This is a genomic window from Amycolatopsis sp. NPDC004747, from assembly GCF_053601335.1.
The window spans coordinates 1-56286 of record NZ_JBSGBQ010000004.1; the positions used below are offsets into that span (position 1 = coordinate 1).

Annotated in this window: 53 protein-coding genes (1 of these 53 only partly in view); 32 read left to right on the forward strand and 21 right to left on the reverse strand. The window is 72.1% G+C overall.

What is annotated here, in order from left to right; translation table 11 throughout:
- Positions 1–33: 33 nt before the first annotated feature.
- On the forward strand, positions 34–141 hold the full coding sequence (locus ACWEGE_RS07010; RefSeq protein WP_449659860.1) for a M15 family metallopeptidase: 108 nt from the start codon (positions 34–36) through the stop codon (positions 139–141).
- 15 nt (positions 142–156) lie between these two features.
- Here ACWEGE_RS07010 and ACWEGE_RS07015 read toward each other — a convergent pair whose 3' ends face one another.
- A complete protein-coding gene (locus ACWEGE_RS07015) occupies positions 157–564 on the reverse strand; it encodes a PPOX class F420-dependent oxidoreductase (protein ID WP_449659512.1) in 408 nt (135 codons plus the stop codon).
- A gap of 86 nt (positions 565–650) precedes the next feature.
- Here ACWEGE_RS07015 and ACWEGE_RS07020 point away from each other — a divergent pair, with 86 nt between their 5' ends.
- From ACWEGE_RS07020 to ACWEGE_RS07035, 4 genes are all read left to right on the forward strand, one after another.
- Positions 651–1322, forward strand: a complete 672-nt coding sequence (locus ACWEGE_RS07020; RefSeq protein WP_449659513.1) for a TetR/AcrR family transcriptional regulator — start codon at positions 651–653, stop codon at positions 1320–1322.
- A 182-nt stretch (positions 1323–1504) separates the two neighbouring features.
- Positions 1505–2566, forward strand: a complete 1062-nt coding sequence (locus ACWEGE_RS07025; protein ID WP_449659514.1) for a substrate-binding domain-containing protein — start codon at positions 1505–1507, stop codon at positions 2564–2566.
- Between the two features lie 6 nt (positions 2567–2572).
- Entirely contained in the window at positions 2573–3547 is a 975-nt protein-coding gene (locus ACWEGE_RS07030; protein ID WP_449659515.1) for an ABC transporter permease, read from the forward strand.
- On the forward strand, positions 3544–4296 hold the full coding sequence (locus ACWEGE_RS07035) for an ATP-binding cassette domain-containing protein (RefSeq protein WP_449659516.1): 753 nt from the start codon (positions 3544–3546) through the stop codon (positions 4294–4296). The genes ACWEGE_RS07030 and ACWEGE_RS07035 overlap by 4 nt, the downstream gene beginning before the upstream one ends.
- A gap of 7 nt (positions 4297–4303) precedes the next feature.
- On the opposite strand, the gene ACWEGE_RS07040 is transcribed toward ACWEGE_RS07035, so the two are convergent.
- Together ACWEGE_RS07040 and ACWEGE_RS07045 are read right to left on the reverse strand one after the other, a co-directional pair.
- Positions 4304–4648, reverse strand: coding sequence for an ABC transporter permease (locus ACWEGE_RS07040; protein ID WP_449659861.1), 345 nt, complete (start codon positions 4646–4648; stop codon positions 4304–4306).
- Positions 4645–5490 carry an ATP-binding cassette domain-containing protein gene (locus tag ACWEGE_RS07045; RefSeq protein WP_449659517.1) on the reverse strand — a complete coding sequence of 282 codons (846 nt, stop codon included), beginning with the start codon at positions 5488–5490 and terminating at the stop codon, positions 4645–4647. Before ACWEGE_RS07045 ends, ACWEGE_RS07040 begins: the two co-directional genes overlap by 4 nt.
- Positions 5491–5581: 91 nt before the next feature.
- Between ACWEGE_RS07045 and ACWEGE_RS07050 the strand changes: the two genes are divergently transcribed.
- From ACWEGE_RS07050 to ACWEGE_RS07065, 4 genes are all read left to right on the forward strand, one after another.
- A complete protein-coding gene (locus ACWEGE_RS07050; RefSeq protein WP_449659518.1) occupies positions 5582–5908 on the forward strand; it encodes a PadR family transcriptional regulator in 327 nt (108 codons plus the stop codon).
- Positions 5905–6261, forward strand: coding sequence for a DUF1048 domain-containing protein (locus ACWEGE_RS07055; protein ID WP_449659519.1), 357 nt, complete (start codon positions 5905–5907; stop codon positions 6259–6261). The genes ACWEGE_RS07050 and ACWEGE_RS07055 overlap by 4 nt, the downstream gene beginning before the upstream one ends.
- A gap of 1 nt (position 6262) precedes the next feature.
- Positions 6263–6580: a DUF1048 domain-containing protein gene (locus ACWEGE_RS07060; protein WP_449659520.1), complete on the forward strand. Its 318-nt coding sequence runs from the start codon at positions 6263–6265 to the stop codon at positions 6578–6580.
- Between the two features lie 234 nt (positions 6581–6814).
- Positions 6815–8134: a hypothetical protein gene (locus ACWEGE_RS07065; protein WP_449659521.1), complete on the forward strand. Its 1320-nt coding sequence runs from the start codon at positions 6815–6817 to the stop codon at positions 8132–8134.
- A 15-nt stretch (positions 8135–8149) separates the two neighbouring features.
- Here ACWEGE_RS07065 and ACWEGE_RS07070 read toward each other — a convergent pair whose 3' ends face one another.
- Positions 8150–8605: a MarR family winged helix-turn-helix transcriptional regulator gene (locus ACWEGE_RS07070; protein ID WP_449659522.1), complete on the reverse strand. Its 456-nt coding sequence runs from the start codon at positions 8603–8605 to the stop codon at positions 8150–8152.
- Positions 8606–8767: 162 nt separating this feature from the next.
- On the opposite strand from ACWEGE_RS07070, the gene ACWEGE_RS07075 reads away from it, so the two are divergent.
- On the forward strand, positions 8768–10096 hold the full coding sequence (locus tag ACWEGE_RS07075; RefSeq protein WP_449659862.1) for a pyridoxal phosphate-dependent decarboxylase family protein: 1329 nt from the start codon (positions 8768–8770) through the stop codon (positions 10094–10096).
- Between the two features lie 44 nt (positions 10097–10140).
- On the opposite strand, the gene ACWEGE_RS07080 is transcribed toward ACWEGE_RS07075, so the two are convergent.
- The 5 genes from ACWEGE_RS07080 to ACWEGE_RS07100 all read right to left on the reverse strand — a co-directional run bounded on the left by ACWEGE_RS07080 (position 10141) and on the right by ACWEGE_RS07100 (position 14832).
- A complete protein-coding gene (locus ACWEGE_RS07080; protein ID WP_449659523.1) occupies positions 10141–11580 on the reverse strand; it encodes a DUF1996 domain-containing protein in 1440 nt (479 codons plus the stop codon).
- 298 nt (positions 11581–11878) lie between these two features.
- A complete protein-coding gene (locus ACWEGE_RS07085) occupies positions 11879–12766 on the reverse strand; it encodes a fumarylacetoacetate hydrolase family protein (RefSeq protein ID WP_449659524.1) in 888 nt (295 codons plus the stop codon).
- 151 nt (positions 12767–12917) lie between these two features.
- On the reverse strand, positions 12918–13163 hold the full coding sequence (locus ACWEGE_RS07090) for a hypothetical protein (RefSeq protein WP_449659525.1): 246 nt from the start codon (positions 13161–13163) through the stop codon (positions 12918–12920).
- 10 nt (positions 13164–13173) lie between these two features.
- Entirely contained in the window at positions 13174–14295 is a 1122-nt protein-coding gene (locus tag ACWEGE_RS07095; protein ID WP_449659526.1) for a trypsin-like serine peptidase, read from the reverse strand.
- A 75-nt stretch (positions 14296–14370) separates the two neighbouring features.
- A complete protein-coding gene (locus ACWEGE_RS07100; RefSeq protein ID WP_449659527.1) occupies positions 14371–14832 on the reverse strand; it encodes a nitroreductase/quinone reductase family protein in 462 nt (153 codons plus the stop codon).
- Between the two features lie 81 nt (positions 14833–14913).
- Between ACWEGE_RS07100 and ACWEGE_RS07105 the strand changes: the two genes are divergently transcribed.
- Complete coding sequence (locus tag ACWEGE_RS07105; protein ID WP_449659528.1) at positions 14914–15516, forward strand: TetR family transcriptional regulator; 603 nt, start codon at positions 14914–14916, stop codon at positions 15514–15516.
- A gap of 59 nt (positions 15517–15575) precedes the next feature.
- Here the strand turns inward: ACWEGE_RS07105 and ACWEGE_RS07110 are convergent, their stop codons facing one another.
- From ACWEGE_RS07110 to ACWEGE_RS07120, 3 genes are all read right to left on the reverse strand, one after another.
- Positions 15576–16721, reverse strand: coding sequence for a M48 family metalloprotease (locus ACWEGE_RS07110; RefSeq protein WP_449659529.1), 1146 nt, complete (start codon positions 16719–16721; stop codon positions 15576–15578).
- A 184-nt stretch (positions 16722–16905) separates the two neighbouring features.
- A complete protein-coding gene (locus ACWEGE_RS07115; RefSeq protein ID WP_449659530.1) occupies positions 16906–17916 on the reverse strand; it encodes an SMP-30/gluconolactonase/LRE family protein in 1011 nt (336 codons plus the stop codon).
- Positions 17917–17941: 25 nt separating this feature from the next.
- Positions 17942–19582: a PQQ-dependent sugar dehydrogenase gene (locus ACWEGE_RS07120; protein ID WP_449659863.1), complete on the reverse strand. Its 1641-nt coding sequence runs from the start codon at positions 19580–19582 to the stop codon at positions 17942–17944.
- A gap of 233 nt (positions 19583–19815) precedes the next feature.
- On the opposite strand from ACWEGE_RS07120, the gene ACWEGE_RS07125 reads away from it, so the two are divergent.
- From ACWEGE_RS07125 to ACWEGE_RS07155, 7 genes are all read left to right on the forward strand, one after another.
- Positions 19816–21000: a serine hydrolase domain-containing protein gene (locus tag ACWEGE_RS07125; RefSeq protein WP_449659531.1), complete on the forward strand. Its 1185-nt coding sequence runs from the start codon at positions 19816–19818 to the stop codon at positions 20998–21000.
- A gap of 138 nt (positions 21001–21138) precedes the next feature.
- A complete protein-coding gene (locus tag ACWEGE_RS07130; protein WP_449659532.1) occupies positions 21139–21681 on the forward strand; it encodes a DUF2076 domain-containing protein in 543 nt (180 codons plus the stop codon).
- A 41-nt stretch (positions 21682–21722) separates the two neighbouring features.
- A complete protein-coding gene (locus ACWEGE_RS07135) occupies positions 21723–22226 on the forward strand; it encodes a hypothetical protein (RefSeq protein ID WP_449659533.1) in 504 nt (167 codons plus the stop codon).
- Between the two features lie 173 nt (positions 22227–22399).
- On the forward strand, positions 22400–25543 hold the full coding sequence (locus tag ACWEGE_RS07140) for a tetratricopeptide repeat protein (RefSeq protein WP_449659534.1): 3144 nt from the start codon (positions 22400–22402) through the stop codon (positions 25541–25543).
- A 72-nt stretch (positions 25544–25615) separates the two neighbouring features.
- Positions 25616–26179: a 2'-5' RNA ligase family protein gene (locus ACWEGE_RS07145; RefSeq protein ID WP_449659535.1), complete on the forward strand. Its 564-nt coding sequence runs from the start codon at positions 25616–25618 to the stop codon at positions 26177–26179.
- 9 nt (positions 26180–26188) lie between these two features.
- Positions 26189–26869, forward strand: coding sequence for a response regulator transcription factor (locus tag ACWEGE_RS07150; RefSeq protein ID WP_449659536.1), 681 nt, complete (start codon positions 26189–26191; stop codon positions 26867–26869).
- On the forward strand, positions 26866–28170 hold the full coding sequence (locus ACWEGE_RS07155) for a sensor histidine kinase (RefSeq protein WP_449659537.1): 1305 nt from the start codon (positions 26866–26868) through the stop codon (positions 28168–28170). Before ACWEGE_RS07150 ends, ACWEGE_RS07155 begins: the two co-directional genes overlap by 4 nt.
- Positions 28171–28173: 3 nt before the next feature.
- On the opposite strand, the gene ACWEGE_RS07160 is transcribed toward ACWEGE_RS07155, so the two are convergent.
- A complete protein-coding gene (locus ACWEGE_RS07160) occupies positions 28174–29382 on the reverse strand; it encodes a DUF1501 domain-containing protein (RefSeq protein WP_449659538.1) in 1209 nt (402 codons plus the stop codon).
- Positions 29379–30680: a DUF1800 domain-containing protein gene (locus ACWEGE_RS07165; RefSeq protein WP_449659539.1), complete on the reverse strand. Its 1302-nt coding sequence runs from the start codon at positions 30678–30680 to the stop codon at positions 29379–29381. The genes ACWEGE_RS07160 and ACWEGE_RS07165 overlap by 4 nt, the downstream gene beginning before the upstream one ends.
- A 295-nt stretch (positions 30681–30975) precedes the next feature.
- Here ACWEGE_RS07165 and ACWEGE_RS07170 point away from each other — a divergent pair, with 295 nt between their 5' ends.
- Positions 30976–33219: an autotransporter-associated beta strand repeat-containing protein gene (locus tag ACWEGE_RS07170; protein ID WP_449659540.1), complete on the forward strand. Its 2244-nt coding sequence runs from the start codon at positions 30976–30978 to the stop codon at positions 33217–33219.
- Between the two features lie 7 nt (positions 33220–33226).
- Here ACWEGE_RS07170 and ACWEGE_RS07175 read toward each other — a convergent pair whose 3' ends face one another.
- Positions 33227–33901, reverse strand: a complete 675-nt coding sequence (locus ACWEGE_RS07175) for an SGNH/GDSL hydrolase family protein (RefSeq protein ID WP_449659541.1) — start codon at positions 33899–33901, stop codon at positions 33227–33229.
- A 312-nt stretch (positions 33902–34213) separates the two neighbouring features.
- Here ACWEGE_RS07175 and ACWEGE_RS07180 point away from each other — a divergent pair, with 312 nt between their 5' ends.
- The 12 genes from ACWEGE_RS07180 (at position 34214) to ACWEGE_RS07235 (ending at position 49541) form a co-directional block, all read left to right on the forward strand.
- Positions 34214–35767 carry an alpha-L-arabinofuranosidase B gene (locus ACWEGE_RS07180; RefSeq protein WP_449659542.1) on the forward strand — a complete coding sequence of 518 codons (1554 nt, stop codon included), beginning with the start codon at positions 34214–34216 and terminating at the stop codon, positions 35765–35767.
- A 51-nt stretch (positions 35768–35818) separates the two neighbouring features.
- Positions 35819–37375, forward strand: a complete 1557-nt coding sequence (locus tag ACWEGE_RS07185) for an alpha-L-arabinofuranosidase B (RefSeq protein ID WP_449659543.1) — start codon at positions 35819–35821, stop codon at positions 37373–37375.
- 244 nt (positions 37376–37619) lie between these two features.
- On the forward strand, positions 37620–40490 hold the full coding sequence (locus ACWEGE_RS07190) for a glycosyl hydrolase family 95 catalytic domain-containing protein (RefSeq protein ID WP_449659544.1): 2871 nt from the start codon (positions 37620–37622) through the stop codon (positions 40488–40490).
- A gap of 113 nt (positions 40491–40603) precedes the next feature.
- On the forward strand, positions 40604–41926 hold the full coding sequence (locus tag ACWEGE_RS07195; RefSeq protein WP_449659545.1) for an MSMEG_0569 family flavin-dependent oxidoreductase: 1323 nt from the start codon (positions 40604–40606) through the stop codon (positions 41924–41926).
- On the forward strand, positions 41926–42762 hold the full coding sequence (locus ACWEGE_RS07200) for an amidohydrolase family protein (protein WP_449659546.1): 837 nt from the start codon (positions 41926–41928) through the stop codon (positions 42760–42762). The genes ACWEGE_RS07195 and ACWEGE_RS07200 overlap by 1 nt, the downstream gene beginning before the upstream one ends.
- Positions 42763–42766: 4 nt before the next feature.
- Positions 42767–43279: an MSMEG_0572/Sll0783 family nitrogen starvation response protein gene (locus tag ACWEGE_RS07205; RefSeq protein ID WP_086864132.1), complete on the forward strand. Its 513-nt coding sequence runs from the start codon at positions 42767–42769 to the stop codon at positions 43277–43279.
- Between the two features lie 10 nt (positions 43280–43289).
- Positions 43290–44360, forward strand: coding sequence for an MSMEG_0568 family radical SAM protein (locus ACWEGE_RS07210; RefSeq protein ID WP_449659547.1), 1071 nt, complete (start codon positions 43290–43292; stop codon positions 44358–44360).
- A gap of 1 nt (position 44361) precedes the next feature.
- Positions 44362–45732 carry an MSMEG_0567/sll0787 family protein gene (locus ACWEGE_RS07215; protein WP_449659548.1) on the forward strand — a complete coding sequence of 457 codons (1371 nt, stop codon included), beginning with the start codon at positions 44362–44364 and terminating at the stop codon, positions 45730–45732.
- Positions 45729–46559, forward strand: a complete 831-nt coding sequence (locus tag ACWEGE_RS07220; protein ID WP_449659549.1) for a carbon-nitrogen hydrolase family protein — start codon at positions 45729–45731, stop codon at positions 46557–46559. Before ACWEGE_RS07215 ends, ACWEGE_RS07220 begins: the two co-directional genes overlap by 4 nt.
- Positions 46560–47390, forward strand: coding sequence for a carbon-nitrogen hydrolase family protein (locus ACWEGE_RS07225; RefSeq protein ID WP_449659550.1), 831 nt, complete (start codon positions 46560–46562; stop codon positions 47388–47390).
- Positions 47390–48436, forward strand: a complete 1047-nt coding sequence (locus ACWEGE_RS07230; RefSeq protein ID WP_449659551.1) for an MSMEG_0565 family glycosyltransferase — start codon at positions 47390–47392, stop codon at positions 48434–48436. The genes ACWEGE_RS07225 and ACWEGE_RS07230 overlap by 1 nt, the downstream gene beginning before the upstream one ends.
- Before the next feature lie 247 nt (positions 48437–48683).
- A complete protein-coding gene (locus ACWEGE_RS07235) occupies positions 48684–49541 on the forward strand; it encodes a dienelactone hydrolase family protein (protein ID WP_449659552.1) in 858 nt (285 codons plus the stop codon).
- A gap of 7 nt (positions 49542–49548) precedes the next feature.
- Here ACWEGE_RS07235 and melA read toward each other — a convergent pair whose 3' ends face one another.
- From melA to ACWEGE_RS07265, 6 genes are all read right to left on the reverse strand, one after another.
- Positions 49549–50856 carry an alpha-galactosidase gene (melA, locus tag ACWEGE_RS07240; protein WP_449659553.1) on the reverse strand — a complete coding sequence of 436 codons (1308 nt, stop codon included), beginning with the start codon at positions 50854–50856 and terminating at the stop codon, positions 49549–49551.
- A gap of 36 nt (positions 50857–50892) precedes the next feature.
- Positions 50893–51792 carry a carbohydrate ABC transporter permease gene (locus tag ACWEGE_RS07245; protein ID WP_449659554.1) on the reverse strand — a complete coding sequence of 300 codons (900 nt, stop codon included), beginning with the start codon at positions 51790–51792 and terminating at the stop codon, positions 50893–50895.
- On the reverse strand, positions 51789–52766 hold the full coding sequence (locus tag ACWEGE_RS07250) for a carbohydrate ABC transporter permease (protein WP_449659555.1): 978 nt from the start codon (positions 52764–52766) through the stop codon (positions 51789–51791). The genes ACWEGE_RS07245 and ACWEGE_RS07250 overlap by 4 nt, the downstream gene beginning before the upstream one ends.
- A gap of 9 nt (positions 52767–52775) precedes the next feature.
- Entirely contained in the window at positions 52776–54041 is a 1266-nt protein-coding gene (locus ACWEGE_RS07255) for an ABC transporter substrate-binding protein (RefSeq protein ID WP_449659556.1), read from the reverse strand.
- A 207-nt stretch (positions 54042–54248) separates the two neighbouring features.
- A complete protein-coding gene (locus ACWEGE_RS07260; protein WP_449659557.1) occupies positions 54249–55064 on the reverse strand; it encodes an endo alpha-1,4 polygalactosaminidase in 816 nt (271 codons plus the stop codon).
- Positions 55065–55154: 90 nt separating this feature from the next.
- On the reverse strand, positions 55155–55982 hold the full coding sequence (locus tag ACWEGE_RS07265; RefSeq protein WP_449659558.1) for a DeoR/GlpR family DNA-binding transcription regulator: 828 nt from the start codon (positions 55980–55982) through the stop codon (positions 55155–55157).
- Between the two features lie 126 nt (positions 55983–56108).
- Between ACWEGE_RS07265 and ACWEGE_RS07270 the strand changes: the two genes are divergently transcribed.
- A protein-coding gene (locus tag ACWEGE_RS07270) for an SIS domain-containing protein (protein WP_449659559.1) crosses the window boundary here: on the forward strand, positions 56109–56286 show its 5' end (the start). 947 nt of this gene lie beyond the right edge of the window; only the first 178 of its 1125 coding nucleotides appear in the window; it begins with the start codon at positions 56109–56111; its stop codon lies beyond the right edge, outside the window.

A 56286-nucleotide genomic window follows, 5' to 3' on the forward strand; every position in this document is an offset into this window, starting at 1 on the left:
CCCTACGTCGACCGGACGCAGAGCGTGCCGGGCATGATCCACGCGGGCGACGGCACCGAGCGGGCGTTCACCACCCGCGGCTGGACCTGGGGCGGCTCCTGGGACACCCCGATCGACTACCAGCACTTCGAGAAGCCCTGACCGCCGAGGCCGGGGTCAGACGTTTCGGCTGTGCGGGACCTGTTCGGTGTAGTCGACGTCCCAGTCCTCGACGCCGATGGCGATGATGCGTTCGGGGTGCACGCGGATCATCGCGTTGTCGTGGTGCCCGGGGGTCTCGACGTCGGTGAGCGCCTCGGCGCGGCCGCGGATCTCCAGCGAGCGGACGCGCCACGGGTCCGTGCTGGGCACGTCGTCGATCACCAGCGCGATGCGGCCGTTGTCGGCCACGTTGCGGAACCGCCTGGTCCGGCGCAGGTGGAGCCCCATCAGGTCGATCGTGGCGGTGCCCGGGTTGTAGGTGAAGCCGACCGGGCTGACCTGCAGGGTGCCGTCCGGCTGGGCGGTGGCCACGCGGCACAGGGGCTGGTCGCGGAGGTACTGGACTTCTTTTTCGGTGAACACGGGCAGACCCTTCTGCGAGTTGACTTACCAACGTTATATTAACTTATCGTTGGTAAGTCAACTGCCGAACGGTAAGGTGAGCGCCCATGACCGACGACGTCCTGTGGCTTCGCGACGCCGCACCGCGGCCACCCCGGCGGAACACGCCGCTGACGCTGTCGCGGATCGTCACCGCGGCCGTCGCCGAACTCGACTCGGCGGGGGTGGACCGGCTGACCATGCGCCGGCTCGCCGAGCGGCTCGAGGTGACCTCGACCGCGCTCTACTGGCACGTGGCGACGAAGGAGGACCTCCTCGACCTCGCACTCGACCACGTCGTGGGCGAGGTGCCGCTGCCCCCGGCCGGCCTGGCACCCCGCGCCGGGCTGCGGGAGCTGCTCACCGGCTGGCGCGCCGCGTTGCTCGCGCACCCGTGGTCGCCGGGGCTGCTCGGCCGGCCCCTGCTGGGGCCGCACGTGCTGGCGCGGACCGAGTTCATCCAGGCGAACCTCGTGCGGGCCGGGCTGGCGGGCAAGGAGCTCGCGGCGGCGAGGCGCACGCTCGCCGCGTTCGTCCTGGGCGCGGCGATGGCGGACGCGACCTGGCGGCGGCTGGACGAGCCGGCCGCCATCGCCAAGGTGCGCGCGCACATCCTGGAATCGGCGGAGCGCTACCCCGCCCTCGCCACCTCGGGGTTCGTCGACGCCGGCTGGCCGGACGACGAACTGTTCGGCTTCGGCCTCGACCGGGTGCTCGACCGGCTCCTCGACACGCACTGAGCCGGGGCCCCGCCTCGGCCGAAGTGCGCGGCGAGTGCGCCGCCACGCACTTCCCGGTGGAATCTTCGCCGCCACCGCAACAGAACGCGCCGCAGCGGCATCTTCAAGGTGTGCAGTCCGTCCGCCGGAGGAAGGAACGCAGACCGATGATGCCCGAACCAGGCGCCAGTTCACGGAGAGCGGTGTTGAGGTACTTCGGCGCGAGCGGTGGCGTGCTGGCCGCGGGTGCCGCGCTGGCCGCGTGCACCGGCGTCCAGCAGGCCCAGAACGGCGGACGGTCCGGGCCGTTCCCGGCCACGCCGGGGTGGCGGTTCGTGTTCGTCAACCACGTCACCACCAACTCCTTCTTCGTCCCGACGCGGTCCGGGCTCGCCGACGCGGCGGCGTTGCTCGGGGTGCCCGAGCCGCAGTGGACCGGTTCGGAGAACGGCAACGTCGCCCAGATGGCGAGTGCCATGGAGACCGCGGTCAACGGCAAGGCCGACGGGATCGCCGTCGCGCTGACCGACGACCACGCCTTCGTCGAGCTCACCAAGCGAGCGCTCGGCCAGGGCATCCCGGTGATCGCCTACAACGCCGGCGCGGCGGGCAACTACCCGCTCGCCTACGTCGGGCAGGACCTGTACCTGTCCGGGTTCCGGATGGGACAGCGCATCGCGGAGAAGATCACCTCCGGGGACATCCTGGTGGGCATCTCCCAGCCGGGCGGCAACAACGTGCAGCCACGGCTCGACGGCATCACCGAAGCGCTGAAGCAGGCCGCGCCCGGCGTACGCGTCCAGTCGGTGAACACCGGGGCCGAGCAGGCGGGCGAGCTGAACGCGATGACCGCCGCCTACACCGGCAACACCGGGGTGAAGGGGATCTACGCGGTCGACGCCGGCAGCACCGCCGCCTGCGCGAAGCTGATCACCGACCGCGGCCTGGCCGGCAAGGTCGGCGGCGGCGGGTTCGACCTGCTCGACGACACGGTCGCCGGGGTGAAGAGCGGCGCGCTCGACTTCACCATCGACCAGTCCCCGTACCTGCAGGGGTTCCTCTCCGTGCTCTACCTCTACCTGTTCCGGCTGTCCGGCACGCTCGTCGCCCCGCCGGCCACCGACACCGGCCTCACGTTCGTCACCAAGGAGAACGTCGGCCCGTACGCCACGGCGCACAGCCGGTTCGAGGGCGGCGACAACAAGGAGGTCGTCGGGATGCCGGGCGCGATCCCGCTGCCGCCGGCGTCGGTGCCGAGCAGGTAGCGGGGGATGCCGGTGAGACCGCTGCTGCTCGGCGTGATGCGGGTCAAGGAACTCAGCATCCTGCTGGTCACGATCGCCGCCGCAACCTACTTCACGGTGACCAGCGGCGCGTTCAACTCCCTCGACAACTACCAGACGATCGCCCAGTACGTGGCGCCGTGGGCGATCATCGCCGCGGGGCAGGTGATGCTGCTGATCTGCGGCGAAATCGACCTCTCGGCCGGGTTCGTGTTCACCCTCGCCCCGTTCGTGCTGATGCTGTTCTTCGTCAACGGCTGGCCGCTGTGGCTCGCGCTGCTCGGCGCGCTCGTGGTGAGCACCCTGGTCGGGGTGGTCAACGGGCTGATCCGGACCCTGCTGAACATCCCGTCGTTCATCACCACCCTGGGCACGGCGTTCCTGTTGCAGGGCCTGGTGCTGATCATCTCCAACGCCCGCCCGGTCGGGGCGCCGAAGGACAGCTGGGTGGTCGCCGCCTTCGGGGGGACGCGCTGGACGGAGTTCCTGTGGGTGGTCGCGGTGGTGGCGCTCGTGCAGGTGGTGCTTTCGGCGACCCGGTTCGGCATCCACACCCAGGCCGCCGGCGGGAACCCGGTCGGCGCCGCGGAGTCCGGCATCCCGGTCAACCGGGTGAAGGTGGTCAACTTCGCGATCACCAGCACCCTGGCCGGGCTCGCGGGCATCCTGCAGGGCACCCGGGTCGGCTCGTACGACCCGACCAACGGCGGGTTCACCACGATGTTCTTCGCGGTCGCCTCGGCCGTGATCGGCGGCACGGCGCTGCTGGGCGGGTCCGGCACGGTCGTCGGTGCGTTCCTCGGTGCGCTGCTGCTGGGCATCGTGTTCGACGGGTTCAACCTGACCGGGGTCAGCGCGAACGCGTTCAACGTGGTCCTCGGCGCCGCCATCCTGGTCGCGATGGCGCTGAACGTGACGCTGATCGTGGCGCGCAAACGCGCCGGATCCCGGGGGCTCCCGTGACCGCCGACGTCATCCGGGTCGAGGGGGTCGGCAAGCGGTTCGGCCCGGTCACCGCGCTCGCCGACGTCAACCTGCACGTGCGGCGCGGCGAGGTGCTCGGGCTCATCGGGGACAACGGCGCCGGCAAGTCGACGCTGATCAAGATCCTCACCGGCTACCACCAGCCCGACGGCGGCCGCATCCTGTTCGAAGGCGAGCCGGTGACGCTCAGGTCGGTGGTGCACGCGCGGTCGCTGGGGATCGAGACGGTGTTCCAGGACCTGGCGATGGTGGACGACCTGCCCGTCTACCTGAACCTGCACCTCAACCGCGAGCTGACCCATCGCCCGCTGCCGTTCCTGCGGCGCCGCGAAATGAAGCGCCGGGCCCGGGAGGCGCTCGACTCGATCGGCATCGACATCCCCTCGGTGACCGCCGAAGTGGGCCTGCTCTCCGGCGGTCAGCGCCAGGCGATCGCGGTCGCGCGCTCGGTGTACTCGAAGGCGAAGCTGCTGCTGCTCGACGAGCCGCTCGCCGCGATGGGCGCCAAGGAAAGCGCGCTGATCCTGCGCTTGCTGCAGGAACTGAAACGCCGCGGCGACATCGCGATCATCCTCATCGCCCACAACTACGGGCAGGTGATCGACGTCTGCGACCGGGTGAACCTCCTGCAGCACGGCGAAATCACCTTCGACCGCCCGGCCGCGGAGACCTCGGTGGCCGAGCTCCTCGAACTGGTGAACGCGGAATACCGCCTCGGTGGACCGTGAGCGCGGCTCAGGAAATCTTGCGGCGGTAGGCCGCGGTGGCGAAGACCCAGGCGAGGACGAGGATGCCGGCGCACCAGGCGAGGGCGGTCCCGATGTCGTTGCCGGCCGGTTGTGCGGTGAAGAGGGCGCGGATGGTGTTGACGATGGAGGTCACCGGCTGGTGTTCGGCGAACCAGCGCACCGGGCCGGGCATCGTGGCGGTGGGGACGAAGGCCGAGCTGAGGAACGGCAGGAAGACGAGCGGGTAGGAGAACGCGCCGCCGCCTTCGGCGGTTTTCGCGGTGAGGCCGGCGATCAGCGCGATCCAGGTCAGGGCCAGGGTGAACAGGAGCAGGATGCCGGTGACGGTCAGATGACGTGGAAGCGCTCGAAGATCCCGCTCTTGAGATCGGTGAACAGCCGCAGCGCGGTGTAGGCGATGCCCGACGCGATCGTGATCAGCAGGATGCCGGGCAGCATGTAGTCGATGTAGGTTCCCGTGCCGGTGTCGATTGCGCCGCCGAAGACGTAGCCGAACATCAGCATCATGGCGATCGGCGTGATGATGGTGTCCAGGCTTCGGGTGATGTGGCGCAGGGACCGTCCCAAAAGGATGGTGGTGTCCGTCATCATCGGTGCTCGCTTTCGGTGCGGGCGCCGACGACGGCGAAGTAGACGTCTTCGAGGGTCGGCTGCTTCTCGACGTATTCGACTTGGGCGGGGGTCGAGGCCGGTGGTCGGCTCGTCGAGGAAGATCACCGACAGATCGCCGATGAGGCTCATGGCGATGTCCAGGCGGCGGCGCATGCCGCCGGAGTAGGTCGACACCTTCCGCGTGGCGGCGTCGGTCAGGGAGAAGCGGGCCAGCAGGTCGTCGGCGATCTTGCCGGGCTGCTTCAGGCGCCGGAGCCGGGCGATGAGGACGAGGTTCTCCCGGCCGCTGAGGATCTCGTCGACGGCGGCGAACTGCCCGGTGAGGCTGATCGCCGCCCGCACGTCGCCGGCCTGGGTGACGACGTCGAAGCCGGTGACCGCGGCGGTTCCCGCGTCCGGTTTGAGCAGCGTGGCCAGGATGCGCACGGCGGTGGTCTTGCCGGCGCCGTTCGAGCCGAGCAGGGCGAAGATGCTGCCCCGTTCCACGTCGAAGTCCACGCCGCGCAGGACGTGCAGCTGTTTGTACGACTTCTCGAGGCTGCGAACCCGGATCGCTGTCATGGCTTTCCCCCCTTGTCGGACTACTCAGTGGTGCTGAGTACTGGTATACAGTAGTACTGAGTAGTGACGCCAGTGCAGGCCCGGAGGAGCGATGGACGACCTGACGGAGATGTTGAAGGGCACCCTCGAGGGCTGCGTGCTGCAGATCATCGGCGGCGAGGAGACCTACGGCTACGCCATCACGCGCCGGTTGAACGACCTCGGCTTCGCCGACGTCGTCGACGGGACCGTGTACACGATTCTGCTGCGGTTGGAGAAGAACAAGCTGGTCCAGGTGACGAAACGGGCGTCCGAAAAGGGGCCGCCGCGCAAGTTCTACCGGCTCAACGACGCGGGGCGGGCGCAACTCGCCTTGTTCTGGGAGAAGTGGGAATACGTTTCGTCGCGCATCGGCAGGCTGAAGGAGGGTGGGGAATGAACTTCTGGGAGACCGTCACCGGCAGCGACATGACCCGGGAATTCCAGGTGTTCGAGTCCAGGGCCGCGGCATTGCCGGACGATTTCCGGGCGGCGTGGGAGCAGATCAAGGAAAACCTGTTCCCCTACGGAGATTTCTCGGGCCGCAACCTGATGCCGATCCTCGACGGCGCGCTGGGGCTGCTCGAAGAAACGGCCGCGGAGGGCCAGCGGGCCGGCGAAGTGCTGGGAGACGACATCGAGGGCTTCTGCGCGGCACTGGCCGGCGGTCAGGGAGCCGGCGACTTCCGCGCTCGCTGGCGGCGGCAGCTGAACCGGAACGTCGCGAAGAAACTGGGCCGGCTGGGAGGCTGACATGGGCATCCAGGACATCATCGAAGGCAAGAAGCAGTGGCGGGCGCACCTGGCTCGGGTGAAGGCACTGCCGCCGGACTACCAGATCGTCTACCAGGAGATGCAGAAGTACCTGTTCAAGATCGTGCCGGTCGACCTGGTCGAGGGAAACCTGTTGGCGGGGATCGTCGACTTCTTCGAGGAGGGTGCCGCGACGGGTAGGGGAGTCCTGGAGGTGGTCGGCGAGGACGTTGCCGCGTTTTGTGACGAGCTGGCCAAGGGGTCGCGCACCTACGCCGAGATCTACCAGGAGTCGATCAACGGGACGAAGAAGCGGTAGCCGGGGGCCGGTGATCTCCCGGCCGCGGCGTAACAGGTCTCGCCGGCTTCGCGACTACGAGCCGACAGAAGCGACGACTTCGTTCGCTCCCCGGGCAAGGATGGTGTCGCGGTGCTATCTGGCGTGGACGCTGACGAGCATCGGCAACGGATGTGGCACGGGATGTGCTACGTCGCTGCCGGGCTGGACGTGCTGAACGAGGCCACGAGCTCGATCCACGCGGCGATCCGGGGCATGGACGAGGCGGCCCAGGAGGACGCCCGGCGAGTGCGCACGGCGATCTACGACCTGGCGGACGAGGTGGCGCGCACCAACTTTCTGCTCGAGACCGTGGTGGAGAACCAACGCGCCATCCTCGAGGTGCTCCGGTCGCCCTTGGCGACGCAGGCTGCCGAGCTCCTGCGCCGGGCCGCTTGGGCGGCTGAACGGGGGCTGTGGCCGGAAGCCGTCGGCGATTACGACAAGGCGATCGAGCTCGACTGGACGCAGTCGGCCGCGCACTACGGCCGGGGGCTTGCGCTCCTGGCGCAGCACGGCCGCGACGACGCGGCACGCGGCCGGTGGATCGATGCCGTCGGCTCGCTGGAGAAGGCCGCGCGGTACGCCGAGCAATCCGAACCGTCGTTGGCCGTTTCGGCCATCCAGCTGGCAGTGATCTGGTACGACCGGCTCGGGGACGCCGCCGCGGGGGACAAGCAGCTGACGTGGGCGACCAAGCAGCTCACGCGATCGCCCGAGCTCGCCTTTTCGGCCGCGCTGCGGTTCCGCGCACCCGTCCTGCTCGAGCGGGCCCTGAAGCTCGATCCGCGGCTTGCCGCCGACCCGGTTTGGCAGTCGTTGCCGGTGGCCGAAGAAGTCGTGAAGAACCTGCACCTGCGGCAGATCGCGGTCCAGGACGCCGCGTCGGCGGCGTTGTCGGAAGCCAAGCCGTACGGGGTGGCGGCGGTGGCCGCGTCGCCGCCACCGAAGGACTGCGTGCGCGGATTCGCCGCGCTGGCAACCGTGAAGTCCGAGCTGGACGATGCGCGGGCGGTCGTCGCTCGTCCGACGACGGAAGAAGACAAGCTTGCCCACCGGTGCGGGGCGGGTGCGGCCCGGGCGAGTGTGGTCCGGTCCAGGATCACCGCGGCCGATCACAAGCGGATGCCGTGGTGGCGGGTGATCGTCGCCTGGCTCATGCTTCCGCTGCTCGCCCCGATGGTGGTCGGTGGCATCGTCGCCGGCGCGGTCGGTGGCCCGGCCGGGTTTGCGGCGGCGGACTCGTACCTGCTGCCCACCTTCGTCATCGCGCTCGTGGTGGCGATCGTCGTGGTCCCGATCATCGTCTTCCTCAAGCGGAGCACGGTATCGGGGTTCCACGGCGCTCGACACCGGGTCATCGAACGGGGTACGTCGAAGATCGAACGTCAACTCGCCGACCTCCGAGCGAGGCGCGAGAAGGTCCTCTGCGGCGTTGCCACCGCCACTGATCGAGTCAGCGCCTTGATCACGCGATCGGCCGATGCGTACGGATTGCCCGGAGACCCACCGGCCGCGAACGTCGGGCAACGGTAGCGCACGCCGAGGACCTTACGAGCCGCCCGGACGGTGGTCCTCGCCGGCGAAGCGCCGCTCCAGGTGGGCGAGCGTGTCGTTGCACCGCCTGATCGCCTCCGGGTCGATGCCGTCGAGCAGCTCCGCCAGCAGCCCCGACCAGGCGCCGCGGAGGACTGCCAGGTTGGTCTGAGCCAGCTTCGTGGGGTGCACCGTGACGCTCCGGCCGCGGCCGGAGCGGGTCAGCATGCCCTTGGCTTCCAGGCCGCGGAGGGCGGTGCTGACGTTCGTGCGCTGCAGCCCGGTGCGCTCCGCGATCCGGCTCGGCGCGCAGCCGGGGTGCAGGTCCGCGATGCGCATCACCTGGCGCTCGGTGGCCGTGAGCGGCACGACGTCCGGCTCGGCCGGGGTGCGCAGGCGGATCAGGCGCGCGACGTTGAGCACGAGGTCGGCCAGGTCGGCGTACGGATCCGCGGGCTGGGGGCGGGACACCCCTTTGACACTACCCGATGGTTATGTGAGCATAATTATGTATCGATAGTCTTCCGGGGAAGGCCGATGGATCGAATCGAGGGCGTCCTGCGGGCGGGGCCTGCCGGTTTCGCCGAACTCGCCGCGGTGCTCGGAGACGCCGTCCGCGACGTCGGCGCCTGGATGGCGGAGTACGGCGGCTACGACCCGCACCCCTCCCAGGACGTGCCGCTCGAGCGGTTCCGGGAGGCCGCCGCCGAACTGCACCGGCGCCTCCGGGACAACTACCCGTTCTTCCACCCCCGCTACGTCGGGCAGATGCTCAAGCCGCCACACCCGGCAGCCGTGGCCGGCTACCTGAGCGCGATGCTGATCAACCCGAACAACCACGCCCTCGACGGCGGTCCCGCCACCGCGGCCATGGAGAAGGAGGTGGTCGCGGACCTGGCGGCGATGTTCGGCCTTCCCCAGCACCTGGGGCACCTGACCAGCAGCGGGACGATCGCGAACCTGGAAGCCCTGTTCGTCGCCCGCGAGACGCACCCGGGCAAGGCGATCGCGCACAGCGCCGACGCCCACTACACCCACGGCCGGATGAGCCACCTGCTCGGCGTCGAGGCGGTCCCGGTGGCCGTCACCGAGGCCGGGACCCTCGACCTGACCGCGCTCGAGGACCTGCTCCGCACCGGCCGCGTCGGCACGGTGGTCGCGACGACCGGGACGACCGGCCTCGGTGCCGTCGACCCGGTCGACGAGATCGTCGCCCTCGCCCGCCGGTACGGCGTCCGCGTGCACGTGGACGCGGCCTACGGCGGGTTCTTCCGGCTCATCGCCGACGACACCGCCGACGGGGTCGCCTCGGCGCCGTTCCGCGCGATCGCCGAGGCCGATTCGGTGGTCATCGACCCGCACAAGCACGGGCTGCAGCCCTACGGCTGCGGTGCCGTGCTCTTCCGCGACCCGTCGGTCGCCCGCCACTACCTGCACGACTCGCCGTACACGTACTTCACCTCCGACGAGCTGCACCTCGGTGAGATCTCCCTCGAGTGCTCCCGGGCCGGCGCCGCGGCCGCGGCGCTGTGGCTGACGTCGCAGGTCCTGCCCCTCACCCCGGACGGACTGGGCGCGGTGCTCCGGCCCGGCCGCCGCGCCGCCCTGACCTGGGCCGGCCTGCTCGCCGGCAGCGCCGAGCTGGCGGTGTTCCAGCCGCCGCAGCTCGACATCGTCAGCTACTTCCCGGTCCGCGCCACGCTTTCCGGGATCGACCGCGCCAGCGCCCACGTCTTCGAGGCGGGGATGCGCCGCGCTCCGGAGCAGGCGTTTTTCGTGGCGACGTACACCGTCTCCGCGGCCGACCTCGCCCGCCGGGGCCACACCGTGCACGCCGACGTCCCGCGCGGCCGCATCCTGCGCAGCGTGCTGATGAAGCCGGAGAGCGAGCCGCACATCCCCGGCCTGCACCGCGAAATCGCCCGGCTGAGCGGCGCCGCGGTGGACGTGCGGCCGGGGTAGCGGCGCCGGCGGCTCGGGGGAGGCCCATCGCCGCGCGCGAACCGTCACTGCGAACAGCGTTTGCCGGTGTTGATGCAGTTGACGACCTGGTTCATCAGGCGCTGGCCCATGACGTTGGCGAAGTCGTCGTGGTCCGAGCGCGGGTTGTGCTTCTCCTGGGCGAAGGCGTCCACTTTGTACTGTCCGTTCACCTGGACGTCCCGGGGGATGTCGTAGGTCAGCGTGATGCGCAGCTGCGGGACGTTCTGGAAGCCTTGCGGGCAGCGGCTCTGCCGGTCGGCGAACACGATGTGCGAGCGGTGGTTGGCGCTGTCGATGTTCTTGCCGTCCCAGCAGTTCGGGAAGGCGTGGATGCGCGTCACCTTGCTGCCTTCGGGGCAGATCGGGTACTTGTCGGTGAGCCGGTCCTCGAAGCCGCTGCACGTCCAGCTCGGCCGGGCGTTGGCCGGGCCGTTGGTGCTCTGCTTGGCGTCGCCGTAGAGGATGCGCAGGAACTGCGGCATGGCCACGACCTTGCGGGCGCCGCCGCTGGTGAAGGTCAGGTCGGCCCGCTCGACGCGCTGGATCTCGCCTTCGTTGTCGCCGATCTCGTTCTTGTCGTTGACGCCGGGCAGTTCGGCGGGTTTGCCGCCCGAGTTGCCGCCGCCGTTGTCGAGGCCGCCCTGGCCGTTCTTCTTCAGCACGCAGGCCGCCAGGCCGCCGAGGTCGGCCGGTTTCGCTCCGGTCCGGCCGACGGCGATGGCGATCCGGTCGAGGGTGGCTTTCCGCTTGTCGCCGAGGGGGTTCAGGACGGCGTTGCGGATGTCCTGCTCGGACTTCAGGTTGCCGCCGGAGATCCGGGCGTTGGCCTCCTCGACCTGGGTGTCGAGCAGGTCGAGGTTGCGCTCGACCTCGGCGGCCGCCTGGTCGGGGACGTCGGTGAGCTTGCTGGCGACGTCGGGGCAGTCGACCTGCGTCTTGGCCTTGTCCTGTTTCGCCTGCTCGCGATCGCGGGAGACGTCTTTGGCCGGCGGGTTCTCTTCGTCTTCCTCGGTGTCGATGCGGACGACCGGCCAGAAGTAGGTCGACTTGTCGCCGTTGCGGCAGGTGGTGCCGGCTTTGGCGAGGCTTTCGTTGGTGGAGTCGGCGTTGGTGGAGAGGTTGCCGACGTAGTCGTGCAGGTGCTCGGCGCCGTTGCGGACGCCGGGCTGGGCGATGAAGTTGTCGGGGTTGAAGTGCTGGTTCTCGTTGCGGCCGCAGTCCACCGTGAACGTGCCGCGGGCGCCTTGGCGCTGCAGCGCCTGGTCGACGTTCGTGCCCTTCGGGACCTTCGTGATGTCGACGAAGAAGGACTTGTCCACTTCGGACGCACCGGCGGTGCCGGAGCCGCCGGTGGTGGCGGCGACGACCAGGGCGCCGGCGGCCAGCGCCAGGCCGATGCCGAGGGTGGCGATCTTGGTGCGGCGGGTGATGCGGTGTCGGCCCGTGGCGGGGGTTCGGGGCATGGCGTTGTTCACCTCGTTCGGTTTTCCCGGGCGCGGCAAGGGAGACGCGGCCCGGGCAGCAGCCGGCGACACGTCCGGTCCGGACGTGCGGGACCCGGGAGCGGCCGGGAGTCCGGACTTCCGGCCGTTGGTCCTGACGTAGGCGAAAACGGGCAATTCAGACCATAGGTTCAAAACGCCGCGACTGCGTTACCGTTTCGTTATCTTGATCGCGCGACCAGACCGGTCGGACGCAGCTTCGTCTTCGGGGACACGGACGCCGCGGACTGCTCCGGCCCGCCCCTCGCCCGCGCGGTCGTCATGGGGTCGCAAATCGACGGGTGAGCCCGCGGTGCACCTCGTCCGCGCCCAGGACCACCGGGGAGCGCAGCGATCCGACCTGGTCGATCTCGATCTCGACGACGTCTCCCGGGTGCAGGCCCTGGTCGAGGCCCGGGACCACGGAGGTGCCGGTCGAGAGCACGGCGCCGTCGGGGAAGTCGTTGTCCCGCCACAGGTACTCGACCAGTTCGGCCGGCTTGCGGTTCAGCTGGGCGGTGTTCGCTTCGCCGGCGAACACCTCGGCGCCGTCGCGCAGGATGCGCATGCTCAGGGCGAGTGACAGCGGGTCGGGCACCTCCCACGCCGGGCGCACCCGGGCCGACACCGCGCATGAGCCGGTGTAGATCTTGGCCTGCGGGAGGTAGAGCGGGTTCTCGCCTTCGATGCTGCGGGAGCTGACGTCGTCGACCACCAGGTACCCGGCGACCTCCCCGGCCGCGGTCAGCAGCAGGCCGAGCTCCGGCTCCGGGACGTTGTTGGCGGAATCGGTGCGGACGGCGATCGGCTCGCCGTCGGTGACCACGCGCCAGGCGGGCGACTTGAAGAACAGCTCGGGCCGCTGCGCCCGGTACACCCGGGCGTAGACGTCCTGGTCGGCGCTCTCCTCGCGGCGGGCCTCCTCGGAGCGCAGGTAGGTGACCCCGGCGGCCCACACCTCCATCCGCTCGTCCAGCGGCGGCAGCAGGCGGGCCCCGGCCGCCGGCACGGGTTCCCCGGCGGCCTCGGCCAGTTCGCGGATCTCCGCGACGGGCCGGCGCAGCAGGTCGCCCATCGACGTCACCGCGAGCGGCCGCAGCCGCTCTTCGGCGAGCAGGCCGACGCGGATGTCGCCGGCCTCGTCGGCGAATCGCACCAGATGGCTCATCCGGGACCTCCTCGTTCGGTGTCGAACTTACGGAGTGCGGAGTGCGGCGGTCAATGAACGCCCACGCGTCGAAGGCCCGTTCCCGCCGCGCGGGCGGGAACGGGCCTTCGACACTCCTCGACCGGGACCGGGGTGAACCCCGGCCGGACTCCTACCGGCCCTCGGGTGGTGTGGGCATGGGGGCCGGTTCCGCCCCGCGCATGCGTTCCCCGGTCCAGTAGTCCGGGTCGCTCCGCGCCGCCGGGCCACCGGTCACCTGCGGATCGGCGGGGCCACCGGTACCGGCGGGTGCGGCCGAGCCACCCGCGCCCAGCCATCCGGCGACCGCGGAGGCGCCCAGCGCGATCGCCGCCGCGACCAGCGCCACCACCACGACCGTGCGCCTGCGGGAGGTCACGGTTTCCTCCTTACGGTGTGTGGTCCTTCGCCGCGTTGAAGACGTCCAGGACGTGGTTGTCGTAATACGGCCCTGAATTGTTTCCGTCGAGATTGCCCTGCATGGCGCTGATGACGTAACCGAGACCGTTGGATTGGTAGTCCTCCAGCCACGGCCCGCCGCTGGAACCGCCGCCGAAATCGCAGCCGAGCCGATAGGCGTTGGCGCTCGGCCACCGGTCGGTCGTTCCCCAGCAGTACCATTGCACCTCGCCGCCGTCCCGGTTTCCCGGATATCCCGCGATGTGCACGAAACGGCTGTAGCTGCCGTTGACCCGCAGGCCGTGGCCGCCCGCCGCGTTGACCACCTTCTGGCCGGAACCGTTGGTGTTGGTCACCACGAACGCGAAGTCCCGCTGCCAGTCGTTGCGGACGGACCACCCCGTGGAGTAGTGGAACCAGTAGGCCGAGAACCGCCCTCGAGGCTCGGAGCCGTGGTCGTAGCCCGGGATGAAGATCCAGTTCAGCATGACCTGGCCGTTGCCGCCGCCCACCACCGAGCAGTGGCCCGCGGTCACGACCAGCCGTTTCGAACCGCTGTTCAAGGCGCTGCCGGAGCACGCGTACCCTTTGCTGTCGCGCGGGTCGACGAAGAAGATCTTGCCGTTGGTGTAGGAGAACCAGGCGTCCCGGGTCGCCCGGTCGCCCGCCGGGGCCGCCGGGTCGGATGCGGTCACGGCCCGCACCGCCGCGGCCGTCGGTTCCTTGCTCGCCGTGCCGGAGGGCGCGGCGACCGGGGTGGCCGCGGCCAGCCGCTCCGGCGTCCAGTAATCGCTGACGATCCGCTGTGCGTCCGCGGCGGAGACGTTTCGCTGCGCGCCCGCGCTTTCGTCCCACACGGCCGCGGGCGCGCCGACGATGGAATCGGCCTTCGCCGCGGTTTCCGTGGTTTCCGCGGTGGCCGGAACCGTGCTCAGCGCCGATGCGGCGAGAGCAAGGCCGGAAATGAAGGCAAGCGCGGATCTTCGCTTGGAGATCATTCTTTCCCCCTCGGGTTGATCACCCTGGCGGCGATTTCGCCGACCTGTGCACGACCGTACCCAGATGATTTTGGTCGAACAACCCGCCGGTTGGCAGAGGGGCTTGCGCGCCACGGCGCATTTCCGGTTGATTTTTTCCGGTAATTGCCGGTTGCGGAAATCGGCTGCCGTCGATCGCCGCCCGCCTGATCAGGGTGTCGGCAGCGGTTCGAGGACGACCACCGGAATCCTGCGCTCGGTGTAGGTCGCGTAGGTCGCGTACGGCCGGTAGATCGCCACCGCGTGCTCCCACAAGCGGTCGCGCTCCGCGCCCTCGGCGACGCGCGGGCGGACCCGCCGTCGTTCGCCGCCAGGCAGCTCCACCTCGGTGGCGGCCATCGCGGTCAGGTTGTGGAACCACGCCGGATGTGCGTCGACGCCGCCTTTCGAGGCGACGACGACCAGCCGCGGTGCGTCGTCCAGGTAGATCAGCGGGCTGGTCCGGGCTTCGCCGGACCTGCGGCCGACGTGGTGGAGCAGCAGCACGGGCGCGCCGCCGAAGAACGACCCGCCCACCTTGCCGCCGGTCTTGCGGAACAGGAACGTGTTGAGCCGTGCCAGCTGCCGCTGCAGCTTCCAGTAGCGGGACGTCGGCGGGGGAGGCTTGGGCATGGACTCAATCTGTCATAGAGTGACAAATGTCGTCAAGCGACAAGAGACGGCCGGTGACGGGTTGACCGTATGCTGGCCGGCATGGAGGAGCTGGGCCTGCGGGAACGGAAGAAGCGGCGGACGCGGGAGGCGCTGATCGACGCGGCCCAGAAGCTGTTCTGCGCCAACGGCTTCGAGGCCACCACCGTCGACCAGATCGCCGAAGCGGTGGAAGTCTCCTCGCGGACGTTCTTCCGGTACTTCACCTCGAAGGAGGACGTCGCGCTGGCGCTCGCGGACGTGCAGATCACGGCGGTGCTCGAAGCGTTCGCGGCGCAACCGGCCGACCGGCCGGTGCTGACCGCGATGCGGGCGGCCGCGGTGGCGGTCATGCGGGACTACGAGGCCGACGCGCGCTTCCACAGCCTGCAGGACTTGATCTCGGTCAGCCCGGCGCTGACGGCCGCGCGCCTCGAGCGGGCGACCGCCCGGTTCGACGAGGTCGCGGCGTTGGTCGGCGCCCGGATGGGGGTCGACCCGGCGGTGGATGCCCGGCCCCACCTGGTGGCCTCGGTGGCGTTGTGCGCGGTGCAGCCCGCGGTCGTCGCCTGGCGGGCGGCCGGCCGGCCGGAGCCGGAGTCCGAGCTGACCGGACAGGCCTTCGACCTGCTGGGTGTCGGCCTCGACTACCCCGCGGCCCGGTGACGGCAACGGGCCGTCTCCCTCGCCGCGAGGGAGACGGCCCGCCGTCGGGGAACCCGGGGTCAGCCGCGAGCCGCGGCCACCGCGGCCACGGCCGGCTGGTCGGCCGGCGGCATCAGCTTCGGGTACACCTTCTGGAACTTGTCGATCATCGTGGCGGACGGGATGACGCGGTTCGGGTTGGCCTGGCTCGTCGCCTGCTTCTCGCCCCAGGCGCCCGCGGCCTTCCGCTGGTCGGGGGTGCCGTGGCTGTGGAAGCAGTCGCCGATGGAGGCGTCGAGGTAGGTGACCTCCTGCTGGGTGCGCGCGTTCCAGGCGAAACCCTTGGCGTGCGCGACGAAGTAGCCGCCGTAGGCGTCGGGGCCCATCTCCGAGGACTCGTTGCGCGGGTGGTTGTCGTGGGCGAAGTCGACCTGGTGGCCGTACTCGTGGCCGAGCACGGACTCCACCGACACGTCGTCGAACCCGAGGACGTTGACCGTGTCGAGCAGGCCGTCACCGAGGGCGAGGCGCTTGCCGCCGAGGCTGCCGGCCGGGGCGGCGAACGCGTTCAGGGTGAGCAGCGGGTTGCGGCCGCCCTGCAGCACCGGGACTTCGTAGAGCACCTTGGTGGCGAGCGCGGCGGCGGCCTTCACCTTCGCCGGCGCGAGACCGAGGCCGAAGGTCTGCGCCATCTTCGCCTGGCTGCCGAGGTCGGTGCCCTTCCAGGCGACGAGCTGGATGTTCCAGCTCTCGATGTCCCAGAACCCGCGCAGCTTGTCCATCGTCGCGGTGGCGCGGGCGGTGTACTGGCCGTCGGTGCCGAAGACCTGCGGTGTCTTGTCGGACGTGACGCCTTGGACGTAGAGCTGGCTGAGGCCCGACAACGCGTCGAGCGCCTGGCCTTCGAGCGGGGTGAGCTGCGAGGCCAGCTTGTTCGCATACGTCAGGAGCGAACCTTCGGTGCAGCCCGGGATCGGGCCGTCCGCGGCCCGGCTCCGGGGGCCGATCCGCGGGACCGGCGAGTCGATGAGCCGGTCGACGCCGCGCAGCGCGTCCGCGGGCAGTCCGTTGTAGAGGTCGATGACGTCCTGGTAGAGCTGCGCGACGTCCTGCTCGACGGTGGGTGGTTCGGCCGCGGCGGCGGGCACCGCGGCGGCGAGCACGAGCGCCGCCGCGGTGCCCGCTGCCGCGAGCGTCTTGCCGAGGAATCTGGTCCGGTCGGGCAAGGTGGTTTCCCCTCTTCGGTTCCGGTTGAAGATCACCAAGCACCGCCACGCTAGGACGGTTACCGGCGGGGGAACCGGCGCCGAAGAAGGAACCCCGGAATGGCTCACTCCTTTCGGAGGGTTTTCACCGCGCGGACATCGGCCGAAAGTACTAGGTGCGGGACGGTTGCCGGCCGGGTGTAACTCAGTAGGGATTGCCGGGCACGCCGAGCCGCACCTGGTACAGGCCGAACCCGCCGCCGGACACGCTCGACGTGATGTACAGGGTTCGCCCGTCCGGTCCGCCGAACGCCGCGTTGGTGCTGGTGCGGCCGGCGGAGACGGTGCCGAGCTGCGCACCCGAGGGCGAGAAGACGTGGACCACCCCTTCGCTGTTGGACACCCAGTACAGGTTGCCCGCGCAGTCGACGGTCGCGCCGTCGGGCGTCCGGATGTTCGCGAACGTCGTGCGGTCGCCGGTGGTGCCGTCGGGGTGGACGGTGTACTTCATGATCACGTCGCCGCCGGTGGCGCCCACGTAGAGCGTCTTGCCGTCGGGGGACAGGACGACACCGTTCGGCTGGCGCAGCGAGTCGTCGACGAGGCCCACCACGCCGTCGTGGACGCGGAAGACGCTGGTGCGGCCGCCTTGCTCGTCGGCGCGGTTGCCGCGCTGGTAGTTCGGATCGCTGAAGTAGACCGTGCCGTCTTGGGCGATGGTCAGGTCGTTCGGCGAGTTGAACGCGTGCCCGGGTGCGCCGGCCGCGACGGTCGTCCGGCTGCGGTCGGTCAGGCTGTAGGCCGACACGGTGCGGTTGTCGTGCGTGGCGGCGAGCACTCGCGTGCCGTCGGCGGTGATCGCCAGTCCGTTGCTCCCGGCGCCGGCGATGAAGGTTTCGAAGGTGGCCGGCGGGGTGTACCGGAGCATGGTGGAGGGCTGCACGCCCTGGGGGCCGGTGGCGTTCTGCATGTCCGACACCAGCAGGGTCCCCGTCCGCTGGTCCCAGGTGGGCCCTTCGAGGAACGTGAAGCCCCCGCGGATGAGGCGGGAGGTCACCGCCGGGCTCGGCAAGGGCGAGCCGTAGGTCGTTCCCGGTGTGCACGGCGAACTCGTGGTGGTGCCGGACGCCGGGGACGCCACCGCGCCCGCGGTGACGACCGCCGCCGCCACCACCGTCCACAGGCGACGGTGCAGCGATGTGCTGTGGTGAGCCACGACGGCTCTCCTTTCGTGGGCGGGGTCAGCGTCCGAGCTCGACCTTGAGAATGCTTTCGCTGCTGTTGTTCGGGATGCTGTCCTTGTCGCCGCGGGTGCTGGTGGTCAGCCACAAACCGCCGTCGGCGGACGGTTCGACGGTGCGCAGCCGCCCGTACGTGCCGTTGAGGTACTGCTGGACATCGGTCAGGCTGTCCCCGGAGATTTCGGCCCGGTACAGCCGGGTGCCGCGCAGGCAGGCGATGTAGAGGGCGTCGCGGACCACGGCGATGCCGCTGCACGAACCTTCGGCGACGGGGTAGGTGTGCTTGGGGGCGATGAAGCCGGCCCGCCCGCAATCGCCCGTGGTGCCCTCGCAGAGGGGCCAGCCGTAGTTGCCGCCGCGGACGATCAGGTTGGTCTCGTCCATGACGTTGTTGCCGAATTCCTGTTCCCAGAGCCGGCCCTGGGAGTCGAAGGCCAGGCCCTGCGGGTTGCGGTGGCCGTAGCTCCACACCGGGGTGCCGAACGGGTTGTCCGAGGGGATGGTGCCGTCGCGGTTGATGCGCAGGACCTTGCCGGCGAGGATCGAGAGGTCCTGGGCCCAGTCGCCGTTCTGGCCGTCGCCGGTGGAGATGTAGAGCTTGCCGTCCGGCCCGAACCGCAGCCGGCCGCCGTTGTGGTACTTGTTGCGCGGGATGCCGGTGAGCAGCACCTGCGGGGTGCCGCTCAGCACGCCGCCGGTGTAGCGGATGCGCACCACGCGGTTGTCGGTCGAGCTGGTGTGCATGACGTACAGCCACGGGTCGGCCGCGAAGTCGGTGGCCACGGCGAGCCCGAGCACGCCGCCCTCGCCGTCGGTCCCCGACACGTTCGGCATCCGCCCGGCCACGGTCTTCGTGCCGGTGGCGGGATCGAGGCGGACGATCTCGAAGGTGTCGCGGCGGCCGTAGAGCACCTGCCCGTCGGGCAGGGTGGTCAGCCCCCACGGCAGGTCGGTCTCGGTGGTGACCCGGGTGACCGCGCACAGGGCCGTGGCGCACGCGGAGCCGGTGGTGACCGCGACCGCGGTGCTCGGGGCCGACCGGTTGCCCTGCGCGTCGCGCGCCCGCACCTGGTAGCCGTAGCGGGTGTTCGCGGCCAGGCCGCTGTCGGTGAACGAGGTCGCGTTCGCGCCGCTGGTCGAGCCGGCCACCGCGCCGTCGCGGAGCACCTCGTAGCCGGTGACGCCGGTGTTGTCGGTGGCCGCCGTCCAGTGCACGGTGACCGTGGTCCCCGCCGCGGTGGCCGTCACACCGGTGGGGGTGGTGGGCGGCTGGGTGTCGGGCTGGCACTGCGGCACGGTGACGGTGACCGTGCGGCTGGCCTGGGAGACGTTGCCCGCGGCGTCGCGGGCGTTGACGTAGAGGCCCCAGGTGGCTCCCGGCGCGACGGTCAGCCGGGCCGACCGCGCCGTGCCCGGCACCGAGGTCATGAGCTGCCCGTCGTGGTAGATGTCGTAGAAGGCCACGCCGACGTCGTCGGAGGACGCCGACCACGACAGCGTCACCGCGGTGCACGTGAGGTTCCCGGTGCGGGGGTTGGCCGGCGCGGTCGGTGGCGTCGTGTCGGCGGGGAGCCCGGTGGCGGCCGGCGCGAGTGGTGACGGGAGCACGACACCCGCGCTCACCAGCACCACCGTGCACATCGCCCGGAGACCGGAGCGGTTCGTTCCCGGGATAGCTCGCATGGTGTTCCTCTCTCGTGGAAGACGAGGTGACCAGTACGACTGGGAGCGCTCCCAGCAGACCGTAGCGCAAAGGGTTTGCCGACCACAAGGCCGGTGAGCGGGTATCCAACCGTCGCCCGGCTTGCCGACGGTCTTCACGAGCGCCGGACTGCGCTACCGTCGGGGGAAACCGCATACTCCGGGGGGAAACCATGCGCCGACTGGCCGGATCTGTTGCCTGCGTCGTTCTCCTGTTCGCCGGGACCGGCACCGGTACCGCCGCCGCCGGCCCGGATCCGCGGCAGGCCGCCCTCGAAGCCGCCGTGCGGGCCGGGAACGTGGGGATGGTCGCGATCGCGGCGGATCCGGCAGGCCGGTGGCGCGGGCGGGCCGGCGTCGCCGACGTCGCCACCGGCGCGAAGCCCGACACCGGCGGGCGGTTCCGCATCGGCAGCGTGTCCAAGACCTTCACGGCGACCCTGGTGCTGAAGCTCGCCGCGAAGGGACGGCTGGGGCTGGACGAGCCGATCGCGGAGTACCTGCCCGGCCTGCTGCCCTACCCGGAGCCGATCACCGTCCGCCAGCTGCTGCAGCACACCAGCGGCCTGCCGCGGGACCTGGCGCCGCAGTACACCTGGACGACCCTGCCGGAGGTGGACACCGAGCGGTTCGTGCACTTCGGCGAGGTCGAGGCGATCCACGACAGCACCGTGCAGCCGCTGCTGTTCCCGCCGGGCACGGGCTGGTCGTACTCCAACACCGGCTACAACGTGCTGGCCCTGCTCGTGGAGAAGCTCACCGGCCGCCGGTTCGAGCAGGTGCTCGCCGACTGGATCACCGGCCCGCTGCACCTGGGCGACACCTTCCTGCCGCGCGACTTCCCGCTGGTGCCGCGCCCGGCCGTCCGCGGCTACGAGCAGCTCTACCCCGCGCCGCACGGGCTGACCGACGTCACGGCCTACAACCTCAGCCGCTACTTCGGTGCCGGGAACATCGTCTCGAGCGCCGGCGATCTCAACCGCTTCTTCCGGGCGCTGTTCGGCGGCGAGCTGCTGCCGCCCGGCCTGCTCGCGCAGATGAAGACCACGGTCCCGTGGCCGGACACGGAGGGGCGGATCGGCTACGGGCTGGGGTTGATGCGGATTTCCCTGGCCGGGCCGTGCGGTCCCGGCGCTCCCGAAGTCTGGGGCCACGCGGGGGACGTCCCCGGCTACAGCACGTGGAGCATGAGCGACGAGTCCGGCACCCGGGGGATCACGGTCGCGTCGAGCCCGGACCTCACGGCTTCGCCCGCCGCGGCGTCGGGCCGGGTGCTCGCGATGGTGACGGAGTTCTGCACCCCGGACCTCCCGGATGCCCCGGCCCACGCCGCCCGGATCGAGGCGGCGGTGCGCTGACGCCGCGGCGTCCGGGGGAATGAGCCGAGCCGATCGGCTGGACATCGGCAGCCGATCGGCGGGGAGTTCGGGCCGGGTCACCGGTGTCCGCGGGCCGTGGTGCGTCGCCAGCATGGACGGCGACGAAAGGGGTTTCCCATGGAAAACCAGGACCGCGAGCTGATCCTCGGGCTGGCGAACCGGCTGCGGCAGGCCGTTCCGGTGGCGAAGGACTCGCAGGCCGCCGTGCTGATCGCGCAGCACATCGCGCCGCAGCCGGACGCGCTCTACCTGCTCGTCCAGGCCGTCCTGATGCAGGAGGAGGCGCTGCGGACGGCGCAGGCGCGGATCGCCGAGCTGGAGACCGCCGCGTCGGCTGCCGCACACCCGCCCGCGCCGTCGTACGCGCCCGCCCCGGCTCCGGCGCCGGGCGGCGGGTTCAGGTCGCGCATGTTCGGCCAGGGCCAAGGCCAGAGTCAGGGACCGACCGCGGGGGACGCACCGCAGGGCCGGTCCGGTGGCGGCTTCCTGAAGACCGCGGCGGCCGCGGCGGCGGGCGTGGCCGGCGGCGCCCTGCTGTTCCAGGGCCTGAACGAGGTGTTCGGCGGGCACGAGGCGGCGGCGGGGGAGTTCCACGGCGGCGAGGGCGAGCCCGTCGGCTTCGACGAGGCGGGCGGCTGGGACGAGGGCGGCCAGTGGTGAGCGGGCACCGGCCACGGTCCCGGGCCACCGGAGGAGTTCCCGTGCGGCGCACCATCGCCACCCTGGTCGTGGCGAGCGGGCTGGCCGTCGCGGGCTGCGCCGGGCAGCCCGCGAAACCGCCGCCGACGAGCCCGGCGAAGACCGGCGGCACCGCCGCGCGCCAGGTGCTGGGCTTCGGGGAGGAGCGGGCCGGCAAGCGCGGTGTCGTCACCGTCGGGAAGCCGCTGGCGCACGAGCTGCCCGCCGACCCGGCCCGGCCCACGGACCTGACGCGGGGTCTGCGGTTCGACGTCGTCGTCAAGAACACCTCGAAGCAGGCCCTGCCGGCTTCCGAGTTCACCTTCGCCCCCACGGTGAACGGCGCCCCGGCGAGTCTCGTCACCGACCCGGCCCGGAACATCGGGAACAAGCTCACCGCCGACGTGCTGCCCGGTGGCGACCGCAAGCTCGGCCTCGTCCTGGCGGTGCCCGCGAAGCCGGCCGAAGTCACGGTGAAGGTGACCTTCGCGGGAACGAACCCGATGTACTGGACCGGCACCGGATAGTCCTTTGTGGACTGTCCGGCCGCCCGGCGGCCCGGGTTCCGGCCCGGTCCGCGGTGCGTGGCAAAGCGATCCGGTTTGTCGCTACGATCACCGGGTCGCCGGACTGCGCGCGGTGCGGGTTCGCGTGGCCGGCTGCTCTGTTCGGACCAGGGACGTGGCGGTGCGGAGGGCGGATGACGGGTCGGCGGGCACCGGGCGTCGACGTCCGGGTGCTGGGGCCGTTCGAAGTCGAGGCCGGCGGCGTGCGGTCCGACCCGGGCGGCAAGCGGTTGCGGGCGCTGCTGGCGCTGCTCGCCGCCTACGCCGGACGGCCCGTGAGCGTGTCGATGTTCGTCGCGCAGCTCTGGGGCCCCGAACCGCCGCCGGACGCCGGGCGGACCGTCCGCACCTACGTCTCGCGGCTGCGCCGGGCGGTGCCGCCGGTGGCCGGGCTGATCCACACCCGGGCGCCGGGGTACGTCCTGCTCGAGCCGGAAAACGTGGACGCGGTGCGGTTCCGGCAGCTGGCCCGCGACGGCCGCGCGGCGCTCGCGGACGGTGCGGCCCAGGTCGCCCGCGAACGGCTGACCGCGGCGCTGGGCCTGTGGCGCGGGACGGCCTACCCCGAGTTCGACGGGATCGCCGCGCTGGAAATGGAGCGGACCCGGCTGGTGCGGGAACGCCTCGAGGTGGTCCAAGACCGCGTCGACGCCGACCTGTCCGCCGGGGCGGGCGGGGAACTGGTCGCCGAGCTGACCGAGCTGACCGCGGCCAACGCCGGGCACGAGCGGCTGTGGGGGCAGCTGATGACCGCCCTGTACCGCGCGGGACGGCAGGCCGACGCACTGGCCGCCTTCCAGCGAGCCCGGCGCGACCTGGTCGGCAACGCCGGAGTGGAGCCGTCCGACGCGCTGGCCGACATCCAGCGCCGCATCCTCGCGCACGATCCCCGGCTGCTGGCCGCACCCCGGCCCGAGCCCGTGGTGGTGAGCGCCCGGCCGGCGCAGCTGCCGCCCGCGGTACCGGCCTTCACCGGCCGCGACGCCGAGCTCGCCGCCCTCGACGCGGCCGCCGGGGAGACGCCGGGCACGGTCGTCGTCCTCGCCGTGTGCGGCACGGCGGGCGTCGGCAAGACGGCGCTGGCGGTGCACTGGGCGCACCGCGTCGTCGCCGGGTTCCCGGACGGGCAGCTCTACGTCGACCTGCAGGGTTTCGACCCCGGCGGCGTGCTGGCTGCGGAGGAGGCCCTGCGCGGTTTCCTGACCGCCTTGGGCGTCGCCGCCGACCGGCAGCCGGACTCCCTGCAGGCCCAGGTTGCGCTGTACCGGAGCCTGACCGACGGGAAGCGCTTCCTGGTCGTGCTCGACAACGCCCGCGACGCCGCGCACGTCCGGCCGCTCCTGCCTGCCGAGCCGGGCTGCGCGGTGGTCGTCACCAGCCGCGACGACCTCGCCGGCCTGGTGGCGCGCGACGGTGCCCGCCGGGTCGGGCTGGAGGTGCTGACGCCGGGCGAAGCGGTCGAGCTGCTCCGGCAGCTCGTCGGCGACCGGATCGCCGGCCCGGCGGAGCTCGCGGACCTGGCAACGCAGTGCGCCCGGCTCCCGCTCGCCCTGCGGGTCGCCGCCGAACTCGTCGCACGGCGGGGCCGGATCGCCCTCGAGGACCTCGCCGACGAGCGGCACCGGCTGGACTTCCTGGACGCCGGAGCCGACGCCGAGACCGCCGTGCGGGCCGTGTTCTCCTGGTCGGAACGGCACCTGCCGCCCGCGGCGAACCGCCTGTTCTGGTTGCTGGGCCTGCATCCCGGCCAGGACACCGGCAGCGCCGCGGTCGCCGCGCTCGCCGGTGCCGGCGCCCACGACGTCCGCCTGCTGCTCGGCGTGCTGGCCGGCGCCCACCTCGTGGAGGCGCCGGGCACGGACCGCTGGACGATGCACGACCTGCTGCGGGCCTTCGCCCGCGAACGCGCGCAGCAGCGGCTCGCCGAAGCCGACCGGCTACGCGCGCTGAAGGCCCTTTACGAGTACTACCTCTCTCACGCGCTGGACGCGATGGACGCCCTGTTCCCGGAGGCGGTCCGGTGGCGCCGCGGGGACGCTGCGCCGAGCCGGCCGGGGTCGATGTCGGCGGTGGCCGCGAAAGCCTGGCTGGACACCGAACGGCGCACCCTCGTCGCGATCACGCGCACCGCGGACGGCGAGCTCGCCGGGTACGCCGTCAAGGTGGCGCGGGCGATCGACCAGTACCTGAGCGTCGGCTACCACAACGCGGAAGCGTTCTCGGTCCACCAGCGCGCACTCTGGGCGGCCGAGCGGCTCGGCGATCCGGCCGGACAGGCGCGCGGGCTGCTGGAACTCGGGCGGTCGCACGCCCGCTCCGGCGCCTACGGCGACGCCGGCGAACACTACCGGCGCGCGCTGGAGCTGTTCCGGCAGCTCGGCGACCGCGCCGGCGAGCTGCGCACCCTGATCGCGCTGAGCCACAACGAAAGCCGGGCCGGCCGGTACCCCGAGGCGCTCGACGGCTACGAGCGGGCACTCGCGCTCGGCCGGGAGATCGGCGATCGCGCGCAGGAGGCCGTCGCGCTGGCCAGCATCGGCCAGGTGCAGCACAGCCTGGGCCGGCCCGAGGCCGCGGTCGCGCGCTACGAGCAGGCCGCCGCGATCTACGCGGAGACGGGCCAGCGCGTCGGCCTCGGCCGGATCCTCAACGACCTCGGCAACGCCCTGCAGAGCCACGGGCGGCTGCCCGAAGCCTACGACCACCACCAGCGCGCCCTGCGGATCCTGCACGAGATCGGCGACCGCGCGGCCGAATCGATCGCGCACACCGACCTCGGCCGGATCTGCTCGCGCTGGGGGCGGCACGCTGAAGCACTCGAGCACCACCACCAGGCGCTCGCCGTGTTCTCGGAGATCGGCGACCCGGTCGGCGAAGCGGAGGTGCTGGTCAACCTCGGCAGCGCCCACGAGCGCACGGGCCGGTACGCCGAGGCGGGCGAGGCGCACCAGCAGGCCCAGACCCTGGCCGCGAAGCTCGGCGACCGCCGGCTCGAATGCGCCGCGCTCAACGGGCAGGGCCGGGTGGCCGCCGCGGCCGGCCGAAGCGCGGAGGCTCTCGGGTACCACGAACAGGCACTGAGCCACGCCAGGGCGATCGGGGACCGCGAGCAGGAAGCCCGGTCGCTGGACGGAATGGCCGCTGTGCACGCCCGGTCCGCCGCGGTGCCCGAGGCACGCCGGCTGTGGGCGTCGGCGCTCGGGATCTACGACGATCTGCGCATGCAGGAGGCCGCGGAGGTGCGGCACCGGCTCCGCGAGCTGCCCGACCAGCGGTGACGCCGGGGTGGCCGGGCCGACGCCCGCAGCGGCCCCGCAGCGCTCTCGCGCGGGCCGTGCGACGATGGCCGGATGGGCGGCGAGCACCCGGGGGACCCCGGCCGGACGGTGGCGCCGATCGTGGTCACCCTGGCGGTCGGCGAGCAGGCCCAGGCCGCGTGGAACGCTCTGCGCCGCCGGTGGTTCCCGCCGGAGCGGCTGCACGTCGACGCCCACCTGACGCTGTTCCACGCCCTGCCGGGCGAGCACCTGGCCGAGCTCCTCGCCGACACTGCGGAAGTGGCGGCCGGGACGACGCCGTTCGAGCTGACGGTGGCCGGCGCGCGGTCGCTCGGCCGGGGCGTTGCGCTCGACGTCGTGTCGCCGCGGTTGCTCCAGGTGCACGCGGCACTGCGGGCGAGGTGGTCGTCGTGGCTCACCGCGCAGGACGCCCAGCCGCTGAAGCCGCACGTGACGGTCCAGAACAAGGTGAGCCCGGAGACGGCGGCGGAGACGCTCCGGGAGGTGCAGCGCGACCCGGGGCCGGCGACGGCGACGGCCACCGGCGTGGTGCTCTGGCGGTACGTCGGCGGGCCGTGGGAGTTCGCCGCCTCGGTGCCGTTCGGCGGTCGAGACGGCCGGCCGGGCTGCCTCTAGGCTGGCCGGATGGACGACCCGACCCCGCCGCGCGTCTTGGTGGTCGAAGACGCCGAGGCGATCCGGGTGCCGGTCGAGGCCGCGCTGGCCGATGCGGGTTTTTCGGTGCGTTCCCTGCCCGACGGCGGGGAGCTGGAGGCGGAACTGGCCCGCACCCGCCCGGACCTGGTGGTGCTGGACGTGCTGCTGCCCGGCCGGGACGGCTTCGAGCTGCTGCGGGTGATCCGGCGGACCTCCGCCGCCGGCGTGGTGATGCTGACCGCGCGGGACGCGGTCGAGGACCGGCTGCGGGGGCTCGGCGAAGGGGCCGACGACTACGTGGTGAAGCCGTTCGTGCTGGCCGAACTGGTCGCGCGGGTGACCGCGGTGCTGCGCCGGACCGGGCGGACCCGGCCCGCCGTCGAGGTCGGGGACCTGGTGATCGACGTCGAGGGCGGCCGCGCCCGGTACGGCGATGCCGACGTCGAGCTGACCTCGACCGAATGGAAGGTGCTGCTGTACTTCGCCCAGCACCGCGACCGGGTGGTGTCGAAGACCCAGGTCCTCACCGCCGTGTGGGGCTACGGCGACTCCGCGCCGAACCTCGTCGAGGTCAACGTGAGCACCCTGCGCCGCAAGCTCGAGGCGCACGGGCCGCGCGTGCTGCACACCGTCCGCGGTCAGGGGTACGTCCTGCGCGGGGAACCGTGAGCCTGCGGACGGCGTCGCTGCGCCGCCGGGTCACCGTCACCGTGCTCGTGGTGCTGGCGGTGGTGCTGGTCGCCGTCGGCCTGGTGGTGGACGCGGTGTTCCGCGCGCAGGCCGAGCGGGACGTCAACACGGTGCTCACCACCCGGGTCCAGCTCGCGCAGCAGCTGGCCAAGCAGAACGTGGCCCCGCCGACCCTGTTGCGGCGCATCGAAACGCGGGGGGTGGCGGGCTCGCTGGCCCTGCCCGACGGCACGTTCCTCGGCGCCGCCCCGGTGCCGGCGGACGCCCGGATCCGGCAGGTGCGCGCGACGCTGTCCGGGCCGCCGCGGATCAACGGCGCCAAGCTGACGCTCACCGCCGACGAGTCCCTGATCGCCGCCGCCGAGCGGAGCCTGCGGTCGGTGCTGCTGGCCACCGGCGTCGCCGCGCTGGCGGTCGCCGCGGTCGCGCTGCTGGTGGCCGTCCGGTTCGCGCTCGCGCCGCTGGACGCGATGACGCGGCTGGCGCGGTCGATCGTGTCCGGTGAGCGCGGCGGCCGGCTCGCTCCCGCGCGGACCGACACCGAGCTCGGGCGCACGGCGGCCGCGTTCGACTCCGCGCTCGACGCGCTCGAGGGTGCGGAGGGCGCGGCGCGGGCTTCCGAGGAGCGGACACGGCGCTTCGTCGCCGACGCCGCCCACGAGCTGCGGACCCCGTTGGCGGGCGTGCAGGCGGCGGCCGAGGCGTTGCTGCAGCAGTCCCCGGACGCCTCCCCCGAGCAGCGGGAACGGTTGCAGCTGCTGGTGGTCCGCGAGTCGCAGCGGGCCGGCCGGCTCGTCGCCGACCTGCTTGACCTGGCCCGCCTCGACGCGGGCACCGAGCTCGAGCGGGCCCCGGTGCCGCTGCGGGAGCTGGCCGAGGCGCAGGCCGAGCAGGTCCGGCTGACCGCGCCGGACGTCGTGGCCGAGGTGACCGGGCCGGAGACGGTGGTGCTGGGCGACCGGGCCCGGCTGACCCAGATCCTCGCCAACCTGACCGGCAACGCGGTCCGCGCGATGGCCGGCCGCGGCACGATCACGCTCGAGGTCACCGAGGGCGGCGTGACGGTGACCGACACCGGCCCGGGCGTCCCGGCCGGCGAGCGCGAGCGGATCTTCGACCGCCTGGTCCGCCTCGACGCGGCTCGCAGCCAGGCCGGTTCGGGGCTGGGCCTGCCGATCGCGCGCGGGTTCGCCCGCGCCCACGGTGCCGACCTGTGGTGCGAGGCCGCGCCGGGCGGGGGAGCCCGGTTCCGGCTGGCCGGCTTGCCCCCCGCGCCGTGAGGCTCAGGCGAACAGCCCGTCCAGCCGGCCGCGGTGCCCGGGCAGGACCTTGCCCGCGTCGGTGCCGAGGACGTTCTCGACGAGCGAGGCGTAGACGTCGCGGAAGTCCGTGGTGAGCTTCAGGTCGCCGTCGTCGAGGTCGGTCAGGCTGGGCTCGGCGCCGTGGAAGCCGCCCTTGACCTTCGCGCCGAGGAGGAAGACCGGACCCGCCGTGCCGTGATCGGTGCCCTGGCTGGCGTTGGCCCGCACGCGCCTGCCGAACTCCGAGTACACCAGCACCGTCGTCTGCCGTCCGCGGTCGGTCTTCGCCAGGCGCTGCACGAACGGCGCCAGCGCACCGTCCAGCTCGGTCAGCAGCCGCTGCTGGGTGCCGCGCTCGTCGGCGTGGGTGTCGAAGCCGCCCAGCGACACCGAATAGGCCCGCGTCGGCACGCCCGCCTCGATCAGCCCGGCGACGACGTCGAGCTGGGCGGACAGCTCGCCCTTCGCTTTCTGCCCGTCCTTCGCCGGCTTCCCGAGCGTCTGCACGGCCCGGCGCAGGTCGGTCACCGAACGAGCCGCGCGGGCCTGCCAGAACCCTTCGCCGGGCTGTGCCGCGCCGAGGCCGGCGAACGCCTCGCCGAGCGCGCCCTCCGGCAGCTTCAGCCCGCCGACCGGCAGGGACGCGGCGGCCGTGCGCTCCCCGGCGAGCAGCGGCGGCAGCACCGGGTCGACCGAGACCGCGCGCAGCGGGTCGTCACCCGTGGCGTCGAGCCAGCGGCCGAGCCAGCCGGTCGGCACCGACGCCTCCGGGGAAGCGGTCTGCCAGATCGCCATCGACCGGAAGTGGCTGTGGTCGGGCTTCGGGTAGCCGACCCCGCGCAGCACGGCGAGCCGGCCGCCGTCCCAGAGGGTCTTGAAGCCCTTCAGCCCGGGGTTCAGCCCCAGCCCCTCGCCGAGGTCCAGGACCTCCTCCGGCCGGTAGGCGAGTTCCGGCCGGGCGCTCTGGTACGCGGGATCGCCCGCCGGGACCACCGTGTTGAGACCGTCGTTGCCGCCGTAGAGGGTGACGACCACGAGCACGCCCGCCCCGGGGTCGAGGGGGTCCTCCTGCGCGGCCGACAGCAGCCGGTCCCAGTCGACCTGCGTGGCACCGGCGGCCAGCGCCGCGGCGGCCGTCACGCCGGTCGCGGTGAGGAACCTCCGGCGGTTCACCTGCTGCACGATCGTCACCCGCTCACTACGTATTCGGGGGCACAAGCGGCCACCGCGGACAGTTGACGGACGTTGCCGGCGACCCCGGCCAGCGCGGCGCGCGTGCGGTCCGACCAGGCGTCGACGCCGAGCAGCTCGCCGACCGCGGCGACCTTGTCCCGCGCCTTCGCCACCACGCCGAGATCCGCGTGCGCGGCGGCCAGCTGGGCGGCGTGCAGGCGTGCGACACCCGCCGACGTCGTCAGCCACGCCCCGCCCGCGGCCCAGCCCCCGACGCTCGGCGGCTGGAACGGCACCTGGCCCATCCCGCGCAACGCGGTCAGCAGCCCGCCGCGGGTCTTTTCGTCGAGCTGCCCCGGCCGGACGCCGAGCGCGCGCAGCAGCCCGGCCAGCCATTCGACGGGTTGCTTGACCAGCGACGTCCCGCTGTCGTGGAACGCCGCTTCCCCGGTGATCGCCCGCAGCAGGGCAGTGATGTCACGCCGGCTGCCGTAGGCGGCCACCAGCCGGTTGAGCGTGTCCGCCGCCGGCGGGGTCGTGGACACCAGCCGGGACCAGATCCGGCCGACGACGAACGGCGCCGAGTCCGGCCTGGCCAATACGAGGTCCACAAAGGACTCGGCGGCGAAGTCCGCGCTGGCGCCCAGGATCCGCTTCACGCCGTTGTCGTGCCGCTTGGCGACCAGCTGCGAACCGGTGGCGTCGCGCTTGGCGGTCCAGCCGGTGAGCGCCCGGGCGGCCTCGCGGACGTCGTCTTCGGTGTAGTGCCCGATGCCGAGGGTGAACAGTTCCATGAATTCGCGCGAGAGGTTCTCGTTCGGTTTGCCCGCCTTGTTGCTGTTGCCGTCGAGCCACAGCAGCATCGCCGGGTCGACGATCATCGCGCGGGCCAGGTCGGTGAAGCTGCCGAGGGCGTGCTCGCGCTGGGTCTGGTTCTGCGCGAGCATCAGCCGCGGGCTGCGCACCTTCTGCTCGCCGGTGGCGAAGTGGCCGTGCCAGAACCAGGTCAGCCGCTCCACGGACGCGAGGTCGGCGGCCACCATCCGGTCGAGCCACCAGCCGACGGTCTGCGTGGCCTGCGCCTGGACCGCTTTGCGCGCTTGCTGCTTCGCGGCCGGGTCGGCGTCCTTGCCGGGGTTGTCCGGCGGCGGCCCGAGCTCGGGCGGCGGTGTCGCGGCCGCGCCGGGGTCCGGTCCGCCGCCCAGCAGCCGATCGCGCGTTTCGGCGAACCCGCGGTCGAGATCACCGGCCCGCGGCCCGAAGCCGAGCCGGTCGTGCAGCCGCCGGACGGCGGCTCGTTCGGAGAGCACCACCATGTGTCGATGGTGCCGCCCGGAACCGGCCGGAGGCGAGGCCGTCCCGGGTTTCTTAAGCCGATCCACAGGTCACTCGAACAGACCGGCCGCCCGCGGAACGACCACGGCGAGGGCCACCGGTGGGACGGAGGCCGGCCGTGAACCGTCCGATGAGGACTGTCGCTTGTGGCCCGCGCAAACCTCGGCCGCCGGTTCGCCCGGGACGGCCGGCCGTATCGCCTCGGGGTTGACAGGTCCGGGCCGAGGGCGAAGACTGTGCGCCGAAAATGTTATCGCTAACATCTTGAGGTAAGTCTTGCGCGGACAGCGTGGCGGTGGCCGGTTTCCGGCGGTGGTGACCGCGATCCTCCTCGTGGTCCTGGGCGCGCCGGGCGCGTTCGCGCAATCCGGGGGCCGGGACGTCACCGCCGACGTCCTCGCGAACCGGGACGTGACGCTGAGCGGGGACACGATCGTGCGGCTCCCCGGCGGCGTCACCACCTACACGGGGGTGCTTCGCGGCGAAGGGGTCTTCACCGTCGGCGGAACCGGCACCCTGGTGCTGGTGAAGGACAGCGACTTCACGCTGCCGTCCGGCCGTCGTCGGCAGAAGGTCGTCACGGTGGGCGGCAACCACCCGGTGACCACGATCGCCGACCCCGACCCGCCGGCGGTGATCGTGCAGCGCGGGGCCGCCCTCCAGTACGGAAGCGGATCGGGTGACGACGGTGTCATCGGGCATTTCGTCCAGGCGCCCGAGGTGGCGCTGAACACGCTGAACCACCAGGTCGACGGGACACTGGAGCTGGCCGTGCACCGGGCGGTGAACCTGGGCGTGATCAGCGGGGCCGGGCTCGTCAAGCAGCGGCGGAGCACGTGGCCCGGCATCGAACTGCCCGGTGTGCACCCGTTCTCGGGGACGCTGTACGTCGGCACGGTCGCGGACTACGGCAGCCTGCACTACCTCACCGCCATGCCGAACGTGCGCAAGGTGGTCAACCAGGGATCGTTCATCCACAACGCGCCGGACGGTGAGGTGGTCACCGACGCCGCCGACATCTATTCGCAGTTCTACGGCAACGACGTCAACTTCCACACCTGGGGTTCCGGGGTGGTGCGGATGTCGGGCGTGTACAGCTGGTCGGACAACGGTTCGGACACCGATCCCGCGCTCAGCGCGCCGTCGGCGAACTTCGCCGCCGTGCCGCACCGCGACAACAAGCGGGGGATCAACATCGAAGGTGCCACGGTGACCTGGGGCGACGGCACGCACCACCGGTTCTTCCTGCCGGGCAACGAAAACACCGTGTACATCAACATGCACGCGGACCCGGGCGGCGCCCGCAGCGTGCTGACGTTCGACTACGACGGCCCGGTCACCCTGGACGCGCCGATCTCCGGCGGGAAGTACCACGACACGATGGCGGACGTCGGCCGCGGCGACGTCGTCATCGCGGCGACCCGCGGCAACGCGGTCACCTTCACCGCGCCGCAGAACTACGACGGCGACACGACGATCGGCGACGGCGCTTCGCTGCGGCTGGGTGACGGCACCCCGCAGGGCGACAGCTCGCTGCTGCCGGGCGGCAAGGTCGTCGACAACGGCGAGCTGATCGTGCAGAACGCCGGTAAGGGTGCGGAACTGGTCCGGATCGGCGGCAAGGGCTCGGTGACCCAGGCCGGCCCGGCCGCCACCACCCTGACCGGTGAGCTCACCTACACGGGCCGGACCACGGTGAAGGCGGGCACGCTCGTGGTCGTCGGGGGTTCCCTCGCCGCGAGCGCCGCGGTCGACCTGCCGGCGGCCGGGGCCAGGCTGGACCTGACCCGGGCCGGTGCCGCGACGGTCAACAACCTTTCCGGCGCCGAGGGCACCACCGTGGCGGCCGGGCGGACGCTGACCGTCCGGGCCACGGCCGCGACGACGTTCGGCGGTGCACTGGCCGCCTCCGGCACGGTGACCAAGACCGGCGCCGAAACGCTCACCTTGACCGGCAACCACACCACCCCGGACAGCGTCTGGACCGTCCAGGACGGAACGCTCGCGCTGACCGGGTCGGTCCAGGCGCGGCAGCTCGCCGTGCTGCCCACCGGCGTGGTGCGGGCCGGCGGGACGGTGGCGGGACCGGTGGACAACGCCGGGACGGTCGAGGCGACGGGCCTGACCGTGCGCGGCGCCTACACCCAGCGGCCCGGCGCTCGGCTGACCGGCACCCGGCTGACCGTCACCGGCGCGGTGACGCTCGCCGGCACCTTCGCGCCGGACCCGGCCCAGGGCCCGGGCGTGTTCCTCGACAACCAGGGATCCGGCCAGGTCAACGGCACCTTCGACGGGCTCCCCGAAGGAGCGGCCGTCGGCGCGCTCCGGCTCACCTATCACGGGGGCGACGGCAATGACGTCGCGCTGACCGGCGAGGCGGGTGTAGTCCGGCCGGGCGGCGCGGTCTCCGCCGCCGCGGCGGTGCCGGGTTCCGGGGCGGTGTGGTGGTTTTCGGCGGCCGGTCTGCTGGTGGTGCTGGTCGCCGGCGGGTTCGTGGTGCGCGGGCGGGTCCGCCGCTGAGGGCCGGTCAGTACGGTTCGTGGTCCGGCGCCGCCGCGCGGACGGGGGGTTCGAAGAGGTCCGCGATGCGCGTGTAGCCGACGTCGTTCGGGTGGAACCAGTCGTCGGCGAGGCTGCCGCGGATCGGGCTCAGCGCCGGGCCGCGCAGGTCGGCGACGTGCACGCGGCCGTCCGCGTCGATCAGCGCGTTGACCGCCCGCGCTTCGGCGTTGCGCCTCGGCAGGGTGGCGACGACGGACCGGTCCGCGGGGAGCTGGGCGAGCAGCCGGGCGAACCGGCCGGCGAGCCCGCGGCGGCGGGCCGGGGTGAGCATGTCGTTGGCGCCGACGAGGACGGTGACCAGGACCGGCGGCGTGGGCAGGGCGTGCAGCCGGGGGAGCTGGTGGTCGAGGACGTCGGCGACCCGGGCGCCGGAGGCCGAGAGGTTGAGCACCGCGAACGGCTCGCCGAGCCGGGCGTTCAGGCGGGGCACCCAGCCCCCGTCGACGGTGTCCGCGCCGATGCCCTGCGTCATCGAGTCGCCGAGCGCGACCCAGAGGGGCCGGCCCGAGCCGAGCGCCCGGCGGTTGGTTTCCGCCCACGCTCGCGCGAAGGGGTCTTTCTGGGCGCGGACCCGGCGAATGCCGGGCAGCACCACACCCGCGGCGTCGAGCAACCGGCCCGACCACGTCCGGTTCGGCACGAACACGTCCTCCTGATCGCCTCCACCGGCATTCGGAGCCGGGTGCGCCGCGGATGGGTGGCTCGGGCGACGACGGACGGTCACGCGGAGCTTCCACCACCGCGGCCGGAGTCGCAAGTCGTCCCTCCGAAGGAGACACAAATTCGTCCATAAGGGACATAAGGCGGGCGAGCCTCCTGCTGACTCGACTGGAGTATTGACGTGCTCCCGGTGTTCGTCGATAGTGATGACTCCAATCCCGACTTCGAGCGGAAGCCGCCCGCCTGCTGAACTGTTAGCGCTAACATTCGTCATCGGTGAACAAGGGAGTTCATGATGCCCGCGCTGCCCGCATTTCGCCGACCACGCCGCCGAGTGGCTGCTTCCTCGGCCGTGGTCGCCCTTGTTTTGCCTGTTCTGATCGCCGTCGGCGGCAGTGCGCAGGCTGCGGCGCAGGGGCCTTGCGACATCTATGCCGCGGGCGGCACGCCGTGCGTGGCGGCGCACAGCACCACCCGCGCGTTGTTCGCTTCCTACAACGGTGCGCTCTACCAGGTGCAGCGGAGTTCGGACAGCGCGCTGCGGGACGTCGGGCTGCTGTCCACCGGCGGTATCGCCGACGCCGCGGCGCAGGACGCGTTCTGCGCGGGCACCACGTGCACCATCACCCGTGTCTACGACCAGGCCGGCCACAGCGGCAACACGCTGGTGTACCAGGGGCCCGGGGGAACCGGCGGCGCGGACACCGCGGCCGTCGCCACCACCGAGGCACTGACCGTGGGCGGCCGCAAGGCGTACGCGTTGTACATCAACCCCGGCAACAGCTACTTCGCCGGCGGCTCCGGCGTGCCGACCGGCAGCTCGCCGGAGGGCGAGTACCTGGTCACCAGCGGGACCCACGTGAACAACGGCTGCTGCTTCGACTACGGCAACACCGAAACCGACCACCGCGCCGACGGCAACGGCGCCATGGACGCGATCAACTTCGGCACGGAGTGCTGGTTCGGCGGGTGCGCCGGGACCGGGCCGTGGGTGCAGGCGGACCTGGAGAACGGCCTGTTCCCCGGCGGCAGCAAGGCGTGGAACCCCGGCCAGGTCGCCCAGACCGGCCACTTCGTCACCGCGATGCTGAAGAACAACGGCACCACCCAGATGGCGCTGCAGGGCGCCAACGCCCAAGCCGGCAGCCTGACCAAGTTCTACGGCGGCGCTCTGCCCAGCGGCTACAACCCGATGCACAAGCAGGGCGCGATCATCCTCGGCAGCGGCGGGGACTGCTGCCAGACCAACCGGAACGCCAGCGCGGGCACCTTCTACGAGGGCGCCGTGGTCGAGGGGTATCCCTCCGACACCACCGACGCCGCGGTCCAGGCCAACATCGCCGCGGCAGGCTACGCCACCGGTGCCACCCCCTTCACCCCGGGCGCGAAGGTTTCGCTGCAGGCCACCACTTCCTGCTGCACCGGCGAATACCTGCGGCACGACACCGGTGACGACAAGGTCGTGATCGCGCCGGTGACGGCGGGCAGCGCGACGGCGGACAAGGCGGCCGCCACCTGGGTCGTCCGGCCCGGCCTGGCCGACGGCAGCTGCGTTTCCTTCGAGTCGGCCGACGCGGCGGGCAGCTACCTGCGGCACTACGCGTTCCAGCTCCACCTGCAGCCGAAGGACGCGACTACGCAGTTCGCCGCCGACGCCACTTTCTGCCCGAAGCCGGGCAACAGTGGTACCGGCTACTCGTTCCCCTCGCTCAACTACCCGGCGAAGTACCTCCGCCACTACGCCTCCACGGCCTACCTCGCGAGCAACGGCGGCACCAACGCCTGGGACACCACCACGCTGTGGCGCGAGGACACCTCCTGGCTCCCCGCCACTGCCTGGAACTGACCACGCACCGGAAGTTCAGTGACGCATTTCCCACCGTGTGAAGGAGATCCGATGACCCGACGACCGTGGATCCGCCGCGCCCTCCTGGCGGCAGGCACGTCCACCAGCCTCGCCGCCGGCCTGCTCGCGGCGATGGCCACCACCTCGCAGGCCGCCGCCCAAGGGCCGTGCGACATCTACGCCGCGGGCAACACCCCGTGCGTGGCCGCGCACAGCACCACCCGCGCCCTGTATGCGGCGTACAACGGCCCGCTGTACCAGGTCCGGCGGGCTTCCGACAACGCGACCCGTGACATCGGCGTGCTGAGCGCCGGCGGGTACGCCGACGCCGCCGCACAGGACTCCTTCTGCGCCGGCACCAGTTGCGTGATCACGGTCATCTACGACGAGTCCGGCAAGGGAAACCACCTCGCCCAGGCGCCCAAGGGGCACTTCTCCGGACCGGCGGCGAACGGCAGCGACAACGTCGCCAACGCCTTCGAGGCGCCCGTCACGGTCGGCGGCCACAAGGCGTACGGCGTCTACGTGGCCCCCGGCACCGGCTACCGCAACAACAACACCAACGGCATCGCGACCGGTGACCAGCCGGAGGGGATGTACGCGATCTTCGACGGCACGCACTACAACGGCGGCTGCTGCTTCGACTACGGCAACGCCGAGACGAGCGGCAACGACGACGGCAACGGCACGATGGAGGCCATCTACTTCGGCAACAACAAGGGCTGGGGCTACGGCAGCGGCGCCGGTCCCTGGATCATGGCCGACCTGGAGAACGGCCTGTTCTCCGGCGTGAACCAGCACTTCAACGCGGGCGACCCGACGGTCACCAACCGGTTCCAGACCGCGATCGTCAAGGGCGGCCCGAACCAGTGGGCCATCCGCGGCGCCAACGCGCAGTCGGGCGGCCTGTCCACCTACTACAGCGGCGTGCGCCCCAACGTCGCCGGCTACAACCCGATGAAGAAGCAGGGGGCGATCCTCCTCGGCATCGGCGGCGACAACAGCAACGGCGCGCGCGGCACCTTCTACGAAGGCGTGATGACCGCGGGCTACCCCTCGGACGCCACCGAGAACGCGGTGCAGGCCAACATCACCGCGGCCGGTTACAGCAGCGCCCCGACCGGCTCCGGAACCCTCACCCCGGGCGCCAAGGTCTCCCTCCAGGCGACGACGGCCTGCTGCACGTCCGACTACCTGCGCCACAACGACGCCGACGACAAGGTGGTCATCTCCGCCGTCGACGCCGGCAGCCCGGCCACCCTCAAGGCCGACGCCACCTGGATCGTCCGGGCCGGCCTGGCCAACACCTCCTGCCTGACCTTCGAGTCCGCCGACCAGCCTGGCCGGTTCCTGCGCCACTACGCGTTCCAGCTCCACCTGAACGCCGACGACGGCGGCGCTGCCTTCGCCCAGGACGCCACGTTCTGCCCCACCACGGGCAACAGCGGCGTCGGAAAGTCCTTCCAATCGGTCAACTACCCGTCGAAGTACGTCCGCCACTACAACTTCACCGGTTACGTGGCGAGCAACGGCGGCAGCAACGCCTGGGACTCGACGACGTCGTGGGCCCAGGACACCAGCTGGCTCGTCGCCTCGCCCTGGAACTGACGAGCGACGTCACCGACCACGAGCACGGCTTCCCCGCAGCGTCGCAGGGGGGCCGTGCTCGTTCCCACGAATTCGTCGAATGATAATTACATCGGTAATGGCAGGTCTTTTGCGGCCGGATGCCGACGGGAACCGGGCTGTTCGGCCGAATTCGTGCGCATTGTCGCGCACTGCGTGGACACGGGTGCGGGAAAGCCGGAAGATCCGGCCGACGAACGAAACCGCATCCGCAAAAGGAGTTCGCGTGCCGGACCTGCCCATGGACCGCAGAGGATTTCTCGCCGTGGCGCTGGCCGCCGGGGCCGCGGCGCTGCCGGGCGGATTCCCGGCCGGCGCGGGAGCTGTGGCCCCGCGGATCAGCCTCCCCGAACGCGGGGTCCACGACACCGCCCCGGCCACGTCCTGGACGGACGGTTTCCTGACCGGGAACGGTGAGTACGGTGCCACGCTCCACGGCGCACCCACCCTGGAGAAGGTGATCTTCAACCACCACCGCTTCGTCCTGCCGAACGGCTCCCGATCGGTCACCCCGCCGGTGCTCGCGGGCCGCCTGCCGGGGGTCCGGGACAAGGCGCTCGCCGGTGACTACGCCGGGGCGAACCGCGACTTCGCGGCCGGCTGGTCGCTGCGGTGGACCCAGACCTACCACCCGGCGTACGAGCTGCGGATCGCGACGCCGGACATGACCACCGCCACCGGCTACGTCCGCACGACCGACTTCCGCACCGGCGAAGTCACCACCGGCTGGGCCGACGGCTCCGGCACCTGGACCCGCCGGGCGTTCGTCTCCCGCGCCGACCGCGTGATCGTCCACGAGCTGACCCCGGCCCCCGGCCGGACGATCGACGCGACCTTGAGCGTGTACACGGCCTTGGAGGGCACGCCGGGGAACGTGGGCTTCACGACCCGCGCCAGTGCCGGCAACGGCTCCGGTTACCTGAACCTGCGCGGGACCTACCCCGCCGGGCAGGGTGCGTTCGGCTACGAAGGCGTCACGCGCGTCGTCCCGGCCGGTGGCAGCGTCTCGGCCGCCGGGAGCACCATCGTCGTGTCCGGAGCGGCCCGGCTGCTGCTGCTCACCAAGCTCGACCGGTACGAGACGCCGAACGCGTGGGATTCCCAGCCGCTGCACGCGGCGCTGGCCACCATCGGCACCGACTACCCCGCCCTGCTGGCGCGGCACACCGCGATCCACACCGCCTGGTACGACCGCTCCCGGCTGGACCTGAACGTCTCCGCCGCCGACCGGGCCCTGCCGGTCGGTCAGCTGATCGCCCGGCAGAACGGCAACCAGAGCGTCATCGACCTCGCCCTGCTGGAGCGGCTCTACGACTCGGGGCGGTACCTGTTCATCAGCTCCAGCGGGATCCTGCCCCCGCGGCTGACCGGGATCTGGACCGGCACCTGGACCGGCGCCTGGGCCGACGACTTCACCACCGACGCCAACGTCAACCTCCAGGTCGCCGGCGGCAACACCCTGGACACCCCCGAAGCCATGCAGGGGTACTTCACCCTCGTTCTCGGGCAGCTCGCCCAGTGGCGCACGAACGCGCGGAACCTCTACGGCGCCCGGGGTTTCCTCGCCCCGTCCCGGACCGACGGCGAGTACGGGCACATGCTCCACTTCGATGCCGGCTTCCCCGGCCAGACCTGGACCGGCGGGGCCGACTGGCTGCTCCACCCGCTCCTCGAGTACTGGGAGGTGACCGGCGACCAGGCGTTCCTGCGCGACAAGCTGGGTCCCGCGCTCATGGAGCTGGCGCTGTTCTACGAGGACTTCCTGACCCGGACCGACCAGAGCGGCAAGGTCGTCTTCGTGCCGTCCTTCTCGATGGAGAACGCGCCCGGCAACACGCACGTGCTGCTGTCGGTCAACGCCACCGGCGACATCATGGCGGGCAAGCACGCGCTGCAGGCCGCCATCACCGCGGCCAACGCGCTCGGCGTGGAACAGGGCAGCGGCCAGGGCGTCCAGCGGTGGACCGCATTGCTCGGGAAACTGCCTGCGTACCGGATCAACGGGGACAACGCCCTGGCGGAGTGGTCCTGGCCGAGCCTCACCGACAACTACAACCACCGGCACGTCCACCACCTGTACGGCGCCTGGCCGCTGCACGAGCTCAACCCCGAGACCGCACCCGGGCTGATCGCGCCCGCGCTGCGGGCCCTGGAACTGCGCGGCGACGAAAACCTGTCGGCCCACGGGAGCCTGCACCGCGCGCTGGCCGCCGCCCGGCTGAAGGACGGCGGGAAGGTCTACGCCAACCTCCGCAAGATCCTCGGCAACACCATGGTCTTCCGGTCGCTGATGACCTCGCACAACCCGAACCTGCAGACCTACAACGCCGACGCCGCCCACGCGATCCCCGGGGTGCTGGCCGAGGCGCTGCTCTACTCCCGGCCAGGGGTGCTGGAAATCCTGCCCGCCCTGCCCGGGCAGCTGGCCAAGGGGTCGATCACCGGCGTCCGGGCGCGCGGCCGGATCCGGGTCCACAGCCTCGGCTGGGACCTGTCCGCGCGCACGGCCACGCTGTCCGTCACCTCGGCGATCGACCAGGCCGTCACGCTGATCAGCCGCCGGGGCCTGACTTCGGTGACCACCTCGGCGCCGGTGGCCCCGTCGCCGCTGGGTTCGTACGCCAGAGTCGTGACTCTCGCGGCGGACCAGCGCGTCGACATCACCGTCATGCTGGACGCCGGGTACGTGCGGCTGGTCAACCGGCGCAGCGGGAAGGTCCTCGACGTCACCGGCGGCGGAACGGCCGACGGCGTCAAGGTCGTCCAGTGGACCTGGTCCGGCGGCGCCAACCAGCAGTGGCAGGTCCGGCCGAACCCGGACGGCTCGGTCCGCCTGGCCAACCGCAACAGCGGCCGGCTCCTCGAGAGCCCGGCCGGCGCCGGTCAAGGCACCCAGCTGGACCAGGCGCAGGACACCGGCGCCGACAACCAGTGGTGGCAGCTCGCCGGCACCGGCGACGGCTACTACCGCCTCGTCAACGTCCGCACCGGCCTGTGCGCGGACGTGGAGGGCGGCTCGACCGGCGACGGCGCCCGGGTGCTCGCCTGGGCGGTCAACACCGGCACCAACCAGCAGTGGCAGATCGTCGACGCCTGACCCGCCCGGTGTTAAACGGCGGCCGGAAAAGTCGTCACACGGCGGCGGCCTGGTAACACGCCGGTGTTCCGGGGGAAACCGTCCGGAAATGGTTCGCCGGTGCACTGAGCGGCATGACCTTCCAGCTCGACGGCCTGCACCGGCCGGTGATCGTGGTCGGCGGCGGCCAGGCGGGACTCTCGATGTCCCACTGCCTCACCACCGCCGGAGTCGGGCACGTGGTGCTCGAACGCGAGCGCGCGGGGCACGAATGGCGGACCCGCCGCTGGGACAGTTTCTGCCTGGTCACGCCGAACTGGCAATGCCGGCTGCCCGGGTTCCCCTACGCGGGCGACGATCCGGACGGCTTCATGGTCCGGGACGAGATCGTCGCCTACCTCGAGGCGTACGTGAAGGAGTTCGACGTCCCGCTGCACGAGGGCGTCGAAGCGACCCGGCTGCGGCAGCTGCCGGGCGGCGGGTTCCGGCTCACGACGTCGGACGGCGAGCTGACCGCCGACCACGTCGTGCTGGCCACCGGCCCGTACCAGGTGCCGCTGAAGCCGCGGCTGGCCGAACGGCTGCCCGAGCACGTCGTCCAGCTGCACTCGGCCGAGTACCGCAACCCGGCGCAGCTGCCGGACGGCGAGGTGCTGGTCGTCGGCACCGGGCAGTCCGGCTGCCAGATCGCCGAGGACCTGCACCTGGCCGGGCGCCGGGTGCACCTGGCCGTCGGGTCGGCGCCGCGGGTGGCCCGGCGCTACCGCGGCCGGGACGTCGTGGCGTGGCTCGACGAAATGGGGTACTACGCCCGGGGGATCGACGAGTTCGCCGACGCGGACGCCGTCCGGTTCCGGGCCAACCACTACGTCACCGGCCGCGACGGCGGGCACGACATCGACCTGCGCGCCTTCGCCGCGGACGGCATGCAGCTCTACGGGCGGCTCCAAAGTGTCCGAAGTGGACAGCTGGCGTTCGCGGACGACCTGCGGCGCAACCTCGACGCGGCCGACGCGGTGTCCGAGGGCATCAAGGACTCGATCGACTCCTTCGTCGCGCAGCGCGGGATCGAGGCACCCCGCGAGGACCGGTACAAGCCGGTGTGGGAACCGGCAGCAGGGGCCCGCACCCTCGACGCGGAAGCGCTTTCGGCCGTCGTGTGGAGCACCGGGTTCGGCCGCGACCACCGCTGGATCGACGTCCCGGTGTTCGACGGCAAGGGCTACCCGACCCACCACCGCGGCGTCACCAGCTGTCCGGGCCTGTACTTCCTCGGCCTGCCGTGGCAGCACACCTGGGGTTCGGGGCGGTTCTGCGGCGTCGCCGCGGACGCGGAGTACCTGGCCCGGCGGATCACCGACGTCGGGCGGGGTGGCGACGTCCGGTGGCTCTCCGGCACCCCGGTGAGCACCTACCCGGCCGACGACGACTGGGTCGCGCCGCGGACGGTGGCCTGATGAAGTGGACCAACGACGCCCACCGGCACCTGGGCGTGCTGCCGGCGTACCCGTTCTACGGCGGCCCGCCGGTGGCCCCGGCGATCGGCAGCCGCGCGACGATCGGCGAGCTGCTGGCCGATCTGGACCGGGAGGGCACCGAGCGCGCGCTGGTGATCCCGAACTACGGCGTCCCGGACCCGGCGATCGCGTTCTCCTTCAACGAGCTCTGCGTCGAAGCGGCGGCGAAGGACGATCGGATCAGCGCCGCACTCTGGGTGTCCCCGCGCCCCGAAGACGCCGGCCGGACCGAGGAAGCCCTGAAGCTGGCGGGGGAGGAGGGCGTGCGGGCGCTGAAGCTCAGCTTCCTGCTGGGCGGCCGGGCCTCCGACCCCGCGTGCCGGCCGCAGCTGGACCGGATCTTCGCCACGGCGAAGGAGCACGACCTCGTCGTGCACGTCCACACCTCGCCGGGCGCGGCTTCGGACATCGACGAGGTCGGCAAGCTCGTCGACGCCTACGCCGGCGACGTCAAGCTGCACCTCGTCCACTTCGGCGGCGGGATGAGCGGGCACATCAAGCTCGTCGGCGGCCGCTTCTTCGACTGGATCGCCGCCGGCAAGCAGGTCTACACCGACCTGTCCTGGGCGATCGGTTTCACCCCGCGGTGGCTGGTCGACGAAATCTCGCGGCGCGGCATCGGCCACGACCGCGTGTTGTTCGCCTCCGACCAGCCGTGGGGCGATCACGAGGGCGAACTCGCGAAGCTGGCCGCCGCGGCCGGCGACGGCGAGCTCGCCGACCTGGTTTTCCGCGGCACGTTCGACGTGCTGTACGGATCGACGAAAGGGAAATAGACCGATGGCAGAGCTGACCGAGACCGAGAAGACCAGCCTCGACGAGATCCCGCACCCGTCGCTGCCGCAGGGGTCCAGCCTCTACGGCGGGACGAAGGTCTTCCCGGACTACCAGGCCGAACCCGGCCAGAGCTACTTCACGCTCGTGCACGGCATCGCGCACGAGTCGTCGGTGAGCTTCGTGGCGATCCTGCAGGCGACCCGCGCCCTGCGGAAGGGCTTCGAGGCCGCGATCTACTTCTACGGCCCGGGTTCGCTGAACTGCCTGGCCACCCGCGGCTTCCCGACCACCGGCAACGCCGCGTTCCCGGGCGAGCTGAACATCAACGACCAGCTCAAGACGTTCATCTCCGAAGGCGGCAAGGCCTACTGCTGCCGCTTCGGCCTGTCGCTGCACGGCGCCCGCGAGGAGGACCTCATCGAGGGCGTCATCCCGACGCACCCCCTTGACGTCCAGGACGCGCTGATCCACTACGCGCGCAAGGGCGCGATCATCAACTCCACCTACATGTTCTAGGGAGCGGCTCGTGCGCGTTGGCATCGAAGAAGATCTGGACACCCGCGCCGACATCGCCGTCCGCGGGGTGCGTGTGGACGCACCCGTACAACGCAGCAAGGGCGCCGGGCCGAGCGACGACGGCCACCTGGTCGTCGACGGTGCCAACGCCACTCTGCCGCTCAACCCCGACAGCCCGTACGAAGTCCGCGACGGCCGCATCCACCGGGGGACGGTCGACCTCGGCCTGAGCGTGACCCCGGTGGCGCGGCCGCGGTTCTACGAGCTGTCCACTTCGGACGGTACGCCCTACCGGAAGATCGCGCTGTTGCACGGCAAGGACGTGCTCGCGACGACCGTCGTGCAGACGTGCGTCCGCTACGCCGAAGACCAGCGCTGCCGGTTCTGCACCATCGAGGAGTCGCTGCGGGCGGGGACCACCGTGGCCGCGAAGACGCCGCGGCAGCTCGCGGAGGTCGCCGAGGCGGCCGTGCGCCTCGACGGGGTCCGGCAGATGGTGATGACGACCGGGACCACGGCCGGGCCCGACCGCGGCGCCCGGCACCTCGTCCGGTGCGTCCGGGCCGTGCTCGACGCCGTGCCGGGCCTGCCGATCCAGGTGCAGATCGAGCCACCGGGCGACCTCGGGGTACTGGCAGAACTGCGCGAAGCCGGGGCGACGTCGATCGGGATCCACGTCGAGTCGCTCGACGACGACGTCCGGCGGCGGTGGATGCCGGGCAAGTCGACCGTGCCGCTGGCCGAGTACGAAGCCGCGTGGGCGGAGGCGGTCCGGGTGTTCGGCCGCAACCGCGTCTCGACGTACCTGCTGATCGGCCTCGGCGAGGACCCGGACGACCTGGTCGAAGGGGCCGGGCGGCTGATCGATGCGGGTGTGTACCCGTTCGTCGTCCCGATGCGGCCGATGCTCGGCACCCTGGCCCGCCGCGACGGCGCCACCGCGCCTCCGCCGTCGCTGGTCGCCGAGGTCACCGGCCGGGTCGCGGCGCTGCTGCGGGCCGCCGGGATGACCGGCGCCGAGCAGGGCGCGGGGTGCGCCGCGTGCGGGGCCTGCGGGCTGCTCAGCGCGGTGGGAGGCTGACGTGGACCACGACATCCTCGCGCTGCTCGGCGACGTCCGCAGCGTCGCCGCGCGCCCCGCGTTCCACATCGAAGAAACCGATCACCGGGGCCTCGAGGCGTACCGCGCACTGCGCCACGAAGCGTTCGTGGCGCGGCAGGGCCTGTTCGCCGGGCACGACCTCGACGACCACGACACCGACCCGCGCACGATCGTGCTGGTCGCGCGGGACACCGCGGGCGACGTGCTCGGCGGTGTCCGGCTCGGCCCGGCCACCGGCGGTCCCGATCTCGGCTGGTGGCGGGGCGGGCGCCTGGTCGTCGCCCCCGGCTCGCCGTCCGGGATCGGCTCGGCCCTGGTCCGCGCGGCCTGCGCGCGAGCCGAGGCCGAGGGCGTGCTGCGGTTCGAAGCGACGGTGCAGCCCCGCACCGAAAAGCTGTTCGCGCGGCTCGGCTGGCGGCGCCTGTGGCCGGTGACCGTCGCCGGCCGTGCGCACGTGCTGATGCGGTGGCCGATCGGCCGGATCGCCGAGCTGGCGTGGTCGGCGAAGGCCGCGCTCGGACCGCTGCTGCGCGGGCTGACCGGCGTGCCCGGCTTCGTCGGCGACGACGGCGTCCCGCTGCCGGGCACCGACGTCGTCGCCGCCTGCGACGCGATCGTCCCGGCCATGGTCGAGCGCGACCCGGAGTGGGCGGGCTGGTGCTCGGTGCTGGTCAACCTCAACGACCTGGCCGCGATGGGCGCCACGCCGACCGGGCTGCTCGACGCGCTCGGCGCCCGCGACGCGTCCTTCGCCGCCCGTGTCCTCAGTGGACTGCGGAAGGCGAGCCAAGCCTACGGCGTGCCGGTGCTCGGCGGGCACACGCAGTTCGGCGTCCCGGCGTCGCTGTCGGTCACCGCGCTCGGCCGGACCACCGACCCGGTCCCCGGCGGGGGCGGGAAGCCAGGGCAGCAGGTCTGGCTCACCGCCGACCTCGGCGGCGGCTGGCGGCCCGGCTACACCGGACGGCAGTGGGACTCGACGAGCTTCCGCCGCACGCCCGAGCTGCGGGACCTGCTCGGTTCGGTGGCCGGGGCGAGACCGGCCGCGGCCAAGGACGTCTCCATGGCCGGGATCGCCGGCACCCTCGGCATGCTCGCCGAGGCCTCCGGCTGCGGCGCGGTGCTCGACGTCGAGCGCGTGCCACGACCGCCCGGAGCGTCCACAGGGGACTGGCTGACCTGCTTCCCGGGCTTCGCGATGCTGACCGCCGGCGCCCCGGCCCCCGCCGGGCCCGCGGTCACCGCGGCCTGCGGCGAGCTGGTGGCGGGCACCGGCGTCACGCTGCGCTGGCCGGACGGCGAACTGACGCGCGCCATCGACGGCGGCGTCACCGGATTGGGGAACTCATGACGACATTGAGAATGGCCGCGGTCGCCGCGCCGTTCGACCGCGACCTGGAAGCCGACTTCGGCCGCATCGAGAAGCTGGTCGGCGAGGCGAAGGCCGAAGGCGTCCGGCTGCTGGCCCTGCCGGAGGCCGCGCTCGGCGGTTATCTGGCCAACCTCGACGGCGGGGCCGAAGGTCCGCCCGCGCTGGCCGCCGACGGCCCGGAGCTGCGCCGGCTGGCCGCGCTGGCCGGGGACCTGGTGGTGACCGCCGGGTACTGCGAACTCGACGGCGGCCGCCGCTACAACTCCGCGGTGTGCGTCAGCGGCGACGGCGTCCTCGGCCACCACCGCAAGGTCCACCAGCCCCTGGCCGAGAACGCCAGCTACGGCGCGGGCGGGGAGTTCGCCGCGTTCGACACGCCGGTCGGGCGGCTGGGCATGCTCATCTGCTACGACAAGGCGTTCCCCGAGTCCGCGCGGGCACTGGCCCTCGACGGCGCCGAGATCGCCGTCTGCATGTCGGCCTGGCCCGGCAGCCGGACCAACCCGGCCGCCGACCTCGCCGACGACCGCTGGAAACGCCGGTTCGACCTGTTCGACCGGGCCCGCGCGCTGGAGAACCAGATCGTCTGGCTCTCGGCCAACCAGTCCGGCACGTTCGGCGACCTGCGGTTCGTCGCGAGCGCCAAGGTCGTCGACCCGGGTGGCGAGATCCTCGCCGACACCGGCGTCGCCGAGGGCATGGCCATCGCCGAACTGGACGTGGCGGAGGCGCTGGCGACGGCCCGGCGGTCGATGGGACACCTGGCCGACAGACGGCCCGACGCCTACCCGGTTAGTGTCCCGTGAATGGGGCAGATCCGCATCGCCGCCGTGGCCGCGCACTTCGGCCGCGACCTCGGCTTCGACCTGCAGCGCATCACGACGCTGATCGACCACGCCCGCTCGGCGGGCGCCGCGCTGCTGGTGCTGCCGGACGCGGCCCTCGGCGGCTACCTCGCCGACCTGCGCCACCCGGACCCGGACGCGCTCCCGCCGGCCCTCGACCCGGACTGCGCGGAGCTGAAGACCATCGCCTCGCTGGCCGCGGAGATGGTCGTCTGCGTGGGCTACTGCGAGGCCGACGGGCCGCGGCGGTACAACTCGGCGGTGTGCGTGACCGGCGACGGGGTGCTCGGCAGGCACCGCAAGGTCCACCAGCCACCGGGGGAGAGCGTCGCCTACCAGCCGGGTGACCGGTTCGCCGCGTTCGACACCCCGGTCGGGCGGCTGGGCATGCTGATCGACTACGACAAGACCTTTCCCGAGTCGGCCCGGTCCCTGGCCCTCGACGGCGCGGACATCGTCGCCTGCCTGAGCGCGTGGCCGACCAGCATCACCAACCGGGCGCCGCGGATGGCCCAGGACCGCCAGTCCCGCCTGTTCGACCTCTACGACCAGGCGCGGGCCGCGGAGAACCAGGTCGTGCTCGTCTCGTCCAACCAGACCGGTGCGATGGGCGGGATGCGGTTCCTCGGCCAGGCCAAGGTCGTCGGGCCCGGCGGCGAAATCCTGGCCCGCACCTGGTCCAAGGCCGGGATCGCGGTGGCCGAGCTCGACGTCGGGCAGGAACTCGCCAACGCCCGCCGCGTGCTGCACCACCTGGGGGAGCGGAAACCGTCGGTGTACCGGGAGGCCTGATGCGCATCGCCCTGCTGAGCTACTCGACCAAGCCCCGCGGCGGGGTGGTGCACACGCTCGCACTGGCCGAGGCACTGGCGGAACTCGGCGAGGACGTCACCGTGTGGACGCTCGGCCGCGGTGGCGACGCGGGGTTCTTCCGGCCGGTCGACCCGCGGGTGCGGCTGGCGGTCGTCCCGTTCCCCGACCACCCGGGCGAGTCCGTTGGCGAGCGGATCCTGCGGTCCATCGCGGTGCTGCGCGCGGCGTTCACCCCGGACGCCTACGACGTCGTGCACGCCCAGGACTGCATCAGCGCGAACGCCGTCGACCGGTGCGTCCGCACGGTCCACCACCTCGACACCTTCACCACCCCGGAACTGGCGGCCTGCCACGAACGCGCGATCGTCACGCCGTACGCGCACATCTGCGTGTCCGCTTCGGTCGCCGCGGAGGTCCGTGACGGCTGGGGGATCGAGGCGGCGGTGATCCCCAACGGCGTCGACTACGACCGCTTCGCGACCGCCCGCCCTTCGCCCGCGCGGGGCCGGTACGTGCTGGCGGTCGGCGGGATCGAGCCGCGGAAGGGCTCGCTGGACCTGCTGGAGGCGTTCGCGCTGCTGGCCGAGCCGGACCTCCGCCTGCTCATCGCCGGCGGTGAGACCCTGTTCGACTACCGCGACTACCGCACGCGCTGGGAGAAACGCGCCGCCGAGCTGGGCATCGCGCCGGTGGTGCTCGGCCCGGTCGGCCACGACGAGCTGCCGGCACTGGTGGCTTCGGCGGCCGTGTTCGCGTTCCCCTCCACCAAGGAGGGCTTCGGGCTGGCGGCGATGGAGGCGCTCGCCGCCGGGGTCCCGGTGGTGACCCGCGACCTGCCGGTGCTGCGCGAGGTCTTCGGCGGGGTGGCGCGGTTCGCGGCCGATCCGCCGGGACTGGCCCGGGAGCTGCGGGCGGCGCTGGGTGGCGTGGACCCGGCGCCGGGGCGGGCACTGGCCCGGCGGTACACGTGGGCGGCGGCGGGCGAGGCGCACCGGGCGTTCTACCGGAGCCTGCGTCGCCGGTAAGTTTCAGTCCCTTGCGTCGCACGCACATGTCCGTGAACAGGCCGCTTCGACGGGATCGACGCGGCCGGTCCGGCGCCGGGTTGTCGCGGGCCCGCCGCGGCCGCTAGCGTCGTCCCGCACGCGGATGCCGGCTTCCCGGCACGGCCCGCTCTCCCTCCCTCGGCTTCCGCGCGACCGAAGCGGGGCAAGCCCGGTGAACCCGCGGCTTCGGCCTCTCGCGTTCGTAGTCACCCGAGGAGGTAAGGCAATGCGACGCGTTCTCACCCGAGCCGTGACCACCGCCGCGGCGGTGCTGAGCCTGCTCGCCCCGGCGGCGTCCGCCGCGGCCGGCCCGTACCAGCGGGGGCCCGATCCCACCCTCGCGAGCGTGGCCGCCGCGTACGGGCCGTTTGCCACCGCGCAGGCGAAAGTGCCTCCCGGCAACGGGTTCAACGGCGGTTACGTCTACTACCCGACGGACACGAGCCTGGGCACGTGGGGTGCGGTCGCCATCGTGCCCGGCTACTCCGCCCTGTTCGCCAACGAAGAAGCCTGGATGGGCCCGCGGCTGGCGTCCTTCGGGTTCGTCGTCCTCGGCATCGAAACCAACAGCCGGACCGACAGCGCCGACGCCCGGGCCACCCAGCTGCTCGCGGCGCTCGACTACCTGACGCAGAAGAGCCCCGTGCGCACCCGGGTGGACGCGAACAGGCTGGGCGTGATCGGGCATTCCGCGGGCGGTGCGGGCGCGCTGCTCGCGGCGTTGCGGCGCCCGTCGCTGAAGTCCGCGGTGGGACTGGCACCCGGTTCGCCGGTGGGCAACCTCGACCTGGCGGGCGACCGGGTGCCGACGATGTTCATCGCCGGGCAGCGCGACCCGGTCGTCACCCCGGCCTACCTCGACAAGCTGTGGGCCACCCTGCCGGCGGCCCTGAAAAAGGCGTACGTGCAGATCGCCGGCGTGGACCACCTGTTCGCGACCCGGCCGAACACCGTCGAGATGCGCACGCTGGTCCCGTGGCTCAAACTGGCCCTCGACCAGGACACCCGGTACGCGCCGTTCTTGTGCCCGACCGTGGCGGACGCCACCGGGATCTCGATGTACCGCAGCTCCTGTCCACTGTAGCCGCCGGTCAGCCGCCGAGGACGGCACGCAGGCCGGGCTGGAGCCGGTCGCCGTGGGCGCGGACCAGCTCGTCGCACAGCTCGAAGATCCGCTCGACCGGCAGCGTGGCGGCCGTCGCCGGGTCGGTCATCGCCGCGTGGCGGACGTGGCGGGGATCGTCCTCGACGGCCGCGCGCACCACGAGGTCGTTGACGCTCAGGTACGTCCGGTTGAGCGCCGCGAGCTGGGGTGGCAGCGCGCCGATCCGGGTCGGGCGGACGCCGGTCCCGTCGACCAGGCACGGCACCTCGACCACGCCGCCGGAGGGCAGGTTCTCGATCAGGCCGCGGTTGACGACGTTGCCGTAGACGGTGCGCGGGGTGCCGGTGACCATGCTGTGGACGATCTGCGGCGCGTACTCGCCGGTGCCTTCGACCGGCAGCGGCTCGTCGGCCGCGAGCGCCCGGCGGGTCCGTTCGTACGCCGCTTCGTTCTCCGCCACGATGCCCAGGTAGTCCCCGATCGGCAGCCGCAGGCGTTCGATCTCGCTGTCGTGCCTGAGGTACCACGGCACGTACTCGGCGGAGTGCTCGCTGGTCTCCGTCGGGTAGTAGCCGAGCCTGCGCAGCATGTCGAACCGGACGCGCCGCCGCAGCTGCCCGTCGGAGGCGGCCAGCTCGCGCAGCCGCGGGTACAGGTCCGCGCCCGCGTGCTCGAACCGCAGCACCCAGGCCTGGTGGTTGACGCCGGCCGCGACGTAGGTGACCTCGTCGAACGGCACCCCCACCAGCTTCGCGAGCCCGTGCACCGTCCAGTAGACCGAGTGGCACAGCCCGACGACCCTGGTCAGCCCGGTGGCTTCGCTCAGGTACTGGACGTTCATCGCCATCGGGTTCGTGTAGTTCAGCAGCCACGCCTCCGGGCAGACCTCGGCGATGTCCGTCCCGAGCTCCTTGAGGAACGGGAACGTGCGCAGCGCCCGGAAGATCCCGCCGATGCCGAGGGTGTCGCCGATGGTCTGGTGCAGGCCGTAGCGCTCCGGCACCTCGAAGTCGGTGCGGGTCGCCGCCGCCATCCCGATCTGGACGATGTTCACGACGAAGTCCGCGCCCGACAACGCTTCCCGGCGGTCCGCGTGCGCGGTCAGCACCGGCTTGACGCCCCGGGCGGCGGCGATCCGCTCGGCCGCGGCCAGCGCGGTGGCCAGCCGGTCCGGGTCGACGTCGTGCAGGGCCACGTGGAGGCCGTCCAGCTCGGGGTAGGCGAACAGGTCCGCGAGCAGGCCCTGGGTGAACACGACGCTGCCCGCGCCGACGAAGGTGATCTTGGCGGTCATCGAAAGATCCGATCCGGTTCGTGTGAAGGGGACGCCTCAGCCCTTGAGCCCGCTGGAGGTGACCGACTGGATGAACGTCTTCTGCGCGCCGAGGAAGGCCAGCAGCACGGGCAGCACGGTGATCACGTTGCCCGCCATCACCGCGGCCCAGTTCGTGTGGTGCTGGCCCTGGAACGTGGTGAGCCCCAGCTGCAGCGTGTAGGTCGTGTCGTGGTTGACCGCGATCAACGGCCAGGTCAGGTCGTTCCAGGTGCTCAGGAACGTCAGCACGGCCACCGTGCTCAGCGCGGGCCGCGACAGCGGCACCACGATGGTGAACAGCACGCGCAGCCGCGAACAGCCGTCGATCCACGCCGCTTCTTCGAGCTCCCGCGGCAGCGACAGGAAGAACTGGCGCAGCAGGAACACCGCGAACGGCGTCACCAGCGACGGCACGATCAGCGCACCGAGGGTGTCGATCAGGCCGAGCCGCTTCATCACCAGGAACGTCGGGATCATGGTGAGCTGGAAGGGGATCGCCATCGTCGCGACCATCAGCGCGAGCAGCGCCCGCGAGCCGGTGAACCGCATCCGCGCGAACGCGTAGCCGCCGAGGGTGCCGAACAGCAGGTTCGACGCCACGGTCACCGCCGAGACGATCAGCGAGTTCGTGAACCAGCGCACGAACAACGCGTTCTCCAGGACGTAGCGGTACCCCGAAAAGTCCACATGGGACGGCCAGAGCGCGGGCGGGAACCGGTTGATCTCGGTGTTGCTCATCACGGAGCTGAGCAGCAGCCAGACCAGCGGTGCCGCGAACAGCAGCGCCAGCGGCACGAGCAGCAGGTGCCAGGGGCTGAAGGGCAGCCGGGGCCGGCGCAGCACCGGCAGTGCCGCGCGGGTCGTGGCCACATCGAGGCGGGCGGGCCTGGTCGGCTGGGTGGGCTGTGTGGTCATCGCACTGCCCTCCCGGGCCGGCGCAGCACGCGGACGGCGACCACGACCACCAGCAGCGCCAGCGCGAGCACGTAGGCCGACGCCGCGCCGTAGCCCGCCGTGAAGTTCTTGAACGCCTGCTCCCAGACGAAGTAGACGATGACCGTGGTCGACCCGAGGGGGCCGCCCTTGGTCGTCACGTACACCAGGTCGAACACCTGCAGCGAAGTGATCAGCTGCCACAGCACGAGGAACGCCGTCACCGGCGTGACCGCGGGCAGCGTCACGTGCCGGAGCACGCGCCACGTCCCGGCGCCGTCCAGCCGCGCTGCCTCGACCAGCGACGGTGGGACGTCCTGCAGCGCGGCCAGGTACACCACGACGCAGAAGCCGGTGCCGCTCCACAGCGTGATGCCGACCAGTACCAGCAGCGCCTGCGCCGGGTCGGTCAGGAAACCCTGCGGCGACACGCCGAGGTGGTGCAGAGCTGAGTTGGCCGCGCCGAACTGCGGGTCGAGGATGAAGGAGAACAGCACGCCCTGGGCCGTCGCCGACAGCACGAACGGCACGAACACGAGCGTCCGGTAGACGCCGGCCAGGCGGATGCGCCGGTTCAGCGCCTGCGCCAGCAGGAACCCGAACAGGATGCTGAGCGGGACGTAGAGCACCGTGTACAGCACGGTGTTGCCCACGGCCTGGGCGAAGTGCGGGTCCTGGGCCAGCGCGTCGTAGTTGTCCAGGCCCACCCAGCGGCTCGGGGTCACCAGGTCGTCGGCCTGGAAGGACAGCACGAGCGACCAGGCCACCGGCACCACGCCGAGGCCGAGGATGATGAGCACGGCGGGGGAGATGTAGGCCCACGCGGCCGCGGTTTCGCGGCGCTGCCTCTGTCGTGCCGGTGTGACCGAGCCCTTCGCGGGTTCCGGGCGGCGGCGCCCCCGGTCCGACGCGGAGTCTCGGGGTGGCAGGGTGATGGGCCTCGGCAGTCCGGGCATGGCGGCTCCCTATCGCGGAATGATCAGGGCGGCGTTCGCGGCCGCGGCGCAGTCGCGCATGGCGTCGGCCGGCGTCGCCCGGCCGAGCAGCACGGCGACGATCGCGGTGCCGAGCGCCGCCGACACCTGCGGGTAGGCCGGGTGCACCGGCCGGACGCGGGCGTCGTCCAGCGCGTCGACGAAGACCGGCAGCCCCGGGGTGCCGTCCGTCTTCTCCTGCCACGCGGGCAGTTGCTGCGTCCGGCGGCTCAGCGGGAGGCTGCCCGCGCCGTCGTCCCAGCGGACGTCCTGGGCCGGGTCCGCCAGCCAGGACAGGAACGTGCGGGCCGCCGCCACGCGTTCCTCGCCGTTGTCGAACAGCGTCCAGGTGTCCGGGCCGGAGATGGTGACCGGGCGGCCGCTGAAGCTCGGCAGCGGCACCACCGCGTAGTCGACCCCGGCGTCGGCGATGTCGGGCAGCTGCCACGGGCCGGTCGGGACCATCCCGATGTGCCCGGCCTGGAACGCCTGGTACATCTGCTCGCTGCCGGTCTTCGGGTCGAGGTAGACCGACTTCGCCGCGGCGAGGTCGCGGACCACCTCCAGGGCTCGGACGCCCTGGTCGGCGAACCCGATGCCGCGCCCGCCCCGGCCGACGACGTCGCCGCCGAGGTCCCACACAATCGGCCACAGCCGCCACACGGTGTCCTCGTCGCCGGTGGCGGGCCAGGCGGTGCCGAAGGTGCCGCTGCCCGGATCGGTGAGCTTCTTCGCCGTGGCGACGAAGTCGGCCCACGTCCAGCCCGCGGCGGGCAGCGGGATCCCGGCCTGGTCGAACAGCGCCTTGTTGCACACCACGGCCAGCGAGTCGAGCAGCGCCGGGACCGCGCGGACGCGGCCGTTGACGGTGACCGCTTCCCGGGCGGGTGCCCAGAAGCCGGGGCCGGCGTCGACGAGGTCGGTGACGTCGACGACGCTGGGGCTGCGCGCCACGCTGGCGAGGTCCGAGCCGAAGACGTAGGCGATGTCCGGGAACGACCCCGACGCGAGCGCCGCGGTGATCTTCTGGAGCATCGCGTCGGCGAGGACACCACCGCCCAGGTCGATCCGGATCCCGGGGTGGGTGCGGTGGAAGTCCGCGACGAGCTCGTCGAGCACCTTCTTGCCGGTGTCGGTCTGGCCGTGCCAGACCTCGACCGTGACCGGGCCCCCGGTGGCCCGTGCCGGACCGCAGCCGGCGAGGGCGGCACCGAGGGCCAGACCACCGGCGCCGCGCAGGAATCCGCGGCGGTCCATCAGCTTGTCTTGCCGGGGAACGGAAAAGACATCATCGCCGACTCCGGATGATGGTGGGCACGACCCCGCCTCGGACTCTCGCGTCCTGGCGACTCGGTCCGGGCTCGCGGTGGAACCGACATACCGGCTGGGCGTACCTCTGACGTCGGTGCTCCCGACGTGGACAGCAGTAAAGCGAGCGCACCCGAAGGTGTCAAGACGAGCGGGTCAGCAGGTCTTGCGCACGTACCCGCTGGTTCCCTGGGGCACCACGTACAGGTCGCGGCGAACGATGCTGATCTTGTTCTTCCACTCCGGGCAGCCCTTGCTCATGCCCGAAGCGGTGTACTCGACGTCGACGACCCGGTTGTTGAACGGGCCGGCGTAGGCGTCGCACTCCTCGTATTCGCCGCATTCCTCGGTGACGGCGAAGTCGAGGCCGTTGGCGACCCGGTTGCCGGCCAGGTCCGGGGTGTTCTTCTGGGCGATGGCGAGGTTCTTGCCGTGGGCGCGGGCGGACAGGAGCTTGATGTACTCCTGCGCGTGCGTGGTGGTGAGGAGGTTCTTCGACCGCGAGTAGCTGTCGTAGTTGTCGGGCTCGATCGCCTGGTACCCCTTCGAGGCGCAGGTGTCGATCCAGCCGCCGACCTTGGCCGCGACCCGGCTGCGCTTGTCGGCCGTGCGCAGGTCGAGCAGCGTCTCCTTCCAGTCCGGGTCGACGACCTTGTTGCCGTTCGAATCGCGCAGCAGCAGGTCGCTCGGCCAGTCGCCGTCCGCGCCCTCCTGCGCCTGGAAAGCGTTGAGGTAGCAGATGTTGTACTTGCCGCTCGCCGGCGCCGCCGAGACGTCGCGGCTGACGATCTGCACGCCCGAGGGCGGGGTGTAGGCGCCGCCGATCTGGTAGTCGAACCCGGCGGCGAGCGGCGGGAGGGTGACCGCGGCCGAGGCCGGTGCGGCGACCGCGGCGAGCGTGGCGGCGGCCAGCGCGCCCGCCGCCGCGAGAGAAGCGAATCGCCGGCCGTGGACGGGGAGAGAACGTGTCATCCGGACTCCATCATCGTCGGGGCTGTCGACGGCGAAAGGTAGGCAGGACGGCCACCGCGGTCAACGAAACGCGCATTCGCGATGAGCGTTTCACCGGTCTTCGGCGGCGGCTTCGGCGGCGACTTCCGCGGCGACCTCCACAACGGTGACGCCGACGCCGGCCCGGCGGATGGCCGCGACCGCGCCCGGTGCGGCGGAGGAGTCGGTGATGACCTCGTGCACGTCCTCGATGTCACCCATGCGGGCGAGGGTGGTCCGCCCGAGCTTGCTCCCGTCGGCCAGCACGACCACCCGCTGGGCCCGGCCGAGCATGGCGCGGTTGGTCCGGGCCTCGTTCTCGTCGTGCGTGGTGATGCCCGCCGTCGCGTCGATGCCGTCCACGCCGACGAACGCCGTGCCGACGCTGATCGAGGCCAGCACGTGCTCGGCCCACGGCCCGACCAGCTCGTAGGACTGCGGCCGGGCGACCCCGCCGACGACGACCAGCTTCAGCCGCGGGTGCAGGGCCAGGTCCATCGCGATGTTCAGCGCGTTCGTGACCACCGTCAGATCCGCCCGCCCCGGCAGTTCCCTGGCGAGTTCGCTCGTGGTGGAGCCGCCGGTCAGCGCGATGACGTGCGGCCCGGACGGCAGGGTGCGGATGGCCGCCTGCACGATGGCGCGCTTGGCCTCGCGGGACCGGTTTTCCCGGTAGGGCGGCGGCACCTCGTTCGTGCGCCCGCGGGGCCGCGCGCCGCCGTGGGTGCGGGTCAGCAGCCGCTGTTCCTCCAATTTGGCCAGATCGCGCCGCAGGGTGGCGGCGGAGACGCCGAGCCGGGCGCTGAGCTCGCCCACCTGCAGCGAGCCGGTGTCCGCGAGCACGCGCAACAGCTCCGAGAGCCGTTCGGCCCGGGTGGTGCGCCGTTTCCGCGTGGGCATGGGCCGAGCTTACGACAGCGGGCGAAACGCTCAATCCGAATGCGCACTTGGACATCGAGCCTTGCCCCGGCGCGCCGGAGCGGGTGACTCTCCGGGAGTACGTCCCGGAAATCGGAGGCAGCACCTATGCACAGCAGCGGGCGGTGGCCCGGCGACAGCCGGACCGCGCGGGAGATCGAGCAGCAGCCCGCCACCTGGATCCGGGTGGCGGACGCGGTGCGGCGGGCCCGGCCGGAGATCGACGAGCTGATCGGGCTCCCCGGCCGGCGCATCGTGCTCACCGGCGCGGGCACCTCGGCGTTCG

Excerpts from the sequence above, each read along its gene's own strand:
- ACWEGE_RS07045 (WP_449659517.1), bottom strand. The coding sequence starts at position 5,490 with ATGACAGCGATCCGGGTTCGCAGCCTCGAGAAGTCGTACAAACAGCTG.
- ACWEGE_RS07060 (WP_449659520.1), top strand. The coding sequence starts at position 6,263 with ATGGGCATCCAGGACATCATCGAAGGCAAGAAGCAGTGGCGGGCGCAC.
- ACWEGE_RS07065 (WP_449659521.1), top strand. The coding sequence starts at position 6,815 with ATGGACGAGGCGGCCCAGGAGGACGCCCGGCGAGTGCGCACGGCGATC.
- ACWEGE_RS07100 (WP_449659527.1), bottom strand. The coding sequence starts at position 14,832 with ATGCCCAAGCCTCCCCCGCCGACGTCCCGCTACTGGAAGCTGCAGCGG.
- ACWEGE_RS07145 (WP_449659535.1), top strand. The coding sequence starts at position 25,616 with ATGGGCGGCGAGCACCCGGGGGACCCCGGCCGGACGGTGGCGCCGATC.
- ACWEGE_RS07230 (WP_449659551.1), top strand. The coding sequence starts at position 47,390 with ATGCGCATCGCCCTGCTGAGCTACTCGACCAAGCCCCGCGGCGGGGTG.
- ACWEGE_RS07180 (WP_449659542.1), top strand. The coding sequence starts at position 34,214 with ATGATGCCCGCGCTGCCCGCATTTCGCCGACCACGCCGCCGAGTGGCT.
- ACWEGE_RS07250 (WP_449659555.1), bottom strand. The coding sequence starts at position 52,766 with ATGCCCGGACTGCCGAGGCCCATCACCCTGCCACCCCGAGACTCCGCG.
- ACWEGE_RS07085 (WP_449659524.1), bottom strand. The coding sequence starts at position 12,766 with ATGAGCCATCTGGTGCGATTCGCCGACGAGGCCGGCGACATCCGCGTC.
- ACWEGE_RS07120 (WP_449659863.1), bottom strand. The coding sequence starts at position 19,582 with ATGTGCACGGTGGTGCTGGTGAGCGCGGGTGTCGTGCTCCCGTCACCA.
- melA (WP_449659553.1), bottom strand. The coding sequence starts at position 50,856 with ATGACCGCCAAGATCACCTTCGTCGGCGCGGGCAGCGTCGTGTTCACC.
- ACWEGE_RS07030 (WP_449659515.1), top strand. The coding sequence starts at position 2,573 with ATGCCGGTGAGACCGCTGCTGCTCGGCGTGATGCGGGTCAAGGAACTC.
- ACWEGE_RS07165 (WP_449659539.1), bottom strand. The coding sequence starts at position 30,680 with ATGGTGGTGCTCTCCGAACGAGCCGCCGTCCGGCGGCTGCACGACCGG.
- ACWEGE_RS07130 (WP_449659532.1), top strand. The coding sequence starts at position 21,139 with ATGGAAAACCAGGACCGCGAGCTGATCCTCGGGCTGGCGAACCGGCTG.
- ACWEGE_RS07195 (WP_449659545.1), top strand. The coding sequence starts at position 40,604 with ATGACCTTCCAGCTCGACGGCCTGCACCGGCCGGTGATCGTGGTCGGC.
- ACWEGE_RS07245 (WP_449659554.1), bottom strand. The coding sequence starts at position 51,792 with ATGACCACACAGCCCACCCAGCCGACCAGGCCCGCCCGCCTCGATGTG.
- ACWEGE_RS07080 (WP_449659523.1), bottom strand. The coding sequence starts at position 11,580 with ATGCCCCGAACCCCCGCCACGGGCCGACACCGCATCACCCGCCGCACC.
- ACWEGE_RS07150 (WP_449659536.1), top strand. The coding sequence starts at position 26,189 with ATGGACGACCCGACCCCGCCGCGCGTCTTGGTGGTCGAAGACGCCGAG.
- ACWEGE_RS07055 (WP_449659519.1), top strand. The coding sequence starts at position 5,905 with ATGAACTTCTGGGAGACCGTCACCGGCAGCGACATGACCCGGGAATTC.
- ACWEGE_RS07105 (WP_449659528.1), top strand. The coding sequence starts at position 14,914 with ATGGAGGAGCTGGGCCTGCGGGAACGGAAGAAGCGGCGGACGCGGGAG.
- ACWEGE_RS07075 (WP_449659862.1), top strand. The coding sequence starts at position 8,768 with ATGGCGGAGTACGGCGGCTACGACCCGCACCCCTCCCAGGACGTGCCG.
- ACWEGE_RS07050 (WP_449659518.1), top strand. The coding sequence starts at position 5,582 with ATGGACGACCTGACGGAGATGTTGAAGGGCACCCTCGAGGGCTGCGTG.
- ACWEGE_RS07220 (WP_449659549.1), top strand. The coding sequence starts at position 45,729 with ATGACGACATTGAGAATGGCCGCGGTCGCCGCGCCGTTCGACCGCGAC.
- ACWEGE_RS07200 (WP_449659546.1), top strand. The coding sequence starts at position 41,926 with ATGAAGTGGACCAACGACGCCCACCGGCACCTGGGCGTGCTGCCGGCG.
- ACWEGE_RS07020 (WP_449659513.1), top strand. The coding sequence starts at position 651 with ATGACCGACGACGTCCTGTGGCTTCGCGACGCCGCACCGCGGCCACCC.
- ACWEGE_RS07125 (WP_449659531.1), top strand. The coding sequence starts at position 19,816 with ATGCGCCGACTGGCCGGATCTGTTGCCTGCGTCGTTCTCCTGTTCGCC.
- ACWEGE_RS07205 (WP_086864132.1), top strand. The coding sequence starts at position 42,767 with ATGGCAGAGCTGACCGAGACCGAGAAGACCAGCCTCGACGAGATCCCG.
- ACWEGE_RS07255 (WP_449659556.1), bottom strand. The coding sequence starts at position 54,041 with ATGGACCGCCGCGGATTCCTGCGCGGCGCCGGTGGTCTGGCCCTCGGT.
- ACWEGE_RS07185 (WP_449659543.1), top strand. The coding sequence starts at position 35,819 with ATGACCCGACGACCGTGGATCCGCCGCGCCCTCCTGGCGGCAGGCACG.
- ACWEGE_RS07235 (WP_449659552.1), top strand. The coding sequence starts at position 48,684 with ATGCGACGCGTTCTCACCCGAGCCGTGACCACCGCCGCGGCGGTGCTG.
- ACWEGE_RS07265 (WP_449659558.1), bottom strand. The coding sequence starts at position 55,982 with ATGCCCACGCGGAAACGGCGCACCACCCGGGCCGAACGGCTCTCGGAG.
- ACWEGE_RS07260 (WP_449659557.1), bottom strand. The coding sequence starts at position 55,064 with ATGACACGTTCTCTCCCCGTCCACGGCCGGCGATTCGCTTCTCTCGCG.
- ACWEGE_RS07140 (WP_449659534.1), top strand. The coding sequence starts at position 22,400 with ATGACGGGTCGGCGGGCACCGGGCGTCGACGTCCGGGTGCTGGGGCCG.
- ACWEGE_RS07225 (WP_449659550.1), top strand. The coding sequence starts at position 46,560 with ATGGGGCAGATCCGCATCGCCGCCGTGGCCGCGCACTTCGGCCGCGAC.
- ACWEGE_RS07010 (WP_449659860.1), top strand. The coding sequence starts at position 34 with ATGATCCACGCGGGCGACGGCACCGAGCGGGCGTTCACCACCCGCGGC.